This window comes from Alkalihalophilus pseudofirmus (assembly GCF_029094545.1).
In the GTDB taxonomy this organism is placed as follows: Bacteria; Bacillota; Bacilli; order Bacillales; family Bacillaceae_D; genus Alkalihalophilus; species Alkalihalophilus pseudofirmus.
Map to the genome: position 1 here is coordinate 4026179 of NZ_CP117835.1, position 55303 is coordinate 4081481.

A 55303-nucleotide genomic window follows, 5' to 3' on the forward strand; every position below is an offset into this window, starting at 1 on the left:
GTTATATGGAGCCAGTAGTGTAACCGGACCTCTTTAATTAGGGGTGCTATGAAGTATAGTCTTTACTTGGACACTTGGGCTATATGGAGCTAGTAGTGTAACCGACCCTCTTATTTAAAAAAATTTATTTAAGAGGAGAAATGGAAGATGAAAAAAGCACAAAAATTATCAGTAGCAGTATTAACACTTATTTTATCTGTTAGCTTCACCACTGGTGCTATGGCTAATAATGGAAATGGAAATGGAAAAGGGTTAGAAACAGCACCTGGCCAAAGCGAGAACTTTTCTAAAGGAGTAACGACTGAAGTTATTGTTACAACAAACGAAACTAAAGGTGTTGAGGTTAACTCAATAGAATCTGCTGTAACAGAGACTAAAACAGATACAGATATAACCGAAGAACGTGTTGTTATTAAAAGTAATACTGAAAAACATCCTACAAAAAATGAGTATAGAGACGTTACTGTTACAGCAACAGTTCGAACTGTAACAACCTCAACTTGGGATGAAACTACAACTACTACTACTACGACAGAAACTCCTGTAACTGTTATAGAGACCATTGAAACTACTATTACCCATCAAGGCGCTCCTGGAAGTAATGGTAAAGTTCTTAGCGAATCAAGTAAATCTTCTGAGAAGAGAGTTGAAGGTGAACCAATAGTAACAGTGGCAACTACTACTACTAAAGGAGAACTTGAGACTTCTACGGTTACTGAACAAATTGACGAAAAAGAAGATAAATCAGGCTGGAAGATAGGCCATAATAATTAAATTTGTTCCTCGGGTAAATTATATGAATGTTTAAGCCTCAGATGTTTGATCTGAGGTTTTTCTCTTTCCTTTTTGAATAAACCCCTCCCTCTTTGTCCATAACTAGTACCATATACTAGTCTGCTAGGGGAGGATTGTATGGAGCCGGGCTTTTGGGATATGTCGATTAAAATTGTAATAGGATTCTTTTTGCTTTTTTTGATTACTAGATTACTTGGCAAAACGACGATCCGTCATTTGACTCCGTTTGATTTTGTCTCAGCTATTGTATTATCAGAGCTGCTAGGTAATGGGATATTTGAGGTAAACGTCAGCATTTTCTATATTATTTACGTTGTTCTCTTATGGGGTTTTTTAATGATTATGATGGAGAAGTATTTGCTAAAGCACCGTTCTGTGAGGGGGCTTTTGGAAGGAAAGCCGTCTATCATCATTCGTAACGGAAAGATTGACCGAGAGCAGCTTAAAAAAAACCGCATGAACATCAATCAGCTGCTTAGTTCACTGCGTCAAAGTGAAACCTTTTCTTTGCGCGAAGTGGCTTATGCGATTTTAGAGTCTAACGGTTCGATCAGTATTTTAAAGAAAAATAAATATCAAAAGGTAACCCTTGAAGACTTAAACCTACCTGTAAGCACTACTTATCTTTGCACCACATTAATTACAGATGGAGAAATTATAGAAGATAACTTAAAGGAGCTTGGGTTTAATCATGACTGGCTGATGAGTCAGCTAATCTCTCATGGCTACAACCGGCCAGAAGATATCGTTTATGCTGATTGGCTGTATGACGATGGCATCTATATTGTGCCCTACCAATCAAAAGAAGCATAGAAGACCTCGTTTCATCAAGATTCGAGACTTCTATGCTTATTAATTGTTAAGACTTATTTAGTACGTTAGCAAGCAGCTTAACTCCCTCTACAAGCTCGTCTTCAGATGCATAGCTAAAGGAAAGCCTCAAGTATGCTGCTTTCTCATCGGCAGGTAAGAAAAAGTACTTTCCAGGGACATATGCAACTCCCGCATCAAGTGCCTGCTCTAACAAATGATCCGTATCCACACCATCAGCCCTCACCCAAATAAAGTACCCTCCTTTTGGGACAAACCAGGACACTGAATCAGGCAGATGCTCTTCAAGCGCTGAGATCACCACGTCACGTTTTTGTTGATAGGCAGTACGTAATGTATCGAGGCGTTCGTTCAAATTAATCTGTTCCAAATAAGCAGCCATTGATGCTTCGGCAAATGGATGATCTAAATCTTTTTTAAACCAATTAAGAGCTTCCGTACATTCTTGTGCCGCTGCAACCCAGCCGATTCGCATGCCGGGAGCGACTACTTTTGACAACGAGCCTACATGTAAAACACGATTCGATTGATCCAATGACTTAAGCGTGGCTTCTGACTTCTCAAAATATAAATCTCCGTACGCATCATCTTCTAAAACTAGAAAATTATACTCTTCAGCCAGCTTCATCACATGCTTGCGTCGTGCTGCAGTCATCGTCGTACCTGTTGGATTATGAAAAGTTGGTATCGTATATAAAAGACGAGGGAGCGGCAAACCCTTCTTTGTACGTTCTGCTAGTATTTCTTCTAATTTCTCTGTTTGAAGCCCGTGCTCATCAATTGGGATGCTGATAAAATGGTTCGTGTAGTTTTGAAAGATTTCAAGTGCCTCCATATAAGTAGGAGATTCAACAGCCACTACACTATCCTCATCAATGAAAACCCGGGCAATCAGATCAATCGCTTGGCAGGCACCAGAGGTAATCAACAGTTCCTCTTCTTCTACATCCATGCCGCGCTCTTTCAATCGATGAGTAATCTGCGCTTTTAATTGGTCCATTCTAGGGCTGCCAAGATAGTGCAAAGGCAGGTCCCCCTCTTCTTCGAGCAGTCTGTTCACTGCCTTCTTCAACTGCTCTACAGGCACTAAAGAGGGATCAGGATACCCTGAAGAAAGACGTATACACTTCTCTGGCAGCTGAGGCATCCAGCTTCCCGGAGGATCATTTTGAAGAGCTGGTTTACTATGCTTTGATAAAAAAGATTCAATGTTCACATTATCACTCCTATATGATCACAGACATTATTCGTCATAACATAATGAAAAGCATTGGTGTTTGCCAATGCTTTCCTTTGTTACACAGTATATCATTTAGAAAAAGAAAAGATGAGCCATTGCCGCTGCAACCGGCAAGGTAATAATCGTTCTTTGTAAGAAAATCACAAATAATTGAACGAAGGAAAGAGGAATTTTTGATTTTAATAACAGAATACCAATCTCCGACATATAAATTAATTGCGTTAATGACATAACCCCAATCACAAAACGAGTCAGTTCAGATTCAATGCCGCTTCCGATAACAGCCGGCAGGAACATATCAGCAAACCCAACGATCATCGCAGGTGCTGCAGCTTCAGCTTCTGGAATACCAAGCAGCTGGAGGAACGGGACAAATGGATAAGACAAGTACGTAAAGATTGGCGTAAATTCTGCAATAATGAGCGCAATTGTTCCAAGCGCCATGACTAATGGAATTAAAGCAAACCAAATATCAATGACATTTTTTACACCGCCCCATGCAACACTGCGGTAGCTTTTTACTTCGCTCGCTTTTTCCACCGCTTTTTGCACGCCCCATTTAAAGCTGGACACACCTTCTGGCACTACTTCATCAATTTGTTTTCCTATAGGCTCATAATACGTGTCCTTCTTCCATGACAACGGAGGAATTCTCGGGCATATTACCGCTGCCACAATTCCCGTTATAATAACCGTGAAGTAAAACTGAATAAACATATGATTAATATCTAAAAACGTCGCAATAACCAAACTAAATGCAATTGAGGCAATCGAAAAGTTAGTCGCTACAACCGATGCTTCCCGCTTCGTATAGTATCCTGATTCATACTGCTGTGTGGTCAGCAATACTCCAACGGTTCCGCTTCCCATCCAGGATGCAAGCGCATCGACAGAAGAACGTCCAGGCAGCTTGAATAATGGATGCATAATTTTACGAACCAAGGAACCAATAAAGTCCATAAGCCCAAATTGAAGCAATAAAGGCATAAACAGACAAGCAAATAAAAACCAAACCATTAATACAGGAATTAAATCATACAATACGACACCGCCTGTAAATTCAGACGAAACCACCCCTGGTCCCATCTCGGTTAACGTCATAACAGCAAATGCAGCCCCTAGACATCTAAGAACAAGCCAGAGCGGTGATACATCGAATAATCCTTTTAGAAAAGCATTCTTTTGAATAAAGCTTGGGCTTGTCCCCTTCACTAGCAAACTACCGGCAGCTGATGCACATAAAACAGTGGTCATAAAGAGCGGGATGTAATCAGCAATCGCACTCTGCAAGCCATCTGCAAGAATCCCTAACCCAATTGTCACTTTATCATTTATGGAAATCGGCACTAAAAAGAGCAGCACTCCAATTAAGGATGGCAGCCAGAATTTCATATATTGTTTGGCCGTGTATTCTTTTGTATAAGATGACGTTTGTTCTGTATGCTGTAATGATTTAGCTCCCATTTTTTTCTCTCCTATAGTCAATAAATTGTATATCTAATACATGAAATAATGATTTTATCTTTATAATATTTAATAATATATCATTAACATGTATAAATATTCAATAGCTTGAGAGAATTTTATTTGAAAAATGATTATGTAAATAATTATTCTATTTAGAGCAACACTATAATGAAAGGAGTGAATACCATGTGTGCGTTTCCTAGTCGAAAGCATGTAAAAGATTTATCACCTACTGAAGTGTCTAATATCTGGTCTTCCTATTTGAAAAATAGTATGGAACATCAGTTTTTTCGTTATTTCTTCATGACTGCAGATGATAAAGAAACCAAACAAATCATTAAAAAGATGCTTCTTCATTCTCAAAAAAATATGAAGCAGCTTAAGAAAACCTTTAGTGACTATAAAGTAACCCTCCCTATCGGCTTTACCGAAAAAGATATGAATGTTCATGCTGGCAAGCTATTCGGTGATTCGTTTATATTGTACTTTTGCCAGGACATCACATTATTATCGATGACCACCTATTCAAGTGCATTATCTGACTGTGAAAATACTGACGTTCGCGATCATTTTCAAAAGTGTATGCAGTTTACGTGTGAGATACAAAATGACATTGTGAAAGTATTAGTAAGAAAAGGTCTCTACATAGAGTCTCCTCAAGTGGCACTCGATTCTAAAGTGGAGTTTGTGGAGAGTAAAACATACCTTACAGAACGGCTAAGTGAACACAGACCATTAAATGTCGCGGAAATCGCTAATCTAACAAGGATTACACACCGTGCACAATTTTCCAAAATGGTGATGACAGCCTTTGGGCAAACAACTTCTACAAAAGAGCTGAAAAAACATTTTCAAAAAGGGCAAAAAGGCTTGCAATATGCGATAGATCAGCTAAATGAGATTTTCACGAAAGAAAATATTCCTTTGGCTGCATCTGGTCATTATAAGATTAACCCAGTACAAACCTCTCCTTTTTCAGACAAGCTGATGTTGTTCTTTGTGAATACTTGTCTTGGAATGTACTGTTTTGTGATGATCACCCAAGCTATGAATTCCAGCTTACGGACAGATCTGTTTATCAAACTCACAAAAGTATCTCTTGGGTTTAGAAAGTATTACGGGGAAGGTTTATTTTTGATGATTGAAAATCAGTGGCTAGAAGAACCTCCTCAAGCGGTTGATCGGAAGGTCTCTACATAATGATGCAAAACAGACTGCCCCAATTTTTCACCGCAGTCTGTTTCTGTGAGAAGTATTGTGACTTGCCAATAGCAATTGGTTCAATGAGAGGTTACCTACAGTTCATACCCTTTACCTCTTCCTAGAGGGTTGATAATCACTGTCCCCATGTTCGGAATTCTTCCTAGCCCTGCTCCTTCTGGAAAGCTATGAGCTATGATTACTTGATTTGTCCCTGCAGCAGGCTTAGATTCTAAATTTAACGTGACCTTATTTAACACTTGCTCTATCTCTCCACTAGACGGGCTGTCACTAAGTTGATACACCTCGGTCCATAAAGGATCTACTTCGACATTCGCGCTTCCAAAAGCAAGCAGTGCTGTTTCTATCGTTCTACAAAAGGGACTGGCGATGACCGGGAAGGAAATTGGTATTTGCAAGTTCCGTAATACTTCTCCATAAGCAACGGCTTGCCTTCTCCCAGTAGTAGATAAATTTCTTTGAGTAGAACAGGCTTCAACCAACCAATTTGGCTGATCCACGCCAATTGTTGCTTCCCCGTGTCTAGCATATAAGATACAGCCCCCTTCTTGAATCATTTCAAGGAATGATCTCATTAATCAAAGCCCCCCTTTTATTGCATCTATCATTCATTTATATGATATTGTGCTCTATATTTTGTCATGGATATTTTAACGGGAGTAATTGAAAAACAAATAAAGCAAACGAGGCATTCACCTCGTTTGCTTTGAATATTATGCAAATACCGGCTCTTCTACACCCAAACCAAGGATTTGAGAAGTAGAAGCATGAACCTGGTCAAAAAGCTCTGGGTTCACTTCTGGTGACACTCCGTACGTTGGAAGCATCTCTTTAAGTTTTGGCTCCCATTCGTTCATGCGCTCTGGGAAACATTTTTGGAATACTTCAATCATGACGTGAACAGCTGTAGAAGCGCCTGGTGAGGCTCCTAGTAATGCTGCCACTGAGCCATCAGATGCACTCACTACTTCTGTTCCAAATTGCAGCGTTCCCATGCCAGCCTCTGTATCTTTAATTACCTGCACACGCTGTCCTGCAACTACTACTTCCCAATCTTCACTCTTGGCGTTTGGCATAAATTCGCGCAGTTCATCCATACGCTGTTCATTTGATAACATCACTTGCTGAATAAGATATTTTGTTAATGACATCTCTTTCATACCTGCAGCAAGCATCGTCAATACATTATTAGGTTTGACAGAACCAATTAAATCAAGGTTTGAACCTGTTTTCAAAAATTTCGGCGAGAACCCGGCAAACGGTCCAAACAACAGCGATTTTTTATTATCAATATATCTCGTATCCAGATGCGGAACAGACATCGGAGGAGCCCCGACTTTTGCTTTACCGTATACTTTGGCATGGTGCCTCTCTACAACTTTTGGATTCTTACAGACCATAAATAATCCGCTTACAGGAAATCCTCCAATATGCTTGGATTCAGGAATACCTGTCTTTTGAAGAAGAGGGAGACTGCCTCCGCCCGCACCGATGAAAACAAATTTAGCAATGTGATACTCAATGTTTCCAGTCGAATCATCCTGAATCTTAACTTCCCATCTACCGTCATCCATACGCTTAAAGTCTTCAACAGTATGTTTATATTTAGTTTCTACATTTTGTTTTTGTAAGTGATCAAATAACATCCGTGTTAAGGCACCGAAATTAACATCTGTTCCAGAATCAATTTTCGTTGCCGCGATCGGTTCATTCTCTTTGCGCCCTTCCATAATGAGCGGAACCCATTCCTTCAATTTCGCTGGATCCTCTGAGAATTCCATCCCTTTAAACAGCGGGTGTTTTGATAGCGCTTCCAAACGATTTCTAAGGAACGCTACATTATTTTCCCCTTGAACTAAGCTGATATGAGGAATTGGCATAATAAACTCTTCTGGGTTACGGATTAACTGCTGGTTTACAAGATATGCCCAAAATTGTCTTGAAAGGTGAAACTGTTCATTAATTTTGATTGCTTTGTCTACATCAATGGATCCATCAGGTTTCTCAGACGTATAGTTAAGTTCACATAACGCCGCATGACCCGTCCCTGCATTATTCCATTCATTCGAGCTTTCTTCTCCTGCCTTTGCCAGCTTCTCAAATACTTTGATTTCCAACTCCGGCGCTAACTCTCTTAACATTGAACCCAAAGTCGCGCTCATAACTCCTGCACCAATTAAGATCACATCTGTTTCTCTCCGAATGCTGCTCATGATAACCACCCTTATCCTCTAGTTTTCAAAAAAGAGTAGGCGCTCCTCCTTAGGTGTCACAAAAAAAGCAAGGCCCACCCAGCCACACAAACCTATATCTCTAATCTCACTTTTACCTACTATTCTATCATATTTATATTATACTGATGTATGGCCATAAAAATCTACCATTATCTGATAATTTCAAACTAATTAGTCTGTTGATGGCGTAAAATACTGCTAAAGGCTCACCTTTTTTTAAAAAAATTCTTTTCTTATTTTTTTATTTTCAGCTTCTACATTCTATGCAATAAAGCAAAAATCGAGCACTATATTTATGGAAAAGAGACGACCCGTTTGCTTTTATAAGCTTACATATCGTCTCTTCTTTCTTACTCACGCTCTCTTGCCACTTGTGTGTCTCTAATGTTTTTTTGCACAGTAATCGCTGCAAAGATACTTAGAACAAATGAGATACCATAAAACCCTTTTTCACTAAGAATAATACTGCCCGCATTGTATAATCCGATGGCCATTAAGGACACCGCTACGATAAGAGCTAACCAGCTGATCCCGTAATAAATTCCTGTTACAGGAATCCCTTCTTCTTTATCACGTACCGCTTTTTGAAGCGATACAGCTGCATAAAGACCGAATACTAATATGGCAAAATAATATCCTTTTTCATTTAATTCCATCGTCGCATTAAACAATCCAATAAGATAAGCAGAAACACCGACCAACAAAGCTGCCCAGCTTGCTCCTTTAAAGGCTGCAGTCGGTTCCCCTTCTTTTCTCTCTACTTTTACCTTCACATCACGCGGTTCGTCCTTTGTTAGAAACGGGCTTTCATTGCTATCAGCCATTTCACTTCTCCCCTTTACATTCGATCAAACTCGAGACATCTGCATCTTCAACTATTATATCAATTTTTAGAAAAAATAGGTGAGAATAGAAAGAAGATGCAGCCTTTATTTTAAAGTTACAGGTTACAATGCATATTCATTAAGAAGTTCTTGTATTCATGTTAAAATTTTTAGGAGCTTTAACTTTCTTCTTATGTTTATTCCCCTGCAAAAAATAAAAAAATTATTTCATTTACGTTTATTAATTGAGAGAAAGGCTAAAGCTTAATAAGGGCAATGATTCTGCAGTACCGTCTTTTCGTCATGATAAAATAGACGAGCATGAATCCTTGACAAATAGGATTTATTATTTAATAATTGGTATATAATTAGAATGATTACATTTAAGAGAGTTGTTTTCAGCTCTCTATCATTCTTAAAATCTATTTCATTTTCTAGGAGGAATTTTCACATGTCACTAATCGGTAAAGAAGTACTACCATTCAGCGCAAAAGCATTTAAAGATGGCGAGTTCATCGACGTTACAAACGAAAGCTTAAAAGGTCAATGGAGCATTTTCTGCTTCTACCCAGCAGATTTCACATTCGTATGCCCAACTGAACTTGAAGATCTTCAAAATGAATATGAAAACTTAAAAGCTCTTGGAGTAGAAGTTTACTCTGTTTCTACAGATACTCACTTTACTCACAAAGGCTGGCACGATAGTTCTGAGACAATCGGTAAAATCAAATATGCAATGATCGGTGACCCTTCTCAAACAGTTTCTCGTAACTTCGAAGTACTAAACGAAGAAGAAGGTCTTGCTGATCGTGGAACATTCATCATCGACCCAGATGGTGTTATCCAAACTGTTGAAATTAACGCAGGCGGAATTGGCCGTGATGCAAGTACGTTAGTAAACAAAGTTAAAGCAGCTCAATATGTACGCAACAATCCAGGTGAAGTTTGCCCAGCTAAATGGGAAGAGGGTTCTGAAACTCTTAAGCCAAGCCTTGATCTAGTAGGTAAAATCTAAGGAGTGCAATAAACATGTTACTTGAAGCAGATGTGAAAGCCCAACTTAATGAGTACCTGAAACTCCTAGAAGGCGATATCCTTCTTAAAGTGAGTGCAGGTGACGATTCCGTATCAAAAGATATGCTTGCACTAGTTGATGAGCTAGCATCCATGTCCTCTAAGATCTCTGTTAGACAAGCAGAGCTTGAGAGAACACCTAGCTTTAGTGTAAACCGTATAGGAGAAGAGACAGGCGTTACATTTGCTGGTATTCCTTTAGGGCACGAGTTTACATCACTCGTGCTCGCTTTACTGCAAGTAAGCGGTAGAGCTCCAAAAGTTGATCAAAGCGTCATTGACCAGATCAAAAACATGGACGGGGAATATCACTTTGAAACGTATGTCAGCCTAAGCTGCCATAACTGTCCTGATGTTGTTCAAGCACTGAATATGATGAGTGTCCTAAACCCTGGTATCACTCACACGATGATTGACGGTGCAGCATTTAAAGAAGAAGTAGAATCGAAAAATGTCATGGCTGTTCCTGCTGTCTATTTAGACGGTGAGTTCTTTAGCGGCGGACGCATTTCACTAGAAGAAATTTTAGCAAAATTGGGAACAGGTCCTGATGCTGCTGAACTTTCAAATAAAGATCCTTATGATGTTCTTGTTGTTGGCGGCGGTCCTGCAGGGGCAAGTGCAGCGATCTATGCAGCACGTAAAGGGATCCGCACAGGTATAGTTGCTGAACGTTTCGGCGGACAAGTCCTTGATACAATGAGCATCGAGAACTTTATTAGTGTGAAAAGCACAGAAGGTCCAAAGCTTGCAGCAAGCCTTGAAGAGCACGTAAAAGAGTACAACATTGATATTATGAACTTACAACGTGCGAAGAACCTTGAGAAAAACGACTTATTTGAGCTTGAGCTTGAAAATGGGGCTGTACTGAAAAGTAAGAGCGTCATTGTATCAACTGGGGCTCGCTGGCGTAATGTTGGCGTTCCAGGCGAACAAGAGTTCAAGAACAAAGGTGTCGCATATTGCCCTCACTGCGATGGTCCTCTATTTGAAGGAAAAGATGTTGCAGTTATCGGCGGCGGTAACTCAGGAATTGAAGCAGCAATTGACCTTGCTGGAATTGTAAACCACGTAACTGTCCTTGAATTCATGGCTGAACTAAAAGCGGATGAAGTCCTTCAAAAACGCTTATACAGCTTACCGAATGTAACGGTAGTGAAAAATGTTCAGACAAAAGAAATCACTGGTACAGACAGCGTAAATGGTATTACGTACATCGACCGTGAAACGGAAGAAGAGCATCATGTTGAATTAGCAGGTGTCTTCGTTCAAATCGGTCTGGTACCAAATACAGACTGGTTAGACGGTTTTGTTGAACGCAACCGTATGGGTGAGATCATGGTTGATAAGAGCGGTGCTACAACCGTTCCTGGCCTCTTCGCTGCAGGAGACTGCACAGACGGTCCTTACAACCAAATCATTATCTCAATGGGCTCAGGTGCGAATGCATCACTAGCAGCGTTTGATTATTTAATCAGGAATTGAATAAATGTATAAAAAACAGGCATCGAGTACATTCGATGCCTGTTTTTTTTGCTTATAAGCACTTCCCCCTATTTTTGTCTTGCAGATTAAAGAATAATAACTGATATACTATAGTAAATAGTAAATAAGATAATGTTTAATTAAATGCTTTTCTCTTTATTTATAAGCTAGAATGTTAAGGCTAAAAAGTTGATGAACTTATATATTTAAAAATAATACAGCAAGTGCACTAATTTAATAATAAAAGGAGAGTAAAATGACAAATCCTCTTACCGTCATAAAAGGACATTTATCAAAATTAACAAATGCTCAACGTATCATTGCTGATTATATATTAAAAAACTCTTCAGAAGTAGCTTTTCTAACTATTCATGATTTAGCTCAACGTGTGAATACGAGCTCAACGACGATCATGCGACTAATGTCTAATTTAGGCTATTCAGGATACAGTGAATTTCAAAAAGGTTTGCAAAAGTTAATACGAGATCAAACTGCTCCTCAAACCCGTTTAGAAATTAATTTAGAGAACGTTAATAAAGATGATTTATGGGGCAATACAATTAATCATCACCTTTATCAGATTCAAAAAGTAATGGAGCAAATGCCTAAATCACAGTTGGATGAAGTTGTAAAAAAAATAACTTCTTCGAGACAAGTCATTTGTACAAGTGTTCGAAGCGGACTTCCAATTGGTCAATATCTAACTCATGGGTTGAATAGGACATTAGGGAATTGCCGCCTAGTCATTGCAGACACTAGTGATTGGGTAGATGAAATCATCACAATGAAATCAGAAGACTTAATAATCGCCACAAGTTTTCCTCGTTATGCAAAGCGAATCATTGATTTCGTAAAAGCAGCCAAATGTCACGGGGTACAGATTGTAGCCATAACAGATAGTTACTCATCTCCAATTGCTGAATACGCTGACATCGTTTTACCTTGTGATTCTGATAGTCTTGCATTTCATAATTCTCCTATTGTTGCAATGATAGTGGCAGACTATCTTATTAATGCCACAGCTATTGGACAATCAGAAGAGACAAGAAAGCGTTTAGATAAAATAAATGAAATGCTAAAAGATATGAATTACCATTATTAAAACACCAATAAATAATTAAAAAAGCTTTTCAAAAGACACAATAAAGTCTTTTGAAAAGCTTTTTTAATTATCAAAATGTAAGGGTTTACTTTTATTAATCGGATTGATATAGTAATAAATATTACTTAAATAATAATTTTGGTAATAAATATTACTTGAGGTGATGGACATGAACAGCTCACAACATTCTGATAGTTCTCAGCTTTTATCGCGTATAAAAAAAATTGGCTCTACCGTATTTGCGGACGTAATGGATAATCAGAATACAATGGATTACCGCGTGAAACCTGTAAATTTTTTAGAACCTTTAGTAGGACGTGTAAGAACCGTTTCAGTACCTAAAGGTGACAATTTGCTTTTACATCATGCAATCTATCAAGCAGAGCCTAACGATATTATCATCGTCAACGGTCAAAGTTTTACTGGGGCTGCATATTTAGGAGAGCTTATGGCAGGTGCAGCAGAAGCATTAGGAATAAAAGGGATTATTATTGATGGGCTTGTTCGTGATAAACGGGAGCTTCGTCAATTAAATATCCAAATTTATGCTAAAGGATTTTCACCATCCGGTCCAAGTAAAGAAGGACCAGGTTCATTTGATACTACAATTACTTGCGCGGGCACCATTGTATCCCCCTATGATTTCGTAATTGCAGATCAGGATGGAGTGGTTGTCGTTCCTCAACAGAATGTTGAAGAAATCGTGGAAAAAGCAGAAAAGAAATTAGCGTATGAATTAAATCGATTAGAGACAATCAATATTTATAAAAAGCAAAATAAACAAGACAAGTCAGACATTGAGCCGAAATGGCTACAAGACAAATTAAAGAAACTTAATTTATAAATTATATACCTCAATACCTCAAACCTAGTAACTAGAGAGAAAGGTGATGAAAATGAATATTGGCTTTATCGGATTTGGTGAAGTAGGCTTCGAAATGTCTAAAGGTTTTTATAGCCAAGGCAAGAATTTAAATCTATTTGTTTATGATCATTTATACAAAAACATAGAAACAAAGTATAGGGCAGAGAAAGTGCAGGCAGCTCTTTTTGATGAGCCGTTAAAAGTAGTACAACAAGAACTAAATATTTTATTTGTGGCAGTTCCTGCTTCATATTCATCTGAAGCATGGAATTCCATCTTGCCAGGGCTTAATAAAAACACTTTATGTGTAGATCTTTCAACAGCCTCTTCAGAAACCAAACAGAGAATTTGTAAAGAATTGAGCAACAAAGATATTACTTTTATAGATGCTGCCATAATGGGTCCACTCAAAGGAAACCAACATAAAGTTCCTATGATCGTAAGCGGCATCGGGGCAAAGGAATTTATAAAATGGGGAAAAACCTTTGAAATGAATCTCTCTTATGTTAGTGAGTTGGCAGGAGATGCAACCAATATCAAATTCATCAGAAGCATTTTTACAAAAGGCCTTTCTACCCTTCTCTTTGAAGTGATGGAGATAGCAGATAAATTAAATTTAGATGATACTATTTTAGATTCAATAACTAAAACTATTGATAAAGAACCTTTTGAAAATGTAATTAATCGATTAATTACAGGTAATGTCCTGCATTCAGAAAGACGTATCAAAGAAATGGATAATGTTATTGATTTTATGCTAAATAATCATGTAGAAGCTGAAATGACCAAAGCCACACGAAATAAATTAATAACAATTACAAATTCAAGTATCAAAGAAAAATTTCACGGAAAAGCACCGTTGCACTGGAAAGAAGTAATGCAGAAGATCAATGAAACGTAGAAAAGATGCCTAAGGAGGGTTTTTAATGGGGATAGTCGCTCTCATTATTTTTGTAAGCGTTTTAGTTTTTTGGAGCATTAAGTTAAGAAGGAATCTTGGAGAAGCTGCTCTAGTAGGCTTTTTAGCAATTGTACCTTTAGGAGGCTCAGAAGCACTCTCACTATTTTTACAAGGGATTAGCTTTGCTTCTACGTTTTCAGTTTTGTACGCTGCAATTGCTTTTGTTTTCATGGCTTATGTAATCGATAAATTCGGGATTGTAGAACGGCTTCTAGCTATTTTGAATTCATTAGTAGGCAGGCTCCCAGGTGCGCCTGCAATTATGGATGCTGTTGGATCTTCAGTAATGGGAACACTATCTGGCGGTGACTCAGGAAACACAGCCGCGACTGGATCCATTACCGGTCCTTGGATGCTCCGCAACAAATGGAATAAAGAAATAGCAGCATCTGTTATGGTCGGTAATGGAGGAATGGCCTCAGCCCTCCCCCCTACAACATCAATGTTTATCATTTTAGGCTTTGCACCAGTAGCAGCAGCTATTACAACAGGAGAATTTTTTATCGCTCTATTAATTGCTGGAGCATACCAGTTTTTACATCGATTAATTTTGATTGGATATTTTGTTAAGAAGCAGAATATTAAAGCATTCAGTGCTGAATCATTAGATCCACTAAGTGTTTCTTTTAAAAATGGTTGGAGTTCAATTTTTATATATATGGGAGCAATTATTCCATTAACTTTAACAATTGGTCCATTGGCTGATTTTATAGCAAATATTCCCTCTTTAGGAGAAGAAGCACTAAACAGTGTTGATATTGTTATTTGGATCCCAACTCTAATGATTGGTATCGCATTTCTCTTAGGAAGAAAGACCATGCCTAAATCATTTACGGGTCTTCTTAAATTTACAAAAAATTCAATTCCACGTTTTACTGTTATTGGCTCATTAATTTTTTTCGCCGTGGCTTCAAGTGAAGTCTTAACAGCCTTAGGCTTATCAGAAAATATCTCACAATTGATGAATGCAGCTAATACACCAGGTTGGCTTACTGTCTTATTACTAGGGCTTGGCATTACTGCTATTGCAGGACCTCTGACATCAACAGGAACCCTTACTGCTGTTGGTTTAGTATCCTACGAAATATTAGTATCTAGTGGGTTCTCTCCCCTTATTTCAGCAGTTGTTATTATGACTTTTGCTTCTACGTCTGCCCAAATGCCTCCAGCTTCCGGCTCCATATATATAGCTTCTGGAATTGTTGGAGCAAGACCTGAAAAAACATTTTTAATTTTAATACTCTATTATGTTTGTCCTGTAATTCTTATCGGATGGTTAATAGCTATGGGAATATTACCAGTCTAAGGGGGGAGATTTAAGATGCAACTTCTATTAGAGCGTCTTTTTAGTCTATGCTTATTGTTATCTTTGCTTCTAGCATTAACTATGGTAGTAAGCCAATTAATAGGATTTATGATTGGCAATGGTGAGCTTGTAATTCAAAGTCGTGACATTTTAAAACAACCGACAATTATTTTTGCTGCTATTTTTTCAGGTATTGCTTTTATACTAGGGTACTTTCCCGCATATCAAGAACAGAATAACTCCTGATTATTTCAAGCTCTTTAGAGAACAAAAAGAAGTGAGTATCTATTCAACGGGTTCGGTTGACGAGGAGAAAAATGCAAATAGCAATTTAAATAGTACACTAATCAGCATATATATTAACATCTAATTGGTAATATATATGGGAAGTAAAAACGCTCAGAAATCTGAGCGTTTTTTGATGTGATTTTTTAGTTTTCTTATTTCACTAACGCACACGTCAGTTTAATAATTACTCAAACTTGTAACACCATTTCTACTGTTTTTAGTATATGTCCATCGAAATCATCATCAAACTCTCTTATAACTTCAAAGCCTTTTGCTTCATAGAATCTTATTCCTAATTTATTTTCTTTTTCAACATCTACGAAAATTTCTTTCACTTCGTCTAATTCATTTATGCCATGTTCTAACAAAGCTGAACCTATTCCTTTACCTTGATATTCAGGATTAATGTAGATAGCCCCTAAACCAACTTTTCCATCTTTATTTACTGGAGAAAAATTAGCAAAACCAACAACTCTTTCGGCAGTTTCAGCTACCAAAAGAAGTGAGCGTTCCATACGTTGTTGCATTCTTTCGTCATTGTAAGCAGAACTCATAAAATTCTCTTGAATATCTAAAGGAATTATCCCTTCATAAGTAGAATTTCAAGTTGTTTTTGCTACATCTTGCACTTGCTTTGTATCCTCCTCTTGCATCTTCCGAACAAAAAATTCCATAATAAACCCCTCCTAATAAAATCACTTTTTTGAAAATTGTCCCATAAATACTTTCGTAAATGTTTTTCCACTCTATCGCCCCGTTAGTTTAAGAACAACTCTTCACAAACACTCTCTATAATATTAACATATAATTTCCATTAGCCTTCAAAAAACACTCCTGATTAGCACCCGTTTTAGCACTGACTTTAACAATACGACATAAATTTATGTGGTGTTGTTAAAATGGATGCGAATTGATGTGCGAATTCTTATGCTAATTACGCAAAATCATTGATACAACAAAAAAATGAGGGCACCAATTCATATGCGAATAATGTCCTCAATTAGGTTGTTATTTAATGACTTCTCCCCAGTAACCGAACCCGTTAGTATCTACTCATTTCTTTTTGTGTATAAATTACAATGTATTCCCACCTTGGTTAATTGTCTAATATGAAACAAGACAACCACGATCATTTGGTCAGGTCAGCTGTCTTATTTTCTAAATAACAGTTAAATCTACAGGCGCTTTTATCAACCCTGCTTCACGCTTAAAATCGTCACTGTCACGAGGATAATTGCCATGCCTCCAAGCTGGGTTACTGTAAGCAGTTCACTCAGAACCATAAATCCCAAAAGGGAGGCAGTCACGGGTTCCACCATTGCAATAATGGAAGCTGACGTCGGTGATGTTTTTTTCAAACCAACTACATACAAGAAGAATGATACCCCTGCTCCGAAAATTCCTAAAAGAATGATCCATCCTAAGTCAGGTGAGAAAAAGACGGAAGCTGCTTCGCCGTGGTCAATGAAAAGCAGCGTTATGATCGTAAAGGCAAGAAATGCAATCGTTAAAATTCCTTGCGGCTGCCCATGGCGGGATGCATATTTAAAGCCAAAAATGAACAAAGCATACGATAACCCGGCACCGAGTCCTGTCATAAGCCCAAGCATTGTGATGCCCTCAGAGCCAATGCTGTACACCTCTGTCAGCAATACCACACCAGCCATCACACAACCAATAGCCAGCCATTTAAATAATGACGCCTGTTCAAGACGGAATATAAAAGAGATAAGGAGAACAAAAATAGGTGCGGTATACATCAATGTTGCCGCTACCGCAACACTGCCCTCTGAGATACTAACAAAATAAAAAACAAAATTCCCTGCTACGCCAATACCCGCAACGACAGACCAGAACAACAGCGGCCTATTAAACCGCGTCGGCCGGAACAAGAACCAAATAAGAATACATACTAGACCTACTGCTCCCCTATAAAAGGAGATGACTAGGGGATCCCAGCCTTTATCCATTAAGAAGCCGCCTAGTCCCCCAGAAATGCCCCATAAAATTGCTGCTAAAATAACTAATCCTAACCCACCAACACGCATATAATACCTCCACATATCTGATTTCATCTGTAAAGATATGTATACCTGTTAGTAGCGGTTTTATAACTTAATTTTATATATATGTTATTGGGAAGTCTTGGGTTAACTCAAAACCCGTTTACTCATGAAATTGAGCTTTAAGTATATATCAGCATTTAGAATACTAGCAGGCAACCGCAAAGCTTAATCAACATCGCGATGTTAATCTGCTTGATCAAGTGCACGTTTCAGTAAAATCGAATAAATATTTATACCAAGACTAACACTACACATAAAACTAATGTGAGGTATTAATGACATGAAACAATTTATTCTCTGGTTACTCTTGATCTTGCCTTGGGTATCCTTGCTTTTTTTGAAAATGGATACTGTACGCAGGTACATGCCAGTCGCTCTATTTATGACCGTTATTCATACCTTGGCATATCAAGCGGCCTACCATTACGGTTGGTGGAAAGAGTCAGGTTCCAGTCTTTTTGGCTGGGATAAAGTCGTTCCAGTTCCTTGGGTGTATGGAGCGTACTTAGTTATAGTTATCTGGGTATTCCACTTTACTTTCAAAAAGTTTTGGTTGTATATGGCTGTTAATATAATTTTGGACGGGCTATTTATGTATATCATTTACCCACTATGGCAACGTATCGGGCTTGTTTCGAGCGAATCAACTTTGCCTACAATTGCTATTGTTGCTATGATGGTGGGGTTTGCATTGATTATCTACCTTTATCAAATGTGGCAGGACGAAGTGTTCAAATCGCCCACAGGATAACTTATGCGTTACCAAGAGCAGCTTAACGTACTCTTCATAGAATCAATGCATTCCCCGAAGATATATCTTGCTTCTACCCCTCTTTACTTATGGTACGGTTCTCCCCGATTAATCCGAAACGCTCGATACACCTGCTCTAATAACACCAGCCTCATCAACTGATGCGGCAGCGTCATTTTTGAGAACGACAGTGCATAATTACTGCGGGCCATGACTTCCTCACTTAGACCGAGCGATCCGCCTATCACAAAGGCGATTTTGCTTTTCCCGTACGTTGCAAGCTGGTCAATTTCTTTTGCTAATTGCTCTGATGTCAGCTGTTTACCTTTGATTTCAAGTGTGATAACATGCGTATCTGGCGCGATTTTGGCGAGGATTCTTTCGCCCTCTTTTTGCTTTACGAGCACCATGTCGGCCTCACTTAAATTCTCCGGTGCTTTTTCATCAGCCACTTCTACTAGCTCAATTTTTGCATATGCTCCAAGCCGTTTTGTATATTCGGCTATTCCTTGCTTCAAATACTTCTCTTTTAATTTTCCTACAGAAATAATTGAGATATTCACAGTGTGTATTCCCTCATCCTTTATTTTTTATCCACAGAAGTTATCCACATATCAACAGTGTTAGTAACTGACTATTTCGTAATTGAATAAACAGCAGGCTTCTTGCAGTAACTGCACATTGTGGATAATTGATCTGCCTCATTTAATTTTTCGATGATTGGTGCCGCTTCGTACTCATCAACGACTACATCCATTGCTACTTCAATATGTTCATCACATGCAAATTCCATCTTAATCCGTCCTTTCTATTTACCGTGTTTTATTATAGCATACCCGTTTTCCACCTGTGGGCAACTTCCTTTTTGTGACTGAAACCAAAAAAGACAGAGCTATGTGAATAACTCTGTCTGACATCTATCTATGTTTACCTTTTCCAACTAACCAAACTTCCAACTTGCATTTTTATTAAAAGCTTTGCTGCTCGGCTAGCTGCACCATGACTGTCTCACGGCTTCCGTTGCGGTAGTATGTCACTTCTACTTCATCGCCAACTTGCTTTTCTGTGTAGAGGAATCTGCGTAAATCGTGGCCATCGGTAATTTCTTCACCATCAATTTCTACGATAACGTCATACTGTTCAAGCCCTGCACGCTCTGCTGCAGACATTGGTGAGACACTTGATACCATCACTCCTGCTCGTACATCACTTGGCAGATTTAATGTTTCTTGCCAGTGGTAGCTTGGAATTTCATTTAGTGATTGAATGCCTACCCCCAGCTGCGGACGTTTGACTTCACCGTAGCGTTCTAAATCTTCAATGATAGGGAGCGCCACACTTGTTGGGATCGCAAAGCCAATCCCTTCTACTGAGCTTTGGGCGATCTTCATGGAATTAATCCCAATGACTTGACCTTCAATATTTAATAATGCGCCGCCGCTGTTTCCGGGGTTGATCGCCGCATCTGTTTGCAGCACTTCTGCATGCCAGTCAACCTGGCCGTTTCCGGTTAAATCAACAGGAATGCTTCTTTCTGTCGCACTAATAATGCCTTGTGTCACCGAACTTGAAAATCTGAGCCCTAATGGATTTCCGATCGCAATTGCAGGCTCTCCAACCCTTAGTGAGTCAGAATTGCCAAACTCAGCAACTGTATCAATATTTTCACTGTCAATTTCAAGAACAGCTAAGTCTGTAATTACATCTGAGCCTAGAAGCTCTGCAGGGACTCTCGTTCCATCGGCTAAGCTGACTTCTATTCCATTTGCCCGGTCAATAACATGGTGATTCGTTACAACAAATGCCTTGTCTCCAGCTGCCTTATAAATCACCCCAGAGCCAGTCCCTTCTCCGCCTTGTTCTTGAAACGGATTCGATTGTTGAATATTTATGACTCCTACAACAGCATCTGATACTTGATCTACTGCCTGCGTTACATCCGTATTCACCGAATAACTGACCGTTTGCACATCTTCTGGCTGCTCTGAAGCTACTAAACTCGCATCTTCACCTTGGGAGTCTCCTGCATTGTATGGAAGGATACCTAAATTAGATAAGAGCGGCAAGGATAAGAGAACAACCAAGCCTCCGACAACCGCACCAATAAATGCTGAAAGGGCTCCACCGCGCCTAGAACGTTTCTGCCTTGTATCACGTTCTGTGTAATGCTCATCATAATAGCCCATAACCCAACACCATCCTTATAATTTAAATGAAAAAGGTCACAACTTTAGCCATGCTACATCCCTTATCAAAAGGATGATTTTGATCATTATTATACCGATTCTTTAGGAGAAATCTACTAGCATGCTTCACTTTTGATTATTTTTTATACTGTTTACAGAATTGCCAACAACAGTAAGGAATAATCACTTAAAAACGAAAAAGCCCTCTATCGTAAGAGGACTTTTTCTAGATTATACGCTAGTGAGCGGAGTTGGCTTTAGGGGGTCTGTATCAAATAACTCAAACTGCTCGCCTACTGGCATATCTTGTTCTTTTAATACTTGCTCTACGGTAAGGCGTGCTAAGTCTTTCATATTATTATCCAGGCTTAAGTGAGCAAGATAGATTCTGCTCGTATTGTCACTAATCACATCAGATAACGCAAGAGCGGCATCTTCGTTTGATACGTGTCCTACATCACTTAAGATTCTTCGTTTTACGTTCCACGGATAACGCCCCATCCGCAGCATATTCAAATCATGGTTCGATTCAAAAATGTACATATCAGCACCTTTAATTGTTCCTTTAATCCGCTCGCTTACATAGCCCATGTCAGTGGCTAGCACAAGCTTCTTTCCTGCGTGATGAAAGCAGTAAAACATTGGCTCTGCCGCATCATGAGAGACACCGAACGACTCAACGTCTAATCCGCCGAATGTTTTTACTTCTTCTGTTGCGAAGATAAATTTTTGATCAGTCGGGATGGTGCCAAGGTTGTTCTCCATCGCAAGCCATGTCTTTTCATTCGCATAGATTGGCAGCTTATGTTTTCTTGCAAACACGCCGACCCCTTTTATATGATCGCTGTGCTCATGACTAACTAAAATACCGTCAAGTTCTTTAGGATTGCGTCCGATTTCTGTGAAAAGCTCGTCCATTTTCTTGCCGCTAAGTCCGACATCCACTAATAGCTTTTTATCATCGGCCTCCACATAAATCGCATTTCCAGTACTTCCGCTAGCCAGCACACTAAAACGTAATGACATCGTAGGTTCACTCCTGTTTTTTGCTGCTGTTACGAGAGCTGCTGTATTTCAGGGTTGATCGCATGCACAAGATAGGTCTCACCCTCAACCGTCACACGCCACATCGGTGCAAATACCTGTGCCCCTCCGCCTTGCAGATTGTGGAGGCTGTAATAACCAAACTCCACATGCGTCACGGTATCGTTCACCCCTATATGCTGTGCATTTAACAGCACCTCAATGGCCTTAATACTTGTTAGCACTTCTCGTTCTCTGCCTGTTGGCTCAAACTCATAATAGCTTTGTTCGTAGGCAACAATCTCTCTATCTTCATTTAGCTGTAATACTAGAGGTTCTGCTTCAAACGCGTAGGCTGTTTTCCCTTCATACGTTTGCTGCATAAGAATTTGTCTTGCTTCTGTATCAAACCGGCCAAAGCGATACTCACGGCCGTTCGTTATATAGCTTGTAAGAAACTGATTTAAATCTTGGGAAAACTGATCTTCTCTTAACTCAAAAGGCTCATTAAGCTCTGCGATGATCGTTGTGCCATCTAATAAGTCTGCCTCTTGATTGCTTAGAGCGTTCATCTGTCTTTCACTAAACGGCACGGCCTTTCCTAAAATATGACCGGCTGTCGTTGTCTCTTCTGGCAGCTCGACATCAATGGTTACATTATTATCGCGCAGCACTTCTTGAATCGTCGCTTGAGCAATCATGTTCATTTGATTGGAGTTATTTTTCTCGATCAGCTGCCACGTAAGAAAGATATTTAAGAATAAGAAGGTGATGATGAATATGGTTTTTGTCCGGCTCCAATTCATTGCATCCCCTCCTCACTAGCTCCATCATTAAACGTAACTTTCTGCCATTGTCCATCATAAAGCACATACCAATAAGGCTCAAGTGTGACTAATGAAACATTTTGTTTGTTCATTTCATAGCCGACCATTACTTTTTCAAGTCTGTTTGGATCAAAGTATTCCTGTTCATTCAGCCGCTCTAGCACTGCTTCCCCTGATGGAAGCTCGACGCGTTGGATCGCATTAATCGGCTGATTATCAAGGTCAAATAACGGACGCTCATAGCTGACGATTTGGGAGCCGATCCGGCCGACTTTTAAACTCATAATACTTTGACCCTCATAACTGATAACTGGCGTACCATCGACATGAAGCATATATTCAGCTTCTTCTCTTACATCTGCTACTGCCCAATCCGATAGAATATAAGGATCTGACCATCCGCCGTGACTATTTATAAAATCGAAGCTGTTTTGAACAATATGACGGCTGCTTCGCTCTTGATTTTCAGAGAAAAGCGGATTGTTATAATCCATAAATTCACCGTCATTTCTCAATTGGATAATCCGATTCCCATCCGTAAAGGATTCATTTTGATCCGCCAGATTAGCACGAACTGAATTTGGCTCGTTGAATAACTCATTAATAAAATAATTTACATCAATCGGACTTGTCGTGTATGTCATTCGCTCAACCTCAACGGGCTCAACAGGAACATACACATGCTGATGAAGCTGAGTATGATTTGGCCCTTGTGATACAGAAGTAACCGGAATGTAGTCTCCCCTCATCCACTCTTGAAACTCATTTGCAGAAAAAGAGGTTTCTACTTCCACCACTCGCTCATCCTCGCCAAATAATAGCTGCATCGCTACTTCATCCTGATTGTTATCTATATAGACATAGAGTCGGTCTACCTCAGAGGTTGGAAGGTTAAAAACTTCTCTATCCACTTCAAACATCGCGAGCAACGTATCTGTAGGGACAGCTGCAGGAAAAATGACTTCTATCCCTGCACTAACACCCGGTTTTGGAAAAGGACCGGTAGCAAGCATGTCTCCTTCATCGAGCTCTGCTTGTAGAAGCTGATCAAAAAATTCATCAAAAGCATCAGTATGTCTTGGAATCATGGCTGTTTGCCCGTCTACATGAGTGATCAGCTTCTCTGGCCTAATAACATCGCTTAACCTAACCTCTTCACTGATCAGTGAGGTTCTCTCTAATTCTTCTGATTCACCTAGGAAGTTGATATCAGGCTGAAACGTCCACAGCTGCCAAGTCAGGATGATACTTAACCCTACTAAGCCGATTAATAATCCTGTTTTGACGTGTTCGTAATTCATGCCTCTCCCCCCTTAAATGTAGAGTAAGGCAATGTAAAGTAAATCGTCGTACCAGATCCATATTCACTTGAAACCCAAATTTCTCCGCCATGAGCATGCACTAATTCCTTCGCAATCGCAAGACCAAGTCCTGTACCGCCGATGCTTCTCGCACGTGCTTTATCTACACGGTAGAAACGATCAAAGATCTTCGATTGATTTTCACGAGGGATCCCCATTCCTTCATCTGAAATACTCACTCGTACATTATGTCCTTGATGCATGAGGGTTGTCGTAATATTGCCGCCCTCCGGAGAGTACTTCATTGCATTGGAAATAATGTTATCAATTACTTGCGTCAATTTATCTTTATCCACTTCTACATACGTTGGATGTCCTGAAATATGGCGCGTGAAATGAATATCTCTTCCCTGTGCGACCATCTCAAACCGATCAATCACTTCATGCAGGAATTGACCAAAATCAACCCATGTCAGCTGCAAGCGGTAGTCGTGGCTGTCAATTTTAGAAAGCTGAAGCAGGTCATTAACTAAGCGGATCATACGCTCTGTTTCATTTTGAGTAACCCCAACAAACCTGCGTGCAAGCTCTGGCTCATCAAGTGCACCGTCCTCAAGCGCTTCTAGGTAGCTCTTCATAGTCGTTAACGGGGTACGCAGCTCATGAGAAACATTGGCTACAAATTCACGTCTGTCCTGTTCAATTTTTTCTTGCTCCGTTACATCATGCAGTACCGTAATTAAGCCATTAATCGGCCCATCCTCTTCTTGAATGACAGAGAAATTAGCTTCGATCAGAAACTCTTGTTCGTCATCACTAAAATCAAGGAGAATGGAATCCGTCTGCTCAAATAAGTCTTCAAGCTCATACGTTTCTGGCAGTCTTAACACTTCAGGCAGCAGGGATTTGATCACTTCATAGCTTTGAACACCAAGCAGCTCCTCTGCACGCTTATTCATCAAAATAATATGACCGTCTTGATCTGTTGCAAGTACGCCATCTGTCATATGAGCCAGAACTGAGCTTAATTTCTTCTGCTCACGGGCTCTTGTTGCTGTGGCATCTTGTAATTTATGAGTCAAATCATTAAAAGAATAAGCAAGCTGTCCGATTTCATCTGTGCTGTAAACTGTTACCTGTCTCGAGAAATCTCCCTGACCCATTCTGAGCGCTTGTTTACGCATATCCATAATCGGCGCCGTAATCGTCCGCGCAAGCAAAATAACGAGCACCGCGGTAATTAAGAGAGCTATCACTGTGCCGCTCAATAAGATGCTGTTAATTTGCTGCATTTGATCATAAATATCTTCCATTGAAGATTCAATATAGATTGCGCCAAGCGTATTATTATCTTGGTCTTTAATTGGAACAGCAAGCACCTGAACGCGGTCACCCGTCTGTGGATCACGTTCAATCGCAGCATCTCGCGCTCCAAGAAGCGCGCGTTTAACCCTGTATTTCGTCGTCTGCTGGCCTACAATATGCCGGTTCGAAAAATTAGACGTACCTAAAATTTCGCTGTTAGCATCGACCACTTGAACTTCTGCATTTTCAATATTAAACGTCTCTCTTAAAAGTAAATTAATATCATTATAAAGCTCACTTCGATCTTCACGCGGCTCCATCATTTCCTGGGCAACATTGTATCCGAGCAAGTTAGCACGCTCATTTAACATTTGATCATGGTTGTAGACAAGCTGTTCTTCTAGCTTTCCTGTAAAATACACACCAATGATCTGCATGGCCATAAAAATGAGTAATACATAAATGATAATTAACTTAAATTGAATTGATCTAAAAAATCCAACCTTTCGATCCATTAACCTTGCTCCACATCTTCAGGCGATGATAAATAATACCCTACCCCGCGTCGTGTTATGATCCAGTTTGGATAGCTTGGATTATCCTCAACTTTTTCTCTAAGTCTTCTAACCGTCACATCGACTGTACGTACATCACCAAAATAATCATAGCCCCATACAGCCTGCAGAAGATGCTCACGCGTCATCACTTGTCCTAGGTGTTTAGCTAAATAATGAATCAGCTCAAATTCTCTATGCGTCAACTCAATTGTCTCACCGCGGCGCTTCACTTGATAAGCATCCGGGTAAATCGTTAAGTCTCCTACCGTTAATTCTTTTTGCGTTGACACTTCTTCAGCACCGGATTTTCTGCGGCGTAAGTTTGCTTTAACACGTGCGAGCAATTCTCTTGTGCTAAAAGGCTTCGTGACATAATCATCCGCCCCAAGCTCAAGTCCTAAGACTTTATCAATCTCAGAATCTTTCGCTGTCAGCATAATAATCGGAATGTCATAGCTTTTTCGTACTTCACGGCATACTTCCATCCCATCCTTATGAGGTAACATAATATCTAGTAAAATGAGATCAGGCTCTTCTTTTTTTACTTGTTCAACAGCTTCGTTGCCATCATAAGCACAAAATACTTCAAAGCCCTCTTTTTCTAAGTTAAACTTTAATATATCAGCGATTGGTTTTTCATCATCCACTACGAGAATACGCTTATCCATTCAAATTCGCTCCAATCCAACATAATATCTATTCGACATAGTACCTATTTTAAATAATATCTATCCACATTCTAACATAAGACGCAAAAAGACGTAGGAAAAAAGAAAAGCATGGGCGACTGCTTAAGTGCGACTGGGCTGGAGAGCGAGCAACATGAAATCGCTTTTTGATTTCATTTGATCGATCGAAGCACACGAGCACTTAGGAGCCTATGCTAGACAATAGAAAAGCATGGGCGACTGCTCAGGTGCGATTGGGCTGGAGAGCGAGCAACATGAAATCGTTCTTTGATTTCATTTGATCGATCGAAGCACACGAGCACTTAGGAGCCTATGCTAGACAATAGAAAAGCATGGGCGACTGCTTAGGTGCGATTGGGCTGGAGTCATCCAATTATGCTTCTCGTCCCCCCGATTAACGAATGAAACTATGCATTTTTCTATATAACAAATTTCTATATAACAAAAAAACGTCCCTGCACAAATACAGAGACGAAATAAAAAAAGCGTGCCTAAGCACATCTGTCGTTTTAATAAAAGTGGTGCCGGCCAGAGGACTTGAACCCCCAACCTACTGATTACAAGTCAGTTGCTCTACCAATTGAGCTAGACCGGCAAAAATGGTGGCTTGGGACGGAATCGAACCGCCGACACATGGATTTTCAGTCCATTGCTCTACCGACTGAGCTACCAAGCCAATCTTTTAATTCTTGTCCATCTTACCACAATGAATATTGAAAGTAAAATGGCGGTCCGGACGGGACTCGAACCCGCGACCTCCTGCGTGACAGGCAGGCATTCTAACCAACTGAACTACCGGACCAGTATGAATATGTAAATGGTGACCCGTACGGGATTCGAACCCGTGTTACCGCCGTGAAAGGGCGGTGTCTTAACCGCTTGACCAACGGGCCATTTTCATAAAAGGTTGAAAATGGTGAGCCATGAAGGACTCGAACCTTCGACCCTCTGATTAAAAGTCAGATGCTCTACCAACTGAGCTAATGGCTCTTAGTGATAATGACGCTCACTTTAATCAGTAAAGCTTGTCATCGTTCGCTGTAACTCTCAGCGACAAGAATAATAATATCATGCATTTCTAAACTGTGCAAGGCTTTTTAAAAATTTTTTTAAAAAACTTTTCATACCGTTAGCGGGCCTTCAGCACTCATTAAGAATAGCGAACTTTGGCGAATAGCGCAAGATCTTTTTCTAGCTTTTTATACGATGTCTAACAACTGATCAAATTTATAAAAAAGCCGCCTAGACCGTGTCTAGGCGGTTTCGATCAATTATGCAAACACACCACGTACAAGGTTTGTTTGATTTCTATCAGGTCCAACCGAGAAGACTGTTAAAGGAATACCTGTAAGCTGTGATACGCGCTCAATATAATGGCGAGCATTTACTGGCAGTTCATCTAAAGATTTTACTCCAGTGATATCCTCAGTCCATCCTGGAAGCTCTTCATAAACTGGTTCGCACTCAGCAAGAACTTTCAAGCTAGCCGGGAATTCTTCAATAACTTCACCACGATACTTATAAGCCGTACAAATCTTCAATGTCTCAATTCCAGTTAATACATCAATAGAATTTAAAGAAAGATCTGTAATTCCACTGACACGGCGAGCGTGACGCACAACTACACTATCAAACCAGCCAACACGACGAGGGCGGCCTGTTGTTGTACCATACTCATTACCAACTTCACGAATGTTATCACCGATCTCATCATGAAGCTCAGTTGGGAATGGACCATCACCTACACGTGTCGTATACGCTTTAGAAACCCCTACTACATGATGAATTTTAGAAGGTCCAACACCTGAGCCGATTGTTACTCCCCCAGCAATTGGGTTAGAAGAAGTAACGAAAGGATATGTTCCTTGATCAAGATCAAGCATTACCCCTTGAGCGCCTTCAAATAAAACGCGACGTCCATCATCAAGAGCATCATTTAACACTACAGATGTGTCACACACGTAGTGAGCTACTTGCTGTCCGTACTCATAATATTCATCAAGGATTTCTTCTTTAGTAAATCCTTCTACTTCATAATATTTCTCAAACATACGATTTTTCTCTTCTAGATTACGCTCAAGCTTCTCTTCAAATACTTCACGATCTAGAAGATCAGCCATACGGATGCCAATACGCGCTGCTTTATCCATGTAAGCTGGGCCGATACCTTTTTTCGTTGTTCCGATTTTATTTGCACCTTTACGCTCTTCTTCTACAATATCAAGCTTTAAGTGATATGGAAGAATGACATGAGCACGATTAGAGATGCGTAAGTTGCTTGTATCAACATTACGATCATGAAGATACTTTAGCTCTTCTACTAATGCTTTAGGGTCAATAACCATACCGTTTCCAATTACACACGCTTTATCTTTATAAAAAATCCCAGACGGAATTAAGTGAAGCTTGTACTTCTCTCCGCCGAAAACAATTGTATGTCCTGCATTGTTTCCACCTTGGTAACGAGCGACTACTTCCGCTTTTTCAGAAAGATAATCTGTAATTTTTCCTTTTCCTTCATCGCCCCATTGTGTACCTACAACCACTACTGATGACATATGTTGCACCTCCGTCTCGGACGTTCTAACCGAGAAATTTCAAAATCCATTGACAAGTATATCAACATACAGGTCAATCGTCAATAAAACCCGAACATTTAATACAATGTACACAAATTCGTTCGTGTGGGAAATACATTTATGATTAGATTGTTTCTAAAAGATGCAAACTATACGCAAAAAGAGGCCCGGACAGAAGTGTTTTTAAACTACGTACGGTAAAGATGGGTAGTGCGTTGACAACATTGCACAAAAAAGACGACTTTCCATCACTAAATGAAAAAAGTCGTCTGGTCATTTCATAAAATGCATCAAACAAGGTAATAGCGGATTCTCCGCTTCTAAAATATGCTTCGCTAGGTTATTGCTTTTAGTAATTAGGATGTAGAGCGATTTTGTTAAGCTCAGTTCACATTATAAACCGCCCTTCGTTTACTAAATCACTGAGCAGCGAACAAGTTCGATGAGGGAGCACTATACAACCTTCTCGCTCCGTTGATTGTAGCGGAAGGCGCCGACTCCAGCGGGATGCGCGTGACCAGGGAGATCCCACAGGAGTGTATGTACTGCACCCCTATTGTTGGACACCTCAATCAACACTAGGAGGTGCCTTCATCAATGACCACGTTCACCAAGGAATATAAACTTCAAGCGGCTAAACGTTATCTAAATGAAATCATCAGTTATCGAGAACTTGCAAATCAAGTGGGCGTAGATGATTCGACGCTGCGATATTGGGTGATGTTAGTTCGCTATCATGGGGATCAAGCTTTTACCTTTCCCTATACAAACTATTCAGCTGCCTTTAAACTGAAAGTAATTCAATTTATGACCGAAGAGAATTACTCCATTCGAGAGGCATCAGCCATTTTTCATATTCCCGTTCCATGTATGCTTCGCAGGTGGAAGAAAAAGTGGGAAACAGCTGGAGAAGATGCCTTTGAACTAAGAGAAAAGGGGCTATCTACAATGACTGTTAATCAGAATAAAAATAAGGGCAACAACTCTTCAAACCCATCGGTAGAAGAGTTGAAAAAAGAGCTGGAATACCTTCGTATGGAGAATGCGTATTTAAAAAAGCTGAAAGCCTTAGTTCAGGAAGAACAATCACCAACAAAATCAAAGCGAAAGTAGTATATGAACTAAGGAACGAATTCCCGGTGAGTCGAATGTTGAAAATAGCCAAGATGCCTAGAAGCACTTACTATAACCTTGTTAAAAAATGGAGCCAGCCAGATCCTGATCGAAAATGGAAAAGAAGAATTGCATTCATTTACCATAAGCACTTTGGTCGATATGGCTATCGTCGTATTACAGACCTCCTTCAGGAAAAGGGATATGCGATTAACAAAAAGAAAGTGCTTCGAATGATGAGAGACCTAGGGCTTAAATGCCTTGTACGAATGAAAAAATACAAATCATATAAAGGAGAAGTTGGAAAAGCAGCTCCAAACATCCTAAACCGTAACTTTAGAGCCGAGAAGCCTAATCAAAAGTGGGTGACAGACATTACGGAATTTAAATTGTTTGGACAGAAGCTCTATCTGTCTCCACTATTTGACCTGTTTAACGGCGAACTGATAACCTATACGCTCCAATCAAGACCAACGTATGATTTGGTCGATACGATGTTGGACCAAGGGTTAAAGCACCTAAATAAAGGCGATGATCTCTTGATTCATTCTGATCAAGGTTGGCACTATCGAATGGCCCCTTACGTAAGGAAACTGAAAGAACATAACATCACACAAAGTATGTCTCGAAAAGGCAACTGTCACGATAATTCTGTCATGGAAAACTTTTTTGGAATCCTGAAATCGGAGTTCCTTTATTTAAACGAATTTGATAGTATTGAACACTTCAAAGAAGAGTTAGAACAATACATCTATTACTACAACCATGTGAGAATTAAATCAAGATTGAACCGGAAAAGTCCAGTAGCTTATCGACTCAGTACCCAAAAAGCTGCTTAAAAAAGTGTCCAACTTTATGGGTCCAGTGCATGTAGCGACGAGGAAGCTCCCGGGCCGCCCGCGGAAAGCGTGTGCCTGCAGCGGAAATCAACAACTACTGCAGGTGGTACTTATTCAGTAGAAGCGGGGTCGACTGTTATGTTTTCATATCCCATTCAGTTAAACACTTTGATGTCGAAGCCTATTTTTAATTGTATCTAGGCTCCGGGCGGCATGCTTCTTTCGTCATGCCTTCGTTCTAGGTTAACGAACTTATTATATTCCTTCACAAAAGCTAGCTCAACGGTGCCGACAGGGCCGTTACGCTGTTTGGCTATAATGATTTCGATAATATTCTGATTCTCTGATTCTTTATCATAGTAATCATCACGATATAAGAACGCAACGATATCAGCATCCTGCTCAATACTTCCAGATTCACGAATATCAGACATCATTGGTCGTTTATCTTGTCTCGACTCTACGCCACGAGACAGCTGTGACAGGGCGATTACAGGGACCTCTAGTTCACGAGCAATCGCTTTTAGGGTACGAGAGATTTCTGAAACTTCCTGTTGACGGTTCTCGCCGCTTCGACCGTTTCCTTGGATCAGCTGTAAATAGTCAATCATGATCATACCAAGTCCCTGCTCCTGCTTTAGACGCCTGCACTTAGCACGAATGTCATTAACCTTCACGCCTGGAGTATCATCTATATATATACCAGCTTTAGCAAGGCTGCCCATTGCCATCGTGAGCTTCTGCCAGTCTTCTGCTGTTAGAGCACCTGTACGCATTCTCTGAGCATCAATATTTCCTTCCGCACAAAGCATACGCTGAACAAGCTGACTCGCTCCCATCTCTAGACTAAAGATAGCGACATTCTCGTCTGTTTTAGTGGCTACATTTTGAGCGATATTTAAAGCAAAAGCGGTCTTACCAACAGAAGGACGAGCGGCCACAATAATTAAATCATTCCGCTGAAACCCTGCTGTCATATTATCAAGCTCAACAAACCCAGTCGGGATCCCTGTAATGTCTCCTTTTTGGTTTTGAAGCAATTCAATTTGATCATACGTTTCAACGAGAACGTCTTTAATGGAAATAAAAGCACTTGTATTTTTGCGCTGGGCAACATCTAAGATCGTTTTTTCCGCATCATCGAGTATCGCATCAACTTCATCCTCGCTCGTATACCCGTCCGCTGCAATATTCGTCGCTACCTTAATTAGACGGCGCAGCACTGATTTTTCTTCAACAATTTTACTGTAATATTCCACATTAGCTGCCGTCGGTACGGCGTTTGCTAAGTCACTTAAATAAGCTACTCCGCCAATATCATCAAGCCATTTACGGTCTTGCAGCTCTGAAGTTACGGTTACTAGGTCAACCGGTTCACCTTTTTCTGCCAACTCAAGCATCACCTGATACACGCGCTGGTGCGCGGCCCGGTAAAAGTCTTCAGGCAGTAAGCGTTCAGATGCGGTGACGAGTGCTACATCAGCTAAAAAGATCGCACCGAGTACCGCTTGTTCGGCTTCTATATTTTGCGGCGGGGTACGATCAGCAAATAAATCACTCATGGCACTACTTCCTTTCTATAAAAAAAATAAATATAAAAATAAGAACGAATATAAAAAAATGAAAACGGTCTGACCTTGCTAGGAATTGCAAGATATTCTTGGCACCTAGAGAGATCAGACCGTCTAAAGAAAAGCGTATTTCTTTATTTATTCGCTTTCTACTACGTGAACTTTCACTGTTGCTATCACTTCTGGGTGAATTTTAATAGGAACATTCGTATACCCTAGTGAGCGAATAGGGTCGTTAAGCATTATTTTACGCTTATCTACCTTCATTTTCATACCGGAAAGTGTTTCCGCTATCTGTTTTGTTGATACGGCACCGAATAAACGGCCGCCTTCTCCTGATTTGGCTTTAATTTCTACCGTTAAGGCTTCAAGCTCTTCTTTGTATTTTTTCGCAGCCTCAAGCTCTTCTGCGGCTTTCTTCTGCTCGCTGTTTTTTTGGGCTTTAAGATTAGCGACATTTCCTTTTGTTGCTTCAACCGCTAAGTTATTAGGAAGCAGGTAATTACGCGCATATCCTTCAGATACATTCTTTAACTCACCTTTTTTTCCTTTACCTTTAACATCTTCTAAGAAAATAACTTTCATCTTATTGTCCCCCTTCTAAACTTTCATCTATGGCCTTCTCTAGTTTCTCTCTCGCCTCTTGGAGAGTAACACCTTGTAATTGTGTAGCAGCATTGGAAAGGTGTCCTCCGCCTTCTAAACGTTCCATAATGACTTGGACGTTCACATCACCCAGCGAACGGGCGCTTATGCTTACCATATCATCTTTTCTCTTTGAAATCACAAAGGATGCAGCTACGTCTTTCATTGTAAGCAAGGTATCAGCTGCTTGAGCAATGACAATCTGGCTTAAGCTCTCACTTTCATCAGCTACAGCAATCGCCATTCCCTCGCGATATACCTCTGCATTCTCAATCAGCTTAGCACGCTTTACATATTGGTCCATGTCTTCTTTAAGCAGCTTTTGAACCAATGTTGTATCCGCCCCGTTTGAGCGGAGGAATGACGCCGCATCGAAGGTTCTTGCACCCGTGCGCACAGCAAAACTCTTTGTATCTACAATAATTCCGGCAAGGAGCGATGTTGCTTCAAGCCTGTCCATCTTAAGCTGCTTCGGCTGGTATTCCAGCAGTTCTGTAACCAATTCTGCTGTCGATGAAGCATAAGGTTCCATATACACAAGAACAGGATCCTCAATAAACTCTTCACCGCGTCTATGGTGATCAAGGACAATGATCCGGTCCACTTTAGGAAGCAGCTTAGGTTCCATCACAAGAGAAGGTTTATGCGTATCTACAACGACAAGAAGTGTGTCATCTGTCACATAATCTAGAACCTCATCTGGTGTAACAAATTGCGACCAAAGATCCTCATGACTTTCAACTTCTTCCATTAACTTTTGAACATCGTGGTTAATATCACTCGGATCAAGGACGACAAAGCCTTCCTTCCCATTTACTTCAGCAATTTTCAAAACACCAATCGCAGCACCAATTGAATCCATATCCGGATTTTTGTGGCCCATTATGATGACACGGTCACTTTCAAGGACAAAATCACGCAGCGCGTGTGAAATGACCCTTGCTCTAACACGTGTCCGTTTTTCCATTGCATTTGACTTTCCACCATAAAAGCGGACTTTTCCGTTCTTTTGCTTGATGGCTACCTGGTCTCCGCCGCGTCCTAAAGCCAAGTCTAAACTTGACTGAGCAAGCTTTCCTAGCTCGCGCAAGGAGGTCTCACCCGTACCCACCCCGATACTAAGAGTAATAGGAACTTTTTCTTTGCCTGTCAGCGTTCTAATTTCATCGAGCAGATCAAAGCGAACTTCCTCAATCTGTCTGAGTGATTTATAGTTCATAATTGCAACAAATCGGTCAGAAGCTGTTCGTCTGAGCAAGATATCATTATCATTTGCCCATTTATTTAAAGCAGAAGTGACCTGGCTCATGAGCCGGCTCCTCACTTGATCTTCCATTCCTTGCGTCACTTCATCATAATTATCTAAATAAATAAGAGCGACAACCGTTTTTGTGTCCTCATATAATTCTATTGTCTCTTCCTTTTCTGTTACATCTTGAAAATAAATTAACCTCTCTGTCGGTTCAAACGTAACATGATAAGACCTTGACCCTAAAGTGATCACATCACCTTCAACATTGTCTTCAATCATCGGAACCAGCTCATCATGTAAATCGTCCAAGCTTTTATCAATTAAGTCATCAGCAATATGTTGGCCTATAAAGGGATTAACCCACTGGATGATCTTATCATCATTATAAAGGAGAATTCCTACAGGCATCTTCATGACTGCCTCTTCCCCCGCCTTATTTACACGGTAGGAAAGCGTTTGGATATACGCTTCTAAATCACGTTCAAACGCAAAACGCGCTTGTGACGTGTAGATGGCTAGCACACCTAATATAAATAAACCTATGACGCCAACCTGCCAGTGATAGATCATCAGCACACTGCTGAAAATCACCGCTACGGCAAATAGGGCAATTACGTGGTAGCCATGCCACCGCTTCATTAAGAACTTCGGCATAGTGTCAGCTCCTATTTTTTCTCGCTTTTAATACGTTTACGTAGATCAAAGCCTAAATCAATAATCCCTAGAATACGAATAAGCTGTGTCAAAGGGTTTATAATCAATGTAACAATAACAATAATAATTGGAAGTGCTTTGTTAACTTTTTTATGGTAACAATAATAAAATATAAACGCAAAACCTTGGACCATCATCACAATCTCAAGCAGAGGCAGGAGGTTCCATACAATAATGTACATCGTTGAACCTTCTTCTTGTCCTACTAACAATAAAATCATGACAATTAAGTAATACCATAAGAATGACTTAGGGAACTGCCAGTCTCGAAACGGAGGAAATTTTTCAACCTTTGTACCAAGCCTGCGTAAAATAAGTGTGGCAAGCAGTACTGTTAAGACAGCTAAAGCAATCCCGCTCATAATAATCATAATCGGAACTAAATGGACAATCATATCTGCCATTTCATACATAGGTGCTAGTGAATCAGCAGGATCTTGTCCAATTGTGATCAATGTAGATTCTGCAAGACGAATCTGCTCGCGCAAGAGATCTGACATAAAGCTGATTGGATTCTCATCCATAACTAATGACAGCCCCACATAGACAAGCAGCATATTTAACATATATATTAAACTCCCGCCAATTAACACATTAAAAGGTGCTAACTTCCGGCGGTATAACTCACCTATCACAAGTCCCGCGCTTCCAAAAAATAATGCCCCAGGTACTCCAATAACACCTGCGATCATAAAAGAAAGCAAAATCGCTACAGCAACAAGCATGAATCCTGGCTTCAACCCTCTTCTTACTACAAATAAGATAAAAGGAAGCGGCAGGGCCCACATCGTAAGATAAGCAGCGAATGGAACATACAGCGTAATGGCTAATAAACTGACAAAAAGAGCTCCGAGTATTGCTCCTTCTGTTAGTGTTCTCGTTTGTTTCACACATTCACCTCATTTATCTTTCCAACCAACCATCAACCTGCTTACAAGCAAGGATTTTTGACAGTTTCTCATATCCTTGTCTATTTTAGCGTAATTGCGAGGAAAATTAAAGCTCTCAGCCAAACACTATCCTCTAATCTCTTATTCATCATCTTAATCGATCAGAAGAAAATTATGCATAGACTAAGTGATAAAAGCAAAGAAACAGCAGCACAGACATTGAGTATGCGCCTAAAACAAAAAGCATGGTAGAAGCTCTACCATGCTTTTATAAATTATGCTATTAGTTAACATCATTTACATACGGCAATAAAGCGATTTGACGAGCACGCTTGATTGCTGTTGTAAGTTGACGTTGATACTTAGCAGACGTTCCAGTTACACGGCGAGGAAGAATTTTTCCACGCTCAGAGATGAAACGCTTTAGAAGATCTGTATCTTTGTAATCGATTTTCGTAATTTTGTTTACAGTGAAGAAACAAACCTTACGACGCTTTGGACGACCACGACGAGCCATTAGACAGCACTCCTTTCAATAGAAATGTTTTATAATTCATGCTTCTTTTTCGTTAAATAAGCAGAAGAGGCATTAGAATGGTAAATCGTCATCCGAGATGTCAATTGGTTTGCCATCATTAGCAAAAGGATCATCGTTAAATCCGCCAGATTGACGATCTGGTTGTTGATTCTGCCTGCTATAATCGTTTCCACCAGTTGGTGCTCCGCCTCCTGCATACGCATTTCCTTGTCCTTGACTTGCTCCTCTTGGTTCTAGGAATTGCACACTTTCCGCTACAACTTCTGTAATAAAGACACGACGGCCTTCATTGTTGTCATAGCTTCTAGTTTGGATTCGGCCGTCTACACCAGTCAGGCTGCCTTTTTTAAGGTAATTAGCCACATTCTCAGCAGGTTTACGCCAAACAACACAATTGATGAAGTCTGCTTCGCGCTCTCCTTGCTGGTTTGAAAATGTACGGTTTACCGCGAGCGTAAAGTTCGCTACTGCTACTCCACTCGGCGTATAACGCAGCTCTGGATCTTTCGTTAAACGTCCAACTAGTATGACACGGTTTAGCATCCGTACCCCTCCCACTTTTTCATTAATTATTCTTCGTCTTTAGTGATTAGGACACGAATAACGTTGTCGTTAATCTTGATAAGACGGTTAAATTCTGCAATCGCTTCTGAGTTAGCTTGTACACTTAAAAGCACGTAGAAACCTTCACGATAATCGTTGATTTCGTATGCTAAACGACGCTTACCCATCTCTTCAACCTTTTCAACTTCAGCACCATTTGATGTAAGAACACCATTAAAGCGTTCGATAATCTCTTTGTTTGCTGACTCTTCTAGGTTTGGAGCGATGATGTACATAATTTCGTACTTACGCATTCCGGTCACCTCCTTTTGGTCTAACGGCTCCATTTAAGGAGCAAGGAGCAAAACTCATCTAATGAGTCATTTCACTCGCATTAGTAGATTATATCAGAATGAAAGATAGGGTGCAAGCATCATCTTGGTAGAAAAAAGAGTTTTAACAAATGAGAAATGCTTATGCACCGCTCCTGAACGATACTTCGCTTTTCATTTAACAGTTGGTCCTCTTCAATAGTCTCCGTCTAACATATTTGTTGATTTTCGCTGCAGGCAATCGCTTTCCGCGGGCGGTCCGGGAGCCTCCTCATCGCTACGCTCTTGTGGAGTCTCCCCTGGCCACGCACATGAGGCCACTGATAAACCCATGGTTTTTTTAGTGGCCTGAGGAAATGATCAAAAAAATAAAAAATAAGGGCAGTTTCTTCTCCGGCCGTGGAGAAGAAACTGCCCTTTCTCTTGATTATTACGACTCTTTTTGGTTCTTGAGTCTCAATATTCTTTTTAAATTGACGGCGAATATGGTGGTGGCCGCTTGTATTTGCATACCAAATAGACCCGAGTAATTCGCTTTTTTATACCCGTGCCGGTTTTTTAATTCGCTGTTCTTCGCTTCTATTTTATACCGAGACTTTGATAGTTCTTTGAATCTCTCTGTTTCTTGAAACGCTTCTTGCTCGGTGTGTTCAGTTGATTTAACTGTTACGTAGTACGACTTTGTTTTAGCCCCTTCTTTGTAACATCCCTCTTTCAGAGGGCAAACCTTACATTTTTCTACGTCGAAGAAATAACGGTATCTAGGATTTTTATTGTGCTTGGTACAGCCATCATATTTCTTTTGAATGGCTAGGTGTCCTGCCTTACACATATATGTACCAGCATCTTTATTAAACTCAAACTCATCATTCTTACGTGATCCATTAGTAACTAGAGGGTGAAGTTTTGAGACAAGCTCCATTTTGTGTTCGTTTGTGAAACGGATATTTTCTCTTTCGGAGTAAGCTGTATCAGCGATAATGGTATCTACGTTTACACCTGCATTTTTTGTTTTGTCCACGAGTTCTCTTAGGTATTTCCCGTCATTTTTTTCACCTGATGTAATGACCGCAGCGGTAATAATTCGTTCTTCATTTGTCATGGCAAGGTGAGATTTATATCCAAAGAAAGAAGTGTCTTGAGATTTAAATCCTGTTCGTGCGTCAGGGTCCTCCGATTGAATCATGTTTTCTTCATAATCCTCGACAACTTCTTTTAAGACATTAAGCCTTTCTTTCACAGCGGGTACTTCGACACTTTTTGAGCTTTCTACAGTAGAGATGACCTGTCGGCAGTACTCTAATTCCTCTTGAAGGTCATTAGATGTAGGTTTGTCAGGGAACTTCCCTTGCATCGACTCATCTACACGATAGACTGCTTTCCGAACATTTTTAGACTTTTCTTGTAGAAATTCTTTCGGTGATTTTTTATTAAAACAAGCTCTCGTATGAGTCGCATCAAGGATAATAGTGGGGTCTTTAAGGATATTATGTTCTATAGCGATCTCAACGCTCTTCCCAACCAGCATATCTAATAAACCCTCATCTGGAAGACGGAGTTTACGGAATTTCGTTAGGGAACTGGGGTCAATGACACCAGCTTCTGGAGCCAAGTCTAAAAAGAATTTAAATGACATGTCGTACTTGGAGCGTTCCACTACATCAACATCTGACAAATCAAAAATAGTCTTTAATAAAAGGTATTTAAACATGCGGATCGGAGAGATCGCATTACGACCATTCGTCAAACAATACTTGTCTTGGAGTTCGTCCATAATGAAAGAAAAATCCACGAGTTCATTCATTTGACGAAGCATATTGTCTTTAGGTACCACGAGATCATAGAGTCCCATATATGGGCTAAGAGGGATCGAGTCTTGTCCTTTAATCATTTCAACATCACCTATACCGTTATTAGTACCTTAATTATATAGGAAAAAGAGAGTGGTTGGCCGAATAAATTCGGCCAACCACTCTCTAAAAAACAAAAGAACTTTTTCAGTGGCCTCCACGCACATCCCGCAGGAGTCGATTACCTTCCGCCCCAATCAACGGAGGAAGGATGTTATATAGTGCACCCTCATCGAACTTGTTCGTTGCTCAGTGATTTAGTAAACGAAGGACGGTTCAGAATTTGAACTGAGCCTAACTAAATCGCTCCACATAATCATCACAAAATCCAATAACCCAGCAGATGAACTATACGTAGACTCCTGCGGTGCCTAGAGCAGGGCTGAGATCCCAACAGGGCCAATGCCCGAGGAAGCTCAGCAGCTCATCGCGGAAAGCGAAGTATCGTTCAGAAGCGACGACTATGCTATAACCCATGTTTGAAGCACTTTATGTTAGGTAACTTTTGAGAGAAAACTAAATTATCCGCTAGGCTATTACATAATGTAATAACCTAGCGGATGAACTATTCAGGAGCGGTTATAACCACTGCATCTTATTCGTATCTATTGTTCATTAAACATTAAAGCGGAAGTGTACTACGTCTCCGTCTTGTACTACATACTCTTTTCCTTCTAGACGAACTTTTCCGCGCTCTTTGGCTACTGCCATTGAACCGGCATCAACTAAGTCATCATAAGATACAACCTCTGCACGGATAAATCCACGTTCAAAGTCTGTGTGGATGATTCCTGCTGCTTGAGGTGCTTTTGTTCCTTTGCGGTATGTCCATGCACGTACTTCTTGGACACCTGCAGTGAAATAAGTTTCAAGGCCAAGCAAGTTATACGCTGCACGAATTAACTGGTCTAAACCTGATTCTTCAATGCCTAGCTCTTCAAGGAACATTTGCTTTTCATCGCCCTCAAGCTCAGCAATTTCAGACTCAATTTTCGCGCAAACTACGATCACTTCACTGTTTTCACCAGCTGCAAATTCCTTTACTTGCTTCACGTAATCATTGTCTTCAGGAGAAAGAAGATCTTCTTCACTAACGTTAGCAACATATAGTACCGGCTTACTTGTCAGAAGGTGCAGCTGCTTAACGATCTTCTCTTGTTCTTCTGTAAATTCAATGCTTCTAGCTGGCTTTTCTTCTTCAAATGCATCACGAAGAAGCTCTAATACTTCAAGCTCAGCAACTGCTTCTTTATCCCTTGTTTTAGCTAACTTTGCCACACGGCCGATTCGCTTTTCAACTGATTCAAAATCAGCTAAGATCAGCTCTAAGTTAATCACTTGAATATCATTAAGCGGATTTACGCTGCCTGATACGTGAGTAATATTGTCATCAGCAAAGCAACGAACAACATGAGAAATAGCGTCAACTTGGCGAATATGAGATAAAAACTTGTTTCCTAGTCCTTCGCCTTTACTAGCTCCTTCTACGATCCCTGCAATATCTGTGAATTCAAATGCAGTAGGTACTGTCTTTTTAGGATCCACAAGTTCTGTTAACGTTTGTAATCTATGATCAGGCACTTCTACAATCCCTACATTCGGGTCAATTGTACAGAATGGGTAGTTTGCAGATTCTGCACCTGCTTGTGTAATTGCATTAAAAAGTGTTGATTTCCCTACGTTTGGTAATCCAACAATCCCAGTTGTTAATGCCATAACGGCTCACTTCCTTTATTTATCAAATTCACATAGTTATCAAATATACACCCTATGTGATCATACTCTCTTAATATCCCTACCAATTATAGATACAGACCCACAAAAAAACAAGGTTATGATCATGAATCACTACCTTGTTCTGAGAATTATTTATGAATTTGGCGCCTTCTCTAAAATCCGTTTCAATTTTTTTGTAAACTCTTTTCTTGGAAGCATGACACTATGCTGACACCCTAAGCATTTAATTCTAACATCCATTCCCATGCGTATGATCTTCCAGCGATTCTCTCCGCACGGATGCTGCTTCTTCATTTCTACGACATCCCCGAGTGCAAATTCTTTATCTGTCATCCTAGGCCCTCCTATCCAAGCTATCCATTTTGTTGCTTAGTATTATACACCAAAACGACCTTAGACGGGACAAGTAAACCAAACTAGGAAGCAACTATTTCACACTGGCTGAATGGTTTAAAATCGGATAAAGCAAGATGCTTGCAAACACATATAGATTCAACACGCCATATAGAGGATACAAAATTGCAATTAAGGTTGAAAAACCAAATGTTGTAAGAGGCGCCATTAACGAAATGAGGAATAAGGCAATCAGCCACGCCTTCCCCTTTATATATCCTCGTAAGCGAGAGATGAGACCGAAAACCCCTGCTGCTGCTGTCGTATAAATAGCCATCCACAATAAGCCTGACATCACAATGACCATAAAATAAGGATAGTGCTTTAAAATAGCAAATAAAGGAATCTCGTAAAGCATAATATCACCAGCTACTTGAAGCAGTGATTCGTTGTATAAAAAGGAAATCCCTCCAAGAATAAGCCCGCTCCCTAAACTCGCTACCCAAATTTCACCCTTATGGCGAATTTCACCTCCTACGGCTGCAAGTACAGCTACAAGAGGAAGAATATTTAAAGATGTAAAAGTTAACGCGGCCGGCCAATTATGCTGCTCATCTAATCGAAAAGAGATCGGAAACCCTTTTAACGTCTGAAAAGCAACCAACACACCAAGTAAGCAGACGATTAAAACAGGAATAATGACTGCATTCATTGACGTCATTCCTTTTGTATCCCATACAAAAAGCAGTACGACACAGCCTCCGATAAAAACAATTCCTAACCAATATGGAAGATGAAGCACCTCAAGAGTAGCACCGCCCCCAGCAAGCATTATTACTGTTGTCGAGAAAAGGTAAAGAACGATCATAAAATCATATAGTTTAGTAAGCCTCTTCCCCATCAGTACATGTAAGATCGGTAAATAATGTTTAGACCGTTTTTGATAGCTGATCCCCATAATGATCGCTGTACAAATCGTAAATAAGAGTGCAAATAAAAAGATGGCTAGTCCGCTTTCGGCCCCAAAAAACTCCCATAACTCGCGACCAGAAGCATACCCAGCCCCAATCATCGTACCTATAATTAAAAACATCCATTTAAACCCGCCTGACCACATCCCGCACCCTCCTCTCCTTCATTGCGTGAAACCTATGAATGACCTCCATATAGGTATTTTTCTAAATTTTCACAATCTATTTTCACAACTATACGTATAGAAAGGAAAAAATATCCGTATACTGCTACTACTATGGCAAAGGAGCCGATGTTATGAGTACAAACCATCGCCTTTTCGGAAAAAGTTTGACCCCTATTCGAGTACACATGGATGAAGATGATGCCAAATCAACACTCATACACAATCTCTTCACTCATACAAATGAGCTCACCCGCCGCGAACTTGTTATTGTTTGTATCGGAACAGACCGCTCAACTGGAGATTCATTAGGTCCATTAATTGGTACTAAATTATCGGAGAAAAAGCTGCAGCGTTTTCATGTGTATGGAACGCTTGAGAAGCCAGTTCATGCCGTTAACTTGGCTGACCGCTTGAAGGAAATCGAACAATCGCATTACCGGCCTTACATTTTAGCCATTGATGCTTGCTTAGGGCGAGTGAACAGTATTGGAAAGATCTCACTTGCCAATGGCCCTGTTCAGCCAGGGGCTGCCGTTAACAAACAATTGCCGGCTGTTGGTGATATCCATATCACCGGAATCGTCAATATCGGCGGGATGATGGAGTATTTTGTGTTACAGAACACTAGATTGTTTACCGTTATGAGAATGGCTGATACGATCTCTGATGTCATATACTCTGTAGATCAACAACTGCCGCACCGAACAAAGCCAACGTCTTTACTCGAAAACTTAAAGCCTAATATTTTTCTCAAAACAAAAAAAGAGACACCTTTTTAAACGGAGCTTCCGTCTAAAGGTGTCTCTTTTTGATCTCCTATTAAATTAAATAAATGCCCGTAACTAATACTGCAACCACAAGGATACTTGGCAGTAAATTAGCCACCCTTATCTGCAAAACTCCTAAAATATTCAACCCGATAGCAACAATCATCACTCCGCCTGTAGCTGTCATTTCTACAATAAACATATCCATCAGCTCACTAGGAACATAAGCATTAATTTGAGTTGCTAAAATTGCTATCCCGCCTTGATACAGCACGACAGGTATGGCTGAGAAAATAACTCCTATACCTAAGGTGGAAGTGAAGATAATGGCTGAAAATCCATCAAGCATCGCTTTTGTATAAAGAACCGAATGATCTCCGCGAAGTCCGCTGTCAAGTGCACCGAGTACAGCCATCGCCCCTACTACATAAATAAGAGTTGTCGTGACAAATGCCTTTGCTACCGACCCCTCTTCTTTTGAGCCGAGCTTCCTTTCGATAAAAGCACCCACCTGATTTAATCGCTTTTCTAAATCTAATTTCTCACCAATTAATCCGCCAATGACTAAACTTCCGATAACGACTAAAAACTGTTCGCTCTTAAGTCCCATGTCAATCCCTAACACGACAACTGCCAAAGCGATTGCTTGCATGACAGTCGTTTTCACTCGCTCTGGTATCCCTCTCACTAACAATCCAATACAAGCTGCCACTATGATGGCAAGTCCATTTACAAGCGTCCCAGTCAACACCATCTCTACACTCTCTCCTACTCTTCTCTAAAATGCTTGCTCTATCTCTATTAATGCCTCTACTAATTGTTTGACTTCGTCTTCTGTATTATAAGGGCCAAAACTTACACGAACGAGCCCTGTATCAACGGTTTCAAGTGAATGATGAGTCATTGGTGCACAATGAAGGCCTGCTCGTACGGCCATTCCGTAATGCTCATCTAAAATAAATGCCAGCTCATGACTTTCCACCTCTTTTAACCGGAAGGAACAAACGGCTAATCGTTGATGTAAATGAGCAGGACCGAAAACTTCTGCTGTTTCTAGCTTCCTAAGCCCTTCTAAGAACAATGCTAAAAGATTTTGCTCGTGTTGATAGACCTCATCAATTCCTCGCTTTTTAACATCTTTTAAAGCGGCGAGTAATCCTGCAATCCCCGGTGTATTCAATGTCCCTGCCTCATAACGATCCGGCCACTCAGACGGCTGAGTACTGCTCTCTGAGTAACTCCCAGTGCCTCCGTGCATAAGGGGCAGAAGCTGATAATCATGCTTAGAAATGAGGACCCCTGTCCCTTGGGGTCCTAATAAACTTTTGTGGCCTGCAAATGCCAACAGGTCAATTCCGTCTCTTTCCATATCAATGGACAAGGTTCCTGCTGTTTGTGAGGCATCGACAATAAGGATGGCACCAACCTCTTCGGCAATCTGCTTCACCTCTTTTAAAGGAACAATAGCGCCCGTCACATTAGAAGCATGTGAAACAATAATTGCTTTCGTACGCTCTCCTGCAGCCTCTCTCATCTCATCGATTGAAATGATGCCATCTTCATCCGGTTGGATATACGTAACCGAAATGCCTCTTAGCTTAGCAGCCTGATGCAGGGGCCTTAAGACAGAATTATGTTCAAAGGCTGTTGTTACAATATGATCCCCTTCTTCAAAAGGAAACCCGCTTATCGCCTGATTCAATGCCATCGTTGCGTTCTGATAAAACCAAACATGCTTGCCATTAGGTGCATTAAAAAAGGCAGCTAATTCGTTTCTTGCTTCCTGAATCACTCGGCCTGCTCTTTCAGCGAGCTGGTGTCCGCCCCTTCCAGGATTAGCCGCATATTCATTCACCGCTTCTATCATCGCTTCCCCTACAGCTTTTGGCTTAGGATAAGACGATGCGGCGTGATCAAAATAAATCATAAAGACTCTCCTTTTTGCTTAATCCTGATATCTGCTAGAAAAAGAAGCCATCATAATTGATGACTTCTCCATTTATTCATGTTCTTAGTCATTTTAACACTTAAGATTTCTCAGATTTCAGCAAAGCTAAAATTCTTTCTAAATCATCTTCTGAAAAATAATCGATCTCAATTTTACCTTTATTTTTACCCGGCTTAATAGACACCGATGTACCAAAACGAGAACGCAGCGTATCCTGATATTCTTTTAGCTGCGGAGTAAGCTGAATTTTCTTACGAGACGTTTCACGTGAAACACGGTCATTCATCTTGTTAACTAACTCTTCAACCTCGCGAACACTTAAACTCTCATTGATGATCGTTTCAACTAATACTGCGAGTTTTTGTTTGTCTTTCACACCAAGTAGAGCTCTTCCATGCCCCATTGATAACGTACCCTCTGAGATAAACTCCTGCACCGGCTTAGGCAGCTGCAGCAAACGGATATGGTTCGCTATATGCGGGCGGCTCATACCAAGACGAGATGCCAGCTGCTCTTGTGTGTATCCAAGATGCTCCATCAGCTTTTCATAGGCCATCGCTTCCTCAATCGGATTCAGATCTTCACGTTGAAGATTTTCGATTAAAGCAAGCTCCATCATTTTTTGTTCATCTAATTCACGTACAACAACAGGAACCGCTTTAAGACCGGCTTTTTGAGCCGCTCTGAATCTTCTTTCTCCTACCACAATTTCATAGCCTTTAATGCTTTTCCTTGCAATAATTGGCTGTAATATTCCATGACTTTGAATAGATTCGGCCAGCTCGTCAATCGCTTTTTCTGAAAAAAGCTTTCGTGGTTGATATGGATTCGGTCTTATTTCATTGATAGCAATTTCTTGGACTGAATCTGGAGCTGATTCATTATGTTCTGGAAAAAAGGCTTTTAAGCCCTTGCCTAATCCTTTAGCCACTAGACACCACTTCCTTTGCTAGATCTACATATACTTGTGCACCCCGAGATTTGGCATCATAAATAATAATCGGTTGACCATGACTCGGCGCTTCTCCTAAACGCACATTACGAGGGATGATGGTATCAAATACTTTTTCACGAAAGTATTTTTTCACCTCTTCAATGACTTGAATACCGAGGTTCGTCCTAGCATCAAGCATTGTTAATAAAACCCCTTCAATAGCTAACTCTGTATTTAAATGCTTTTGTACAAGTCGTACAGTATTTAGAAGCTGACTTAATCCTTCGAGGGCATAGTACTCACATTGAACCGGAATCAATACACTGTCAGAAGCAGTCAAAGCATTAATCGTTAATAAACCTAGCGAGGGAGGACAATCAATAAAGATATAATCGTAATTCTTCGATACAGTCTGCAGCGCTCTTTTTAAACGAACTTCCCGTGAAATCGTCGGTACAAGCTCTATTTCAGCTCCAGAAAGTTGAATGGTAGACGGCAGGACATCAAGGTTTTCTACCGATGTTTTTTTGATAACGCTAACCGCCTCAACATCCTCGACCAAAATGTCATATACACATTCATCTACATCGCCTTTTTCAACACCTACTCCGCTTGTAGCATTTCCTTGAGGATCGATATCAACTAATAGAACTCTTTTTCCAATATAAGCTAAACAAGCACTCAAATTAACAGCCGTTGTCGTTTTTCCAACTCCGCCTTTTTGATTTGCTACAGCAATGACTTTGGCCATGCTGTCACCCACTTTCCGTTCACCTTACTGTTGTATGTGAAACAACTATTATCTTAATAAATCATGTATGTACACTATCATCATTACCGTACATGTTTGAATGAATTGTTTGTAATAATCGTTAAAAATTGATAAGTTCCACTTCATTTTAACACAGTTCACATGAAAAAATTTAGAAAGTTGTGTGAGTTCAAAATTTCTTTTCTGACTTATACTGTTTCTCTAAAAGTGCCGTTTCATCTCTCGCTAGATATGTTTAATCAACTAATAATAAAAATAATCTACCGATTGTCGATAGATTATTTTTTAGGTATACGAATCGTAAATTGATAGAATTCTTCATTCTCTTCTTCATCGGCATCCACCTGCAAACCACTCTTTAAAACCATATCAACTGATTGTCGAATGGTATTCATAGCGATTCGCATATCTTTTGGATATGATTTCCGCGTTGCTTTTTTCTTAGGTTCAGGCTGCCCTTCAAGAAGCACTCGAACTCTTTCTTCCGTTTGTTTCACATTTAAATGCTTCTCGACAATTTCTTCAAGAAGCTGGACTTGTAGTTCTTCATTTTTTAAAGCAAGCAAGGCTCTTGCATGTCGTTCTGATATATGACGTTCTAAAATAGCATGCTGGACTATTTCAGGCAGGTGAAGCAGACGTAATTTATTCGCGACAGTCGATTGACCTTTGCCTAATCTTTGCGCCAAGCTTTCCTGTGTTAGTCCATGAAGTTCAATTAATTTTGCATACGCAATAGCTTCTTCAATCGAAGTTAATCCTTCGCGCTGCAAGTTCTCGATCAAGGCAATTGATGCTGTTTGAGAATCGTTAAATTCCTTTACTAAAGCAGGGATCTTCTCCCAACCAAGCTTTGTCACAGCACGCCATCGTCTTTCCCCTGCAATTAACTCATACTTCCCATCGCGTTCACGTACAACAATTGGCTGAATGACACCATGGGTACGGATGGTCTGAGCGAGTTCTTCAATCCGTTCCTCATCAAATACTGTCCGCGGCTGAAAACGATTAGGAACAATATCTGCAATTGCAATTTGCTGTACTTCTTCATTCCCGCTCACTTCAACCTCTTCATGCTTATCACTAAAGCCAAATAGGCGTGAAAACGGTTGCTTCATCGCCTGACACCACCTTCTGATAATAACCGTCTTGCTATATTCGATAAAGACTGCCAATTTCCTTCTTTTTATTCCTAGTTCTTTTATATCCTGCTTTCTCCTATACCGTCAAGTAAAACCTTGTGTCACGCTTATAAAAGGAAGGTCATGTTTCACGTGAAACATGACCTATAAAGATCTACAACGGCTGCTTATTTGGAGTCCCCGGCTTTCTAGGATACTTTTTCTTTGTCGCTTTTTGCTTTTCAATAATCATAATATGACGTTCGCTCTCTTCAATTGGCAGCTTAAACGTATGATCATCCTTCACTTTAGCCCCTAGTTGGATAAGCGCATTTTTAGCATCTGTAAGCTCTCCTTCAGCTCCAGCACCTTTCATTGCAATAAACTCCCCGCCAACTTTTACGAGCGGCAAGCATAGCTCAGCTAACACAGACATTCTAGCTACTGCACGAGCGGTTACAATATCATATTGTTCACGATGTGCTGGATTTTGTCCGAAGGTTTCAGCACGATCGTGATAAAAGGCTACTCCATCTAACTCGAGTTCACTTGCTAAATGCTCTAAAAACCCGATACGTTTTTTAAGAGAATCAACAATGCTCACATGTATTTCTGGGTATAAAATTTTAAGAGGGATGCTTGGAAAACCAGCCCCAGCGCCAACATCAATGATCTTTTGTCCTGCTTCAAATGAATAGAAAAAACTTGCTGAAATTGAATCATAAAAATGCTTAATATATACATCTTCCTCGCTTGTTAAGGCAGTTAGATTCATTTTTTCATTCCACTCAACAAGAATCTTAAAATAACGCTCAAATTGTTGAAGCTGCTTTTCACTCAAGTCAATTCCGCGTTCTTTTACTAATGATACAAATACATCTTTACTCATCTAATAGCCTCCAAGCCTTTACTTTACCTTTGCTAATCTCCCTTGTTCTAAATAAACAAGCAAAATTGAAATATCCGCTGGATTTACACCGGATACACGCGATGCTTGTCCGACTGATAATGGGCGTACTTCACTCAATTTTTGTTTCGCTTCCGTGGCAAGCCCATTAATCGCATGGTAATCAAGATCTTCAGGAATCTTCTTGCTTTCCATTTTCTTAGAACGATCGACTTGTTGGAGCTGCTTTTCAATATACCCTTCATATTTCACTTGGATTTCTACTTGTTCGCCTACGTCATCACTAATTTCAGATTCAGGTGCCTCAATTAATTTAGACACATGTGCGTACGTTAATTCAGGACGTTTTAAGAGCATAGCAGCACTCACAGCTTCTTTTAAAGGAGTGGCTCCTGCTTCTTGAAGTACAGCAGCTACTTCATCAGACGGCTTAATAATAATCTTTTCAAGACGCTTTTTCTCAGCTGCAATTTCTGCTTTCTTCAGTTCAAAACGGTTAAAGCGATCCTCACTGATCAGACCCATTTCATAGCCTTTTTCCGTTAAGCGCAAGTCTGCGTTGTCGTGACGAAGAAGTAAACGATACTCAGCACGAGAGGTTAAAAGGCGGTATGGTTCATTTGTTCCTTTGGTCACCAAGTCATCAATCAGCACACCGATATAAGCTTCGGAGCGGTCTAAAATAAGACATTCTTCTCCTTTAGCTTTACGTGCTGCATTAATACCAGCCATAATTCCTTGGCCCGCGGCTTCTTCATAACCTGATGTACCATTGATCTGCCCTGCAGTGAATAAACCAGGCACTTTCTTTGTTTCAAGAGTTGGCCATAATTGAGTAGGCACAATCGAATCATACTCAATCGCATAACCTGGTCTCATCATACGAACTTGTTCGAGTCCAGGAATAGATTTTAAGATCTTAAGTTGAACATCTTCAGGCAAGCTTGTTGATAACCCTTGAACGTATACCTCAGTCGTATTACGGCCTTCTGGCTCTAAGAAGATTTGATGACGCGGCTTATCATTAAAACGAACGATCTTATCTTCAATAGAAGGACAATAACGTGGACCTGTTCCTTCAATCATCCCTGAATACATAGGAGAACGTGATAGGTTGTTGTTAATAATTTGATGCGTCTCTTCACCTGTGTAAGTTAACCAGCAAGGCAGCTGATCTGTAATATATTTCGTCGTTTCATATGAGAATGCACGAGGTGTATCATCCCCTGGCTGAATTTCTGTTTTATCATAATCAATGGTATTCCCGTTTACACGCGGAGGTGTCCCTGTTTTAAAGCGAACCATATCAAAGCCTAGTTCTTGCAAGTGATAGGACAGCTGCACAGATGGCTGCATGTTATTTGGTCCGCTTTCATATGCCAGTTCCCCTAGAATAATTTTTCCACGCAAGTACGTTCCAGTTGTAATAACAACAGATTTACTGCGGTACTCTGCTCCTGTATTGGTAATAACCCCTCTGCACTCACCATCTTCAATAATGAGACGTTCAACCATCCCTTGACGAAGCAAAAGGTTCTCTTGTTCTTCAATCGTCTTTTTCATTTCATGCTGATAAAGAAATTTATCTGCTTGAGCACGCAGCGCACGTACGGCAGGACCTTTCCCTGTATTCAACATTCTCATTTGAATATGCGTTTTATCAATATTACGGCCCATCTCACCGCCTAATGCATCAATTTCACGAACAACGATCCCTTTTGCCGGACCTCCGACTGAAGGGTTGCACGGCATAAAGGCAACTGCATCTAAATTCAACGTTAACATTAACGTATTAGCACCCATCCGAGCCGATGCAAGTCCCGCTTCGACACCAGCATGTCCTGCACCAACGACGATAACATCGAAATCTCCACCGTTATAACTCATAATAAAACCTCCTTATTATTTATTTTCCTAAACAGAACTGTGAAAACAGCTGATCAATTAAACTTTCATGTACACTATCACCAATAATTTCTCCTAAAAGCTCCCACGTTCTAGTAATATCAATCTGCACTAAGTCAATCGGCACACCCATGTCAATCGCTGACTTCGCATCTTGAATAGTGGATTTTGCCTGTTCTAATAATGCGATATGTCTAGAGTTTGATACATATGTTGCATCACCGCTCTCAAGATCTCCTTCAAAGAACAGTGAAGCAATTGCATTCTCAAGTTCATCGACTCCTTCATCTTTTATAAGAGAAGTAGTGACAACCGGACGGCCCTCTGCAAGTTCCCTTACACGATTCAAGTCAATTTTCTGTTCAACATCTGTCTTATTCACAATTACAATAACATTTAAATGTTTGACTGCTTCAAACAACGCCTCGTCTTCACTAGACAATTCCTCGCCGTAATTTAATACGAGCAAGATCAATTCCGCTTCTTTTAATACCTGTCTAGATCGTTCGACACCAATTCGTTCAACCATATCCTCTGTTTCACGAATTCCTGCCGTATCTACCAAACGCAGCGGGACTCCTCGTACATTGACGTATTCTTCAATCACATCTCGAGTTGTACCTGCAATATCTGTGACAATCGCCTTTTCTTCATGAACCAAGCTATTCAATAATGAAGATTTTCCCACGTTAGGACGGCCTACGATAACAGTAGACAGACCTTCCCTTAAAATCTTTCCTTGATTCGCCGTCCCAAGAAGCTTGTCAATTTCACGTTCGACGAAATTCGCTTTTTCTATTAATAAGTCATGTGTTACGACTTCTGCATCATATTCCGGGTAATCAATATTCACTTCCACTGAAGCAACCGTTTCAAGCAAGGCTTGGCGCAGGATAGCTATTTTCTTCGACAAACGTCCTTCAACTTGGCCGAGTGCGACATTCATTGCTTTATCCGTTTTTGCTCGGATTAAGTCCATCACTCCTTCTGCTTGAGAAAGGTCAATTCGTCCATTTAAAAAGGCTCTCTTTGTAAATTCACCGGGTTCAGCTAATCTTGCACCATGCTTTAATGCAAGCTTCAGCACTTTATTTACAGATACCAGTCCGCCATGACAATTAATTTCTACAACATCTTCCCTTGTAAATGTGCGAGGAGCACGCATAATTGAGACCATCGCTTCTTCAACTCTTGTCTCACCGTCCATAATATAGCCGTACACGATCGTATGAGAAGCAGCCTCAGAAAGCGGCTTTGCTCCTTTATAGATCTTATCAGCAATTGCCACGGCCTCATCACCGCTCAAGCGAACAATCCCGATCGCCCCCTCGCCAAGAGCCGTAGAAATCGCAGCTATTGTATCAAATTCCATCATCCTTCACCTCACAGTCTTTCCTTTTCTTTCTATTGTTAACATCTATGATATGGTTACATACAACATTAAAAAAGTAACTCCTAAATGTTTAGAATAGCACACGCCTACTTGAAAAGCTATGTCATATGCTCTCGTTATTTTCAGAGAAAAAGGATGACTCAAAAAGAGCCATCCTGATTAATCCTTATTTCGCTCGGACAACAATATGACGATCCCGTCCTTGCCCTTTTGAATAGGTTTCAACACCTGAAACAGACTGCAGTGTTGAATGAATAATTTTTCGTTCCTTAGCACTCATTGGTTCAAGTGAAACAGGTTTATTTATTGCTTTTGCTTTTTCAGCCACGCGATGAGCAAGCTGCATTAGAGCTTCTTTGCGCCGCTCTCTGTAATTTTCAGCATCAACCTCAACAGCAACAAATCCTGCCTCTTTATGGCGGTTAGCAACAAGATTGGTGAGGTAATCAAGCGCCTCAAGCGTTTGCCCCCTCTTCCCAATTAAACGGCCTGCTTCATTCGAACTTTTTATATCAAAGCGAACTTGTTTATCGCCTTGATCAATGTCCTCTTGAACAATCGTTGCAGGAACACCCATTAATGTAACGGTCGATTCGAGAAATGAATAAGCTTCCATGATCGGATCAGGCTTGATGTGAGCTTCAATTGTTGCGGGTCTTGATCCAAATCCAAGAAAACCTTTTTTCGGTTCAGAGACTACTTGATAAGAAAGACGTGCTTCCGTTGTTTCAAGTTCCAACAATGCTTTTTGAACAGCTTCTTCAATCGTATTACCTGATACAGTCACATGGGTCACTTTTTCTTCCCTCCTGCTGCAGCTTCTTCTGTTTTGTTCTTTCCAACGTTTGGACCTGTAATGAAATACGTTTGAGTAATCATAACAAGGTTACCTACTACCCAGTAAAGCGTAAGAGCTGCCGGGAAGAACATAGCAAAGACAAAAATCATAACTGGCATTACATATAGAAGAATTTTCATCTGCGGATTGTCTGTGACCATCATCATCTTCTGTTGGATGAATGTTGTGATCCCTGCCACAATCGGCAAAACAAATGGATCTGGTGCACCAAGTTCGAACCATAAGAAAGAATAGTTACCAATGACATCAGTACGCATAATCGCATGATAAAACGCAAGTAAAATCGGCATTTGTACAAATAACGGCAAACACCCAGCTAACGGGTTTACACCGCGTTCTTGGAACATCGCCATCATTTCTTGCTGAAGTTTTTGCTGCGTTTTTTGATCCTTCGCACTATACTTCTCACGTAGTTTTTGCATTTCAGGCTGGATCGCCTGCATTGCTTTTGCACTCTTCGTCTGCTTAATCATAAGCGGAAGAATTAAAAGACGTAATAAAATGGTTACGACAATAATAGAAAGTCCGTAACTATTTAAGGCTTCTCCAAAATAAATAATGAGCCATGATAGAGGGTAAACAAAGTAAGAGTTCCAAAACCCTTCACTGTCTCTTGTAATCGGCTGATCAATGTCAAAACACCCAGTCATAACAAAGAGCAGACCAATTATCATTGTTATTAGGCCAAACTTCTTGAGCACGAGCTCTCCTCCTTGTCCATCTTCGTTCTATTTATATGAACGCACGAATCAATCAGAACTCTACCTTAGAATGATAAGTACTTACTAATAGAAAGTTCTAATCATTTATGTGACGTATGATCAACTTTTTTTAAAAGACGAGCTTTTTTCATCACATGCTTAAGACTTGATTCCACTTGGTGAAAATCCATCTCACTAACTGGATGTCTTGCAATAATGACAAAATCATAGCCGCCTGGAAGCTCATCTTGGTATGTTTGGAACACCGTTCTTACATAACGCTTAATCCGATTACGCACAACAGCATTCCCTACCTTTTTGCTGACCGACAACCCAATTCGAAAACTAGCTTGTCCCTCTTTTTTTAAGGAATACAGAACAAATTGCCGATTGGCAACGGACTGCCCTTTTTTAAATACGGACGAGAAATCTTCATTTTTCTTGATCCGTTGCTCCTTTTTCATGTACGTACACCTCAAGCATCCAAGATATTATCTGAACTTAATCATTCAACATTCTACTCATAACTTCCTTCTTTTAAAAGTAGAAAAAGACCACTGACATTCAGTGGCCTATGCAGATAATACTTTTCTTCCTTTACGACGACGACGAGCTAATACATTACGGCCGTTTTTAGTACTCATACGCGTACGGAAACCGTGTACTTTTTTACGTTTACGATTATTCGGTTGGAAAGTTGGTTTTTTCATTTATTACACCTCCCTGAGGATACTCTTCTAAAGACATTCTTGTAAATTATAAGAAACATCGGGTGCAGTTGTCAAGGACAAGTTTTACACTCTCCTTCATTCTCTACTTTAACGGCCCATTAACCGATCGTTGACCACAAGCAGCCGCTCCCATTCTTCTCTCATTTCATTCCAAGATTTATTTCATCATCATTTATTCCACAGAAGCCTTTTTGAAATAGATCCTAATTGAGATCAAACTAATTGAGCTCGATCAAACATCAGCTTCTTTGCTATGTGATTTGGATACGTGCCTTTTTGGAAAAGTGCTCTTTTATTTTTTCACCTCTACAACTATACACGATTCTTCTACACTTAGACAACCTTTCATGTGGATAACTGTTTTTCGACATCTTTCGAACTATCCTCAAGTTTATCGACACCTTATTCACATATCTTGTGTTGTGGACAACTTCTGAACACAAGATCCTGTGCTATGTGGATAAATACAAGAAAGCGTTGCGGTACAACACTTTTTTTGCTATGATTAATATGTTTTCACTCGTGGATAGCTATTTATCCTATTTATTTTGTCCACAACCTGTGGGTAAACTTGTGGACAGGTTTTCACAAGGGCTTAATATCTTTTCCACAGGAATGAGCATTCTGTTAAAAAGTTATTTTCCTACTATATTATATCACCCTCCACATTCAGGGTGTGTATGGATATTTATTCACTTACTTTCACACGTTGTACAAATGTTTTACAACGGCTTTTTCTGATGAAGGAAAACAGATATTATTTATGATTCGGGTTTAAAAGGAGGGTACGTCG

51 protein-coding genes, 5 tRNA genes, 1 pseudogene and 1 riboswitch are annotated in these 55303 nt (G+C 40.2%); of the genes and pseudogenes, 13 read left to right on the forward strand and 44 right to left on the reverse strand.

The features are described from left to right. Positions 1-32: 32 nt before the first annotated feature. A riboswitch (cyclic di-GMP riboswitch) is annotated at positions 33-116 on the forward strand. Positions 117-147: 31 nt separating this feature from the next. Both PQ478_RS20935 and PQ478_RS20940 read left to right on the forward strand, forming a co-directional pair. After that, positions 148-774 carry a hypothetical protein gene (locus PQ478_RS20935; protein ID WP_289235472.1) on the forward strand — a complete coding sequence of 209 codons (627 nt, stop codon included), beginning with the start codon at positions 148-150 and terminating at the stop codon, positions 772-774. 138 nt (positions 775-912) lie between these two features. Then, on the forward strand, positions 913-1608 hold the full coding sequence (locus PQ478_RS20940; RefSeq protein ID WP_289235473.1) for a YetF domain-containing protein: 696 nt from the start codon (positions 913-915) through the stop codon (positions 1606-1608). Positions 1609-1654: 46 nt separating this feature from the next. Here PQ478_RS20940 and PQ478_RS20945 read toward each other — a convergent pair whose 3' ends face one another. Next, positions 1655-2842, reverse strand: a complete 1188-nt coding sequence (locus PQ478_RS20945) for an aminotransferase-like domain-containing protein (protein WP_289235474.1) — start codon at positions 2840-2842, stop codon at positions 1655-1657. 96 nt (positions 2843-2938) lie between these two features. After that, entirely contained in the window at positions 2939-4330 is a 1392-nt protein-coding gene (locus tag PQ478_RS20950) for a YjiH family protein (RefSeq protein ID WP_289235475.1), read from the reverse strand. Positions 4331-4519: 189 nt separating this feature from the next. Between PQ478_RS20950 and PQ478_RS20955 the strand changes: the two genes are divergently transcribed. Next, positions 4520-5533 (forward strand): DUF3231 family protein, encoded by a 1014-nt coding sequence (locus PQ478_RS20955; protein WP_289235476.1) that lies wholly within the window; start codon positions 4520-4522, stop codon positions 5531-5533. 95 nt (positions 5534-5628) lie between these two features. Here the strand turns inward: PQ478_RS20955 and PQ478_RS20960 are convergent, their stop codons facing one another. The 3 genes from PQ478_RS20960 to yiaA all read right to left on the reverse strand — a co-directional run bounded on the left by PQ478_RS20960 (position 5629) and on the right by yiaA (position 8612). Further along, positions 5629-6129 carry a histidine phosphatase family protein gene (locus PQ478_RS20960; RefSeq protein ID WP_289235477.1) on the reverse strand — a complete coding sequence of 167 codons (501 nt, stop codon included), beginning with the start codon at positions 6127-6129 and terminating at the stop codon, positions 5629-5631. A gap of 138 nt (positions 6130-6267) precedes the next feature. Then, a complete protein-coding gene (gene mqo / locus PQ478_RS20965) occupies positions 6268-7767 on the reverse strand; it encodes a malate dehydrogenase (quinone) (RefSeq protein WP_289235478.1) in 1500 nt (499 codons plus the stop codon). A gap of 371 nt (positions 7768-8138) precedes the next feature. Continuing rightward, on the reverse strand, positions 8139-8612 hold the full coding sequence (gene yiaA / locus PQ478_RS20970; protein WP_012960879.1) for an inner membrane protein YiaA: 474 nt from the start codon (positions 8610-8612) through the stop codon (positions 8139-8141). A gap of 451 nt (positions 8613-9063) precedes the next feature. On the opposite strand from yiaA, the gene ahpC reads away from it, so the two are divergent. The 7 genes from ahpC to PQ478_RS21005 all read left to right on the forward strand — a co-directional run bounded on the left by ahpC (position 9064) and on the right by PQ478_RS21005 (position 15651). Further along, positions 9064-9627: an alkyl hydroperoxide reductase subunit C gene (gene ahpC / locus PQ478_RS20975; protein ID WP_012960880.1), complete on the forward strand. Its 564-nt coding sequence runs from the start codon at positions 9064-9066 to the stop codon at positions 9625-9627. Between the two features lie 14 nt (positions 9628-9641). After that, positions 9642-11171, forward strand: coding sequence for an alkyl hydroperoxide reductase subunit F (ahpF, locus tag PQ478_RS20980; protein ID WP_289235479.1), 1530 nt, complete (start codon positions 9642-9644; stop codon positions 11169-11171). Between the two features lie 256 nt (positions 11172-11427). Then, the gene (locus PQ478_RS20985) at positions 11428-12273 is read left to right on the forward strand and encodes a MurR/RpiR family transcriptional regulator (RefSeq protein WP_289235480.1); all 846 of its coding nucleotides are present in this window, start codon (positions 11428-11430) and stop codon (positions 12271-12273) included. Positions 12274-12442: 169 nt separating this feature from the next. Beyond that, positions 12443-13117: an RraA family protein gene (locus PQ478_RS20990; protein WP_289235481.1), complete on the forward strand. Its 675-nt coding sequence runs from the start codon at positions 12443-12445 to the stop codon at positions 13115-13117. Positions 13118-13169: 52 nt separating this feature from the next. After that, positions 13170-14039 (forward strand): NAD(P)-binding domain-containing protein, encoded by an 870-nt coding sequence (locus tag PQ478_RS20995; RefSeq protein ID WP_289235482.1) that lies wholly within the window; start codon positions 13170-13172, stop codon positions 14037-14039. 25 nt (positions 14040-14064) lie between these two features. Further along, positions 14065-15405: a TRAP transporter large permease subunit gene (locus PQ478_RS21000; protein WP_289235483.1), complete on the forward strand. Its 1341-nt coding sequence runs from the start codon at positions 14065-14067 to the stop codon at positions 15403-15405. Positions 15406-15420: 15 nt separating this feature from the next. Then, entirely contained in the window at positions 15421-15651 is a 231-nt protein-coding gene (locus tag PQ478_RS21005; RefSeq protein WP_012960886.1) for a hypothetical protein, read from the forward strand. A 230-nt stretch (positions 15652-15881) separates the two neighbouring features. Here the strand turns inward: PQ478_RS21005 and PQ478_RS21010 are convergent. Both PQ478_RS21010 and PQ478_RS21015 read right to left on the reverse strand, forming a co-directional pair. Then, a pseudogene (locus tag PQ478_RS21010) lies at positions 15882-16367 on the reverse strand (GNAT family N-acetyltransferase). Between the two features lie 516 nt (positions 16368-16883). Continuing rightward, a complete protein-coding gene (locus PQ478_RS21015; RefSeq protein ID WP_289235484.1) occupies positions 16884-17741 on the reverse strand; it encodes an EamA family transporter in 858 nt (285 codons plus the stop codon). Positions 17742-18039: 298 nt separating this feature from the next. Between PQ478_RS21015 and PQ478_RS21020 the strand changes: the two genes are divergently transcribed. Continuing rightward, positions 18040-18510: a hypothetical protein gene (locus PQ478_RS21020; protein WP_289235485.1), complete on the forward strand. Its 471-nt coding sequence runs from the start codon at positions 18040-18042 to the stop codon at positions 18508-18510. An 83-nt stretch (positions 18511-18593) separates the two neighbouring features. Here PQ478_RS21020 and rlmH read toward each other — a convergent pair whose 3' ends face one another. The 14 genes from rlmH to PQ478_RS21090 form a co-directional block, all read right to left on the reverse strand. After that, positions 18594-19073 (reverse strand): 23S rRNA (pseudouridine(1915)-N(3))-methyltransferase RlmH, encoded by a 480-nt coding sequence (rlmH, locus tag PQ478_RS21025; protein WP_289235486.1) that lies wholly within the window; start codon positions 19071-19073, stop codon positions 18594-18596. Positions 19074-19144: 71 nt separating this feature from the next. Further along, positions 19145-19303 (reverse strand): CxxH/CxxC protein, encoded by a 159-nt coding sequence (locus tag PQ478_RS21030; protein WP_289235487.1) that lies wholly within the window; start codon positions 19301-19303, stop codon positions 19145-19147. A 175-nt stretch (positions 19304-19478) separates the two neighbouring features. Further along, positions 19479-20696 (reverse strand): S1C family serine protease, encoded by a 1218-nt coding sequence (locus PQ478_RS21035; RefSeq protein ID WP_289235488.1) that lies wholly within the window; start codon positions 20694-20696, stop codon positions 19479-19481. 231 nt (positions 20697-20927) lie between these two features. Further along, complete coding sequence (locus tag PQ478_RS21040) at positions 20928-21722, reverse strand: MBL fold metallo-hydrolase (protein WP_289235489.1); 795 nt, start codon at positions 21720-21722, stop codon at positions 20928-20930. A 29-nt stretch (positions 21723-21751) separates the two neighbouring features. Next, the gene (locus tag PQ478_RS21045) at positions 21752-22525 is read right to left on the reverse strand and encodes a two-component system regulatory protein YycI (protein WP_012960892.1); all 774 of its coding nucleotides are present in this window, start codon (positions 22523-22525) and stop codon (positions 21752-21754) included. After that, positions 22522-23847 (reverse strand): YycH family regulatory protein, encoded by a 1326-nt coding sequence (locus tag PQ478_RS21050; RefSeq protein WP_289235490.1) that lies wholly within the window; start codon positions 23845-23847, stop codon positions 22522-22524. The genes PQ478_RS21045 and PQ478_RS21050 overlap by 4 nt, the downstream gene beginning before the upstream one ends. Beyond that, entirely contained in the window at positions 23844-25667 is a 1824-nt protein-coding gene (gene walK / locus PQ478_RS21055) for a cell wall metabolism sensor histidine kinase WalK (RefSeq protein ID WP_012960894.1), read from the reverse strand. Before walK ends, PQ478_RS21050 begins: the two co-directional genes overlap by 4 nt. After that, positions 25667-26377, reverse strand: a complete 711-nt coding sequence (gene yycF, locus PQ478_RS21060) for a response regulator YycF (protein ID WP_012960895.1) — start codon at positions 26375-26377, stop codon at positions 25667-25669. The genes walK and yycF overlap by 1 nt, the downstream gene beginning before the upstream one ends. Before the next feature lie 540 nt (positions 26378-26917). Next, positions 26918-26993 (reverse strand) — tRNA-Thr (locus tag PQ478_RS21065). A gap of 5 nt (positions 26994-26998) precedes the next feature. Next, a tRNA-Phe gene (locus PQ478_RS21070) sits at positions 26999-27074 on the reverse strand. Positions 27075-27123: 49 nt separating this feature from the next. Beyond that, positions 27124-27200, reverse strand: a tRNA-Asp gene (locus PQ478_RS21075). 16 nt (positions 27201-27216) lie between these two features. Then, positions 27217-27291: transfer RNA gene (locus PQ478_RS21080), tRNA-Glu, on the reverse strand. A 21-nt stretch (positions 27292-27312) separates the two neighbouring features. After that, positions 27313-27388 (reverse strand) — tRNA-Lys (locus PQ478_RS21085). Between the two features lie 281 nt (positions 27389-27669). Continuing rightward, positions 27670-28956: an adenylosuccinate synthase gene (locus PQ478_RS21090; RefSeq protein ID WP_012960896.1), complete on the reverse strand. Its 1287-nt coding sequence runs from the start codon at positions 28954-28956 to the stop codon at positions 27670-27672. Positions 28957-29574: 618 nt separating this feature from the next. Here PQ478_RS21090 and PQ478_RS21095 point away from each other — a divergent pair. Further along, a protein-coding gene (locus PQ478_RS21095) for an IS3 family transposase (RefSeq protein ID WP_435521063.1) occupies positions 29575-30929 on the forward strand; the annotation gives its coding sequence in 2 pieces (ribosomal slippage) (positions 29575-30043 and positions 30043-30929; 1356 coding nt in all). A 197-nt stretch (positions 30930-31126) separates the two neighbouring features. Here the strand turns inward: PQ478_RS21095 and dnaB are convergent. The 11 genes from dnaB to PQ478_RS21150 form a co-directional block, all read right to left on the reverse strand. Beyond that, positions 31127-32491: a replicative DNA helicase gene (dnaB, locus tag PQ478_RS21100; protein WP_012960897.1), complete on the reverse strand. Its 1365-nt coding sequence runs from the start codon at positions 32489-32491 to the stop codon at positions 31127-31129. A 147-nt stretch (positions 32492-32638) separates the two neighbouring features. Beyond that, a complete protein-coding gene (gene rplI / locus PQ478_RS21105) occupies positions 32639-33085 on the reverse strand; it encodes a 50S ribosomal protein L9 (RefSeq protein ID WP_012960898.1) in 447 nt (148 codons plus the stop codon). Position 33086: 1 nt separating this feature from the next. Next, positions 33087-35051, reverse strand: coding sequence for a DHH family phosphoesterase (locus PQ478_RS21110; protein ID WP_289235491.1), 1965 nt, complete (start codon positions 35049-35051; stop codon positions 33087-33089). An 11-nt stretch (positions 35052-35062) separates the two neighbouring features. Beyond that, a complete protein-coding gene (locus PQ478_RS21115; protein WP_012960900.1) occupies positions 35063-36001 on the reverse strand; it encodes a YybS family protein in 939 nt (312 codons plus the stop codon). Positions 36002-36284: 283 nt separating this feature from the next. Continuing rightward, positions 36285-36518, reverse strand: a complete 234-nt coding sequence (gene rpsR / locus PQ478_RS21120) for a 30S ribosomal protein S18 (protein WP_012960901.1) — start codon at positions 36516-36518, stop codon at positions 36285-36287. A gap of 72 nt (positions 36519-36590) precedes the next feature. Further along, complete coding sequence (gene ssb / locus PQ478_RS21125) at positions 36591-37082, reverse strand: single-stranded DNA-binding protein (protein ID WP_289235492.1); 492 nt, start codon at positions 37080-37082, stop codon at positions 36591-36593. Positions 37083-37108: 26 nt separating this feature from the next. Then, positions 37109-37396: a 30S ribosomal protein S6 gene (rpsF, locus tag PQ478_RS21130; protein ID WP_012960903.1), complete on the reverse strand. Its 288-nt coding sequence runs from the start codon at positions 37394-37396 to the stop codon at positions 37109-37111. 448 nt (positions 37397-37844) lie between these two features. Further along, a complete protein-coding gene (locus tag PQ478_RS21135) occupies positions 37845-39305 on the reverse strand; it encodes an IS1182 family transposase (RefSeq protein WP_289235493.1) in 1461 nt (486 codons plus the stop codon). A gap of 574 nt (positions 39306-39879) precedes the next feature. Then, the gene (gene ychF, locus PQ478_RS21140; RefSeq protein ID WP_289235494.1) at positions 39880-40980 is read right to left on the reverse strand and encodes a redox-regulated ATPase YchF; all 1101 of its coding nucleotides are present in this window, start codon (positions 40978-40980) and stop codon (positions 39880-39882) included. Between the two features lie 153 nt (positions 40981-41133). Continuing rightward, the gene (locus PQ478_RS21145) at positions 41134-41334 is read right to left on the reverse strand and encodes a DUF951 domain-containing protein (RefSeq protein WP_012960905.1); all 201 of its coding nucleotides are present in this window, start codon (positions 41332-41334) and stop codon (positions 41134-41136) included. Positions 41335-41428: 94 nt separating this feature from the next. Continuing rightward, a complete protein-coding gene (locus tag PQ478_RS21150) occupies positions 41429-42451 on the reverse strand; it encodes a YkvI family membrane protein (RefSeq protein WP_022629602.1) in 1023 nt (340 codons plus the stop codon). A gap of 152 nt (positions 42452-42603) precedes the next feature. On the opposite strand from PQ478_RS21150, the gene yyaC reads away from it, so the two are divergent. After that, positions 42604-43251 (forward strand): spore protease YyaC, encoded by a 648-nt coding sequence (gene yyaC / locus PQ478_RS21155; RefSeq protein ID WP_289235495.1) that lies wholly within the window; start codon positions 42604-42606, stop codon positions 43249-43251. A gap of 40 nt (positions 43252-43291) precedes the next feature. Here the strand turns inward: yyaC and PQ478_RS21160 are convergent, their stop codons facing one another. From PQ478_RS21160 to rpmH, 12 genes are all read right to left on the reverse strand, one after another. Then, a complete protein-coding gene (locus PQ478_RS21160; RefSeq protein ID WP_289235496.1) occupies positions 43292-43993 on the reverse strand; it encodes a DUF554 domain-containing protein in 702 nt (233 codons plus the stop codon). A 24-nt stretch (positions 43994-44017) separates the two neighbouring features. Continuing rightward, on the reverse strand, positions 44018-45166 hold the full coding sequence (locus PQ478_RS21165; protein WP_289235497.1) for an aminotransferase class V-fold PLP-dependent enzyme: 1149 nt from the start codon (positions 45164-45166) through the stop codon (positions 44018-44020). 100 nt (positions 45167-45266) lie between these two features. Next, on the reverse strand, positions 45267-46118 hold the full coding sequence (locus tag PQ478_RS21170; protein WP_012960910.1) for a ParB/RepB/Spo0J family partition protein: 852 nt from the start codon (positions 46116-46118) through the stop codon (positions 45267-45269). Beyond that, complete coding sequence (locus PQ478_RS21175; RefSeq protein ID WP_012960911.1) at positions 46111-46872, reverse strand: ParA family protein; 762 nt, start codon at positions 46870-46872, stop codon at positions 46111-46113. Before PQ478_RS21175 ends, PQ478_RS21170 begins: the two co-directional genes overlap by 8 nt. Positions 46873-47171: 299 nt before the next feature. Next, a complete protein-coding gene (noc, locus tag PQ478_RS21180) occupies positions 47172-48011 on the reverse strand; it encodes a nucleoid occlusion protein (RefSeq protein ID WP_012960912.1) in 840 nt (279 codons plus the stop codon). Between the two features lie 178 nt (positions 48012-48189). Continuing rightward, positions 48190-48903: a 16S rRNA (guanine(527)-N(7))-methyltransferase RsmG gene (rsmG, locus tag PQ478_RS21185; protein ID WP_289235498.1), complete on the reverse strand. Its 714-nt coding sequence runs from the start codon at positions 48901-48903 to the stop codon at positions 48190-48192. Positions 48904-48921: 18 nt separating this feature from the next. Beyond that, positions 48922-50808 carry a tRNA uridine-5-carboxymethylaminomethyl(34) synthesis enzyme MnmG gene (gene mnmG / locus PQ478_RS21190; protein WP_289235499.1) on the reverse strand — a complete coding sequence of 629 codons (1887 nt, stop codon included), beginning with the start codon at positions 50806-50808 and terminating at the stop codon, positions 48922-48924. 19 nt (positions 50809-50827) lie between these two features. After that, positions 50828-52198 (reverse strand): tRNA uridine-5-carboxymethylaminomethyl(34) synthesis GTPase MnmE, encoded by a 1371-nt coding sequence (gene mnmE, locus PQ478_RS21195; RefSeq protein WP_289237018.1) that lies wholly within the window; start codon positions 52196-52198, stop codon positions 50828-50830. Positions 52199-52385: 187 nt separating this feature from the next. Continuing rightward, positions 52386-53015: an RNA-binding cell elongation regulator Jag/EloR gene (jag, locus tag PQ478_RS21200; RefSeq protein ID WP_022629611.1), complete on the reverse strand. Its 630-nt coding sequence runs from the start codon at positions 53013-53015 to the stop codon at positions 52386-52388. Beyond that, positions 53012-53779 carry a YidC family membrane integrase SpoIIIJ gene (spoIIIJ, locus tag PQ478_RS21205; protein WP_022629612.1) on the reverse strand — a complete coding sequence of 256 codons (768 nt, stop codon included), beginning with the start codon at positions 53777-53779 and terminating at the stop codon, positions 53012-53014. Before spoIIIJ ends, jag begins: the two co-directional genes overlap by 4 nt. 101 nt (positions 53780-53880) lie before the next feature. After that, entirely contained in the window at positions 53881-54243 is a 363-nt protein-coding gene (gene rnpA, locus PQ478_RS21210) for a ribonuclease P protein component (RefSeq protein ID WP_075681597.1), read from the reverse strand. Between the two features lie 108 nt (positions 54244-54351). Then, entirely contained in the window at positions 54352-54489 is a 138-nt protein-coding gene (gene rpmH / locus PQ478_RS21215; protein WP_012960919.1) for a 50S ribosomal protein L34, read from the reverse strand. Between the last annotated feature and the right edge of the window lie 814 nt (positions 54490-55303).

Excerpts from the sequence above, each read along its gene's own strand:
- ychF (WP_289235494.1), bottom strand. The coding sequence starts at position 40,980 with ATGGCATTAACAACTGGGATTGTTGGATTACCAAACGTAGGGAAATCA.
- rplI (WP_012960898.1), bottom strand. The coding sequence starts at position 33,085 with ATGAAAGTTATTTTCTTAGAAGATGTTAAAGGTAAAGGAAAAAAAGGT.
- mnmE (WP_289237018.1), bottom strand. The coding sequence starts at position 52,198 with ATGGAATTTGATACAATAGCTGCGATTTCTACGGCTCTTGGCGAGGGG.
- yycF (WP_012960895.1), bottom strand. The coding sequence starts at position 26,377 with ATGGATAAGCGTATTCTCGTAGTGGATGATGAAAAACCAATCGCTGAT.
- PQ478_RS21135 (WP_289235493.1), bottom strand. The coding sequence starts at position 39,305 with ATGATTAAAGGACAAGACTCGATCCCTCTTAGCCCATATATGGGACTC.
- walK (WP_012960894.1), bottom strand. The coding sequence starts at position 25,667 with ATGGATCGAAAGGTTGGATTTTTTAGATCAATTCAATTTAAGTTAATT.
- PQ478_RS21040 (WP_289235489.1), bottom strand. The coding sequence starts at position 21,722 with ATGTCATTACGTTTTAGTGTGCTGGCTAGCGGAAGTACTGGAAATGCG.
- PQ478_RS20950 (WP_289235475.1), bottom strand. The coding sequence starts at position 4,330 with ATGGGAGCTAAATCATTACAGCATACAGAACAAACGTCATCTTATACA.
- ahpC (WP_012960880.1), top strand. The coding sequence starts at position 9,064 with ATGTCACTAATCGGTAAAGAAGTACTACCATTCAGCGCAAAAGCATTT.
- PQ478_RS21045 (WP_012960892.1), bottom strand. The coding sequence starts at position 22,525 with ATGAATTGGAGCCGGACAAAAACCATATTCATCATCACCTTCTTATTC.
- PQ478_RS20940 (WP_289235473.1), top strand. The coding sequence starts at position 913 with ATGGAGCCGGGCTTTTGGGATATGTCGATTAAAATTGTAATAGGATTC.
- ahpF (WP_289235479.1), top strand. The coding sequence starts at position 9,642 with ATGTTACTTGAAGCAGATGTGAAAGCCCAACTTAATGAGTACCTGAAA.
- PQ478_RS21110 (WP_289235491.1), bottom strand. The coding sequence starts at position 35,051 with ATGCCGAAGTTCTTAATGAAGCGGTGGCATGGCTACCACGTAATTGCC.
- rpsR (WP_012960901.1), bottom strand. The coding sequence starts at position 36,518 with ATGGCTCGTCGTGGTCGTCCAAAGCGTCGTAAGGTTTGTTTCTTCACT.
- PQ478_RS20935 (WP_289235472.1), top strand. The coding sequence starts at position 148 with ATGAAAAAAGCACAAAAATTATCAGTAGCAGTATTAACACTTATTTTA.
- PQ478_RS21015 (WP_289235484.1), bottom strand. The coding sequence starts at position 17,741 with ATGCGTGTTGGTGGGTTAGGATTAGTTATTTTAGCAGCAATTTTATGG.
- PQ478_RS21030 (WP_289235487.1), bottom strand. The coding sequence starts at position 19,303 with ATGGAATTTGCATGTGATGAACATATTGAAGTAGCAATGGATGTAGTC.
- yiaA (WP_012960879.1), bottom strand. The coding sequence starts at position 8,612 with ATGGCTGATAGCAATGAAAGCCCGTTTCTAACAAAGGACGAACCGCGT.
- PQ478_RS20985 (WP_289235480.1), top strand. The coding sequence starts at position 11,428 with ATGACAAATCCTCTTACCGTCATAAAAGGACATTTATCAAAATTAACA.
- PQ478_RS21050 (WP_289235490.1), bottom strand. The coding sequence starts at position 23,847 with ATGAATTACGAACACGTCAAAACAGGATTATTAATCGGCTTAGTAGGG.
- PQ478_RS21150 (WP_022629602.1), bottom strand. The coding sequence starts at position 42,451 with ATGTGGTCAGGCGGGTTTAAATGGATGTTTTTAATTATAGGTACGATG.
- mqo (WP_289235478.1), bottom strand. The coding sequence starts at position 7,767 with ATGAGCAGCATTCGGAGAGAAACAGATGTGATCTTAATTGGTGCAGGA.
- PQ478_RS21160 (WP_289235496.1), bottom strand. The coding sequence starts at position 43,993 with ATGGTGTTGACTGGGACGCTTGTAAATGGACTTGCCATCATAGTGGCA.
- mnmG (WP_289235499.1), bottom strand. The coding sequence starts at position 50,808 with ATGAGTTATAACGGTGGAGATTTCGATGTTATCGTCGTTGGTGCAGGA.
- PQ478_RS21090 (WP_012960896.1), bottom strand. The coding sequence starts at position 28,956 with ATGTCATCAGTAGTGGTTGTAGGTACACAATGGGGCGATGAAGGAAAA.
- PQ478_RS20995 (WP_289235482.1), top strand. The coding sequence starts at position 13,170 with ATGAATATTGGCTTTATCGGATTTGGTGAAGTAGGCTTCGAAATGTCT.
- PQ478_RS20960 (WP_289235477.1), bottom strand. The coding sequence starts at position 6,129 with ATGAGATCATTCCTTGAAATGATTCAAGAAGGGGGCTGTATCTTATAT.
- PQ478_RS21000 (WP_289235483.1), top strand. The coding sequence starts at position 14,065 with ATGGGGATAGTCGCTCTCATTATTTTTGTAAGCGTTTTAGTTTTTTGG.
- rpsF (WP_012960903.1), bottom strand. The coding sequence starts at position 37,396 with ATGCGTAAGTACGAAATTATGTACATCATCGCTCCAAACCTAGAAGAG.
- noc (WP_012960912.1), bottom strand. The coding sequence starts at position 48,011 with ATGAAGCAACCGTTTTCACGCCTATTTGGCTTTAGTGATAAGCATGAA.
- rpmH (WP_012960919.1), bottom strand. The coding sequence starts at position 54,489 with ATGAAAAAACCAACTTTCCAACCGAATAATCGTAAACGTAAAAAAGTA.
- rsmG (WP_289235498.1), bottom strand. The coding sequence starts at position 48,903 with ATGAGTAAAGATGTATTTGTATCATTAGTAAAAGAACGCGGAATTGAC.
- PQ478_RS20990 (WP_289235481.1), top strand. The coding sequence starts at position 12,443 with ATGAACAGCTCACAACATTCTGATAGTTCTCAGCTTTTATCGCGTATA.
- ssb (WP_289235492.1), bottom strand. The coding sequence starts at position 37,082 with ATGCTAAACCGTGTCATACTAGTTGGACGTTTAACGAAAGATCCAGAG.
- yyaC (WP_289235495.1), top strand. The coding sequence starts at position 42,604 with ATGAGTACAAACCATCGCCTTTTCGGAAAAAGTTTGACCCCTATTCGA.
- PQ478_RS21165 (WP_289235497.1), bottom strand. The coding sequence starts at position 45,166 with ATGATTTATTTTGATCACGCCGCATCGTCTTATCCTAAGCCAAAAGCT.
- rnpA (WP_075681597.1), bottom strand. The coding sequence starts at position 54,243 with ATGAAAAAGGAGCAACGGATCAAGAAAAATGAAGATTTCTCGTCCGTA.
- PQ478_RS20955 (WP_289235476.1), top strand. The coding sequence starts at position 4,520 with ATGTGTGCGTTTCCTAGTCGAAAGCATGTAAAAGATTTATCACCTACT.
- dnaB (WP_012960897.1), bottom strand. The coding sequence starts at position 32,491 with ATGAGTGATTTATTTGCTGATCGTACCCCGCCGCAAAATATAGAAGCC.
- PQ478_RS21145 (WP_012960905.1), bottom strand. The coding sequence starts at position 41,334 with ATGACAGATAAAGAATTTGCACTCGGGGATGTCGTAGAAATGAAGAAG.
- PQ478_RS21035 (WP_289235488.1), bottom strand. The coding sequence starts at position 20,696 with ATGGGCTATTATGATGAGCATTACACAGAACGTGATACAAGGCAGAAA.
- PQ478_RS21175 (WP_012960911.1), bottom strand. The coding sequence starts at position 46,872 with ATGGCCAAAGTCATTGCTGTAGCAAATCAAAAAGGCGGAGTTGGAAAA.
- PQ478_RS21020 (WP_289235485.1), top strand. The coding sequence starts at position 18,040 with ATGAAACAATTTATTCTCTGGTTACTCTTGATCTTGCCTTGGGTATCC.
- PQ478_RS21005 (WP_012960886.1), top strand. The coding sequence starts at position 15,421 with ATGCAACTTCTATTAGAGCGTCTTTTTAGTCTATGCTTATTGTTATCT.